The organism is Flavobacterium sp., assembly GCF_031411595.1.
GTDB lineage: Bacteria > Bacteroidota > Bacteroidia > Flavobacteriales > Flavobacteriaceae > Flavobacterium.
This window is the reverse complement of record NZ_JANOBI010000025.1, coordinates 1-57,671: the sequence shown is the minus strand read 5'-3', so window position 1 is coordinate 57,671 and position 57,671 is coordinate 1. Positions and strand designations below refer to the sequence as shown.

The 57,671-nt window shown below is 38.4% G+C and carries 40 protein-coding genes and 1 riboswitch (1 of these 41 running past the window's edge); of the genes, 28 read left to right on the top strand and 12 right to left on the bottom strand.

Going from position 1 to position 57,671, the window contains the following annotated elements; translation table 11 throughout:
• On the top strand, positions 1–2,403 hold the 3' portion of the coding sequence (locus tag RMO03_RS05375) for a carboxypeptidase-like regulatory domain-containing protein (RefSeq protein ID WP_309641065.1). 357 nt of this gene lie to the left of the window's left edge; the window shows 2,403 of its 2,760 coding nt (coding positions 358–2,760); its start codon lies beyond the left edge, outside the window; it ends in the stop codon at positions 2,401–2,403.
• A 20-nt stretch (positions 2,404–2,423) separates the two neighbouring features.
• Positions 2,424–2,696 carry a hypothetical protein gene (locus RMO03_RS05370; protein WP_309641064.1) on the top strand — a complete coding sequence of 91 codons (273 nt, stop codon included), beginning with the start codon at positions 2,424–2,426 and terminating at the stop codon, positions 2,694–2,696.
• Positions 2,697–2,759: 63 nt separating this feature from the next.
• Here RMO03_RS05370 and metK read toward each other — a convergent pair whose 3' ends face one another.
• Positions 2,760–4,010, bottom strand: coding sequence for a methionine adenosyltransferase (metK, locus tag RMO03_RS05365; protein ID WP_309641063.1), 1,251 nt, complete (start codon positions 4,008–4,010; stop codon positions 2,760–2,762).
• A 606-nt stretch (positions 4,011–4,616) separates the two neighbouring features.
• Between metK and RMO03_RS05360 the strand changes: the two genes are divergently transcribed.
• The 12 genes from RMO03_RS05360 (at position 4,617) to RMO03_RS05305 (ending at position 22,139) form a co-directional block, all read left to right on the top strand.
• On the top strand, positions 4,617–6,155 hold the full coding sequence (locus RMO03_RS05360; protein ID WP_309641062.1) for a T9SS type A sorting domain-containing protein: 1,539 nt from the start codon (positions 4,617–4,619) through the stop codon (positions 6,153–6,155).
• A gap of 107 nt (positions 6,156–6,262) precedes the next feature.
• Positions 6,263–7,168, top strand: a complete 906-nt coding sequence (locus RMO03_RS05355) for a T9SS-dependent choice-of-anchor J family protein (protein WP_309641061.1) — start codon at positions 6,263–6,265, stop codon at positions 7,166–7,168.
• 136 nt (positions 7,169–7,304) lie between these two features.
• Positions 7,305–8,180, top strand: a complete 876-nt coding sequence (locus RMO03_RS05350) for a T9SS-dependent choice-of-anchor J family protein (RefSeq protein ID WP_309641060.1) — start codon at positions 7,305–7,307, stop codon at positions 8,178–8,180.
• Between the two features lie 556 nt (positions 8,181–8,736).
• Positions 8,737–10,032, top strand: coding sequence for a PLP-dependent transferase (locus RMO03_RS05345; RefSeq protein WP_309641059.1), 1,296 nt, complete (start codon positions 8,737–8,739; stop codon positions 10,030–10,032).
• 78 nt (positions 10,033–10,110) lie between these two features.
• Positions 10,111–11,040, top strand: a complete 930-nt coding sequence (locus tag RMO03_RS05340) for an alpha/beta fold hydrolase (RefSeq protein ID WP_309641058.1) — start codon at positions 10,111–10,113, stop codon at positions 11,038–11,040.
• Positions 11,041–11,103: 63 nt separating this feature from the next.
• Entirely contained in the window at positions 11,104–12,219 is a 1,116-nt protein-coding gene (locus tag RMO03_RS05335; RefSeq protein ID WP_309641057.1) for an aspartate kinase, read from the top strand.
• Between the two features lie 93 nt (positions 12,220–12,312).
• A riboswitch (SAM riboswitch) is annotated at positions 12,313–12,417 on the top strand.
• A 197-nt stretch (positions 12,418–12,614) separates the two neighbouring features.
• Positions 12,615–13,622 carry a homocysteine S-methyltransferase family protein gene (locus RMO03_RS05330; protein ID WP_309641056.1) on the top strand — a complete coding sequence of 336 codons (1,008 nt, stop codon included), beginning with the start codon at positions 12,615–12,617 and terminating at the stop codon, positions 13,620–13,622.
• Positions 13,623–13,681: 59 nt separating this feature from the next.
• Positions 13,682–16,360 (top strand): methionine synthase, encoded by a 2,679-nt coding sequence (gene metH, locus RMO03_RS05325; RefSeq protein ID WP_309641055.1) that lies wholly within the window; start codon positions 13,682–13,684, stop codon positions 16,358–16,360.
• A gap of 349 nt (positions 16,361–16,709) precedes the next feature.
• Complete coding sequence (gene metF, locus RMO03_RS05320) at positions 16,710–17,666, top strand: methylenetetrahydrofolate reductase [NAD(P)H] (protein WP_309641054.1); 957 nt, start codon at positions 16,710–16,712, stop codon at positions 17,664–17,666.
• A gap of 257 nt (positions 17,667–17,923) precedes the next feature.
• Positions 17,924–20,185, top strand: a complete 2,262-nt coding sequence (locus RMO03_RS05315; protein WP_309641053.1) for a CotH kinase family protein — start codon at positions 17,924–17,926, stop codon at positions 20,183–20,185.
• 94 nt (positions 20,186–20,279) lie between these two features.
• Positions 20,280–21,377, top strand: a complete 1,098-nt coding sequence (locus RMO03_RS05310) for an acyloxyacyl hydrolase (protein ID WP_309641052.1) — start codon at positions 20,280–20,282, stop codon at positions 21,375–21,377.
• A 9-nt stretch (positions 21,378–21,386) separates the two neighbouring features.
• Complete coding sequence (locus tag RMO03_RS05305; protein ID WP_309641051.1) at positions 21,387–22,139, top strand: head GIN domain-containing protein; 753 nt, start codon at positions 21,387–21,389, stop codon at positions 22,137–22,139.
• Positions 22,140–22,267: 128 nt separating this feature from the next.
• On the opposite strand, the gene gldA is transcribed toward RMO03_RS05305, so the two are convergent.
• Positions 22,268–23,167, bottom strand: a complete 900-nt coding sequence (gene gldA, locus RMO03_RS05300) for a gliding motility-associated ABC transporter ATP-binding subunit GldA (protein WP_309641050.1) — start codon at positions 23,165–23,167, stop codon at positions 22,268–22,270.
• A gap of 143 nt (positions 23,168–23,310) precedes the next feature.
• On the opposite strand from gldA, the gene RMO03_RS05295 reads away from it, so the two are divergent.
• From RMO03_RS05295 to queA, 10 genes are all read left to right on the top strand, one after another.
• Complete coding sequence (locus tag RMO03_RS05295) at positions 23,311–24,228, top strand: M28 family peptidase (protein WP_309641049.1); 918 nt, start codon at positions 23,311–23,313, stop codon at positions 24,226–24,228.
• A gap of 225 nt (positions 24,229–24,453) precedes the next feature.
• Positions 24,454–25,308, top strand: a complete 855-nt coding sequence (locus tag RMO03_RS05290; RefSeq protein WP_309641048.1) for a prephenate dehydratase — start codon at positions 24,454–24,456, stop codon at positions 25,306–25,308.
• A 46-nt stretch (positions 25,309–25,354) separates the two neighbouring features.
• Complete coding sequence (locus RMO03_RS05285) at positions 25,355–26,506, top strand: aminotransferase class I/II-fold pyridoxal phosphate-dependent enzyme (protein WP_309641047.1); 1,152 nt, start codon at positions 25,355–25,357, stop codon at positions 26,504–26,506.
• A 72-nt stretch (positions 26,507–26,578) separates the two neighbouring features.
• A complete protein-coding gene (locus RMO03_RS05280) occupies positions 26,579–27,430 on the top strand; it encodes a prephenate dehydrogenase (protein WP_309641046.1) in 852 nt (283 codons plus the stop codon).
• A 121-nt stretch (positions 27,431–27,551) separates the two neighbouring features.
• Entirely contained in the window at positions 27,552–28,634 is a 1,083-nt protein-coding gene (locus tag RMO03_RS05275; RefSeq protein ID WP_309641045.1) for a bifunctional 3-deoxy-7-phosphoheptulonate synthase/chorismate mutase type II, read from the top strand.
• A gap of 86 nt (positions 28,635–28,720) precedes the next feature.
• Positions 28,721–29,701, top strand: a complete 981-nt coding sequence (gene rsgA / locus RMO03_RS05270) for a ribosome small subunit-dependent GTPase A (RefSeq protein WP_309641044.1) — start codon at positions 28,721–28,723, stop codon at positions 29,699–29,701.
• A gap of 8 nt (positions 29,702–29,709) precedes the next feature.
• On the top strand, positions 29,710–30,162 hold the full coding sequence (gene dtd / locus RMO03_RS05265; RefSeq protein WP_309641043.1) for a D-aminoacyl-tRNA deacylase: 453 nt from the start codon (positions 29,710–29,712) through the stop codon (positions 30,160–30,162).
• Positions 30,162–30,488: a nucleotide pyrophosphohydrolase gene (locus tag RMO03_RS05260; protein ID WP_309641042.1), complete on the top strand. Its 327-nt coding sequence runs from the start codon at positions 30,162–30,164 to the stop codon at positions 30,486–30,488. Before dtd ends, RMO03_RS05260 begins: the two co-directional genes overlap by 1 nt.
• Positions 30,489–30,686: 198 nt before the next feature.
• A complete protein-coding gene (locus RMO03_RS05255) occupies positions 30,687–31,937 on the top strand; it encodes a 3-phosphoshikimate 1-carboxyvinyltransferase (protein ID WP_309641041.1) in 1,251 nt (416 codons plus the stop codon).
• Positions 31,938–32,055: 118 nt separating this feature from the next.
• Positions 32,056–33,105, top strand: coding sequence for a tRNA preQ1(34) S-adenosylmethionine ribosyltransferase-isomerase QueA (gene queA / locus RMO03_RS05250; RefSeq protein ID WP_309641040.1), 1,050 nt, complete (start codon positions 32,056–32,058; stop codon positions 33,103–33,105).
• Between the two features lie 229 nt (positions 33,106–33,334).
• Here queA and RMO03_RS05245 read toward each other — a convergent pair whose 3' ends face one another.
• Entirely contained in the window at positions 33,335–34,066 is a 732-nt protein-coding gene (locus RMO03_RS05245; RefSeq protein ID WP_309641039.1) for an SIMPL domain-containing protein, read from the bottom strand.
• Positions 34,067–34,168: 102 nt separating this feature from the next.
• Between RMO03_RS05245 and kynU the strand changes: the two genes are divergently transcribed.
• Positions 34,169–35,443 carry a kynureninase gene (gene kynU / locus RMO03_RS05240; protein WP_309641038.1) on the top strand — a complete coding sequence of 425 codons (1,275 nt, stop codon included), beginning with the start codon at positions 34,169–34,171 and terminating at the stop codon, positions 35,441–35,443.
• A 71-nt stretch (positions 35,444–35,514) separates the two neighbouring features.
• Here kynU and RMO03_RS05235 read toward each other — a convergent pair whose 3' ends face one another.
• Both RMO03_RS05235 and RMO03_RS05230 read right to left on the bottom strand, forming a co-directional pair.
• Positions 35,515–37,173 (bottom strand): T9SS type A sorting domain-containing protein, encoded by a 1,659-nt coding sequence (locus RMO03_RS05235; protein ID WP_309641037.1) that lies wholly within the window; start codon positions 37,171–37,173, stop codon positions 35,515–35,517.
• 227 nt (positions 37,174–37,400) lie between these two features.
• Complete coding sequence (locus RMO03_RS05230) at positions 37,401–39,212, bottom strand: hypothetical protein (RefSeq protein ID WP_309641069.1); 1,812 nt, start codon at positions 39,210–39,212, stop codon at positions 37,401–37,403.
• 322 nt (positions 39,213–39,534) lie between these two features.
• Between RMO03_RS05230 and RMO03_RS05225 the strand changes: the two genes are divergently transcribed.
• The 3 genes from RMO03_RS05225 to RMO03_RS05215 all read left to right on the top strand — a co-directional run bounded on the left by RMO03_RS05225 (position 39,535) and on the right by RMO03_RS05215 (position 43,816).
• Positions 39,535–40,623 carry an agmatinase family protein gene (locus RMO03_RS05225; RefSeq protein ID WP_309641036.1) on the top strand — a complete coding sequence of 363 codons (1,089 nt, stop codon included), beginning with the start codon at positions 39,535–39,537 and terminating at the stop codon, positions 40,621–40,623.
• A 241-nt stretch (positions 40,624–40,864) separates the two neighbouring features.
• Positions 40,865–42,178 (top strand): ammonium transporter, encoded by a 1,314-nt coding sequence (locus RMO03_RS05220; RefSeq protein WP_309641035.1) that lies wholly within the window; start codon positions 40,865–40,867, stop codon positions 42,176–42,178.
• 297 nt (positions 42,179–42,475) lie between these two features.
• Positions 42,476–43,816 (top strand): NAD(P)/FAD-dependent oxidoreductase, encoded by a 1,341-nt coding sequence (locus RMO03_RS05215; RefSeq protein ID WP_309641034.1) that lies wholly within the window; start codon positions 42,476–42,478, stop codon positions 43,814–43,816.
• A gap of 216 nt (positions 43,817–44,032) precedes the next feature.
• Here RMO03_RS05215 and RMO03_RS05210 read toward each other — a convergent pair whose 3' ends face one another.
• From RMO03_RS05210 to RMO03_RS05180, 7 genes are all read right to left on the bottom strand, one after another.
• The gene (locus RMO03_RS05210) at positions 44,033–44,392 is read right to left on the bottom strand and encodes a cupin domain-containing protein (RefSeq protein WP_309641033.1); all 360 of its coding nucleotides are present in this window, start codon (positions 44,390–44,392) and stop codon (positions 44,033–44,035) included.
• Between the two features lie 186 nt (positions 44,393–44,578).
• Positions 44,579–47,080 (bottom strand): T9SS type A sorting domain-containing protein, encoded by a 2,502-nt coding sequence (locus RMO03_RS05205; protein WP_309641032.1) that lies wholly within the window; start codon positions 47,078–47,080, stop codon positions 44,579–44,581.
• 145 nt (positions 47,081–47,225) lie between these two features.
• Entirely contained in the window at positions 47,226–48,536 is a 1,311-nt protein-coding gene (locus RMO03_RS05200) for a hypothetical protein (RefSeq protein ID WP_309641031.1), read from the bottom strand.
• A gap of 4 nt (positions 48,537–48,540) precedes the next feature.
• Positions 48,541–49,014 (bottom strand): T9SS type A sorting domain-containing protein, encoded by a 474-nt coding sequence (locus tag RMO03_RS05195; RefSeq protein WP_309641030.1) that lies wholly within the window; start codon positions 49,012–49,014, stop codon positions 48,541–48,543.
• A 186-nt stretch (positions 49,015–49,200) separates the two neighbouring features.
• Positions 49,201–52,353: a T9SS type A sorting domain-containing protein gene (locus RMO03_RS05190; RefSeq protein WP_309641029.1), complete on the bottom strand. Its 3,153-nt coding sequence runs from the start codon at positions 52,351–52,353 to the stop codon at positions 49,201–49,203.
• 297 nt (positions 52,354–52,650) lie between these two features.
• A complete protein-coding gene (locus tag RMO03_RS05185; protein ID WP_309641028.1) occupies positions 52,651–55,587 on the bottom strand; it encodes a T9SS type A sorting domain-containing protein in 2,937 nt (978 codons plus the stop codon).
• Between the two features lie 136 nt (positions 55,588–55,723).
• On the bottom strand, positions 55,724–57,241 hold the full coding sequence (locus tag RMO03_RS05180; protein ID WP_309641027.1) for a helicase HerA-like domain-containing protein: 1,518 nt from the start codon (positions 57,239–57,241) through the stop codon (positions 55,724–55,726).
• Positions 57,242–57,671 lie beyond the last annotated feature (430 nt).

The following is a 57,671-nucleotide window of genomic DNA, read 5'->3' as shown; positions in this document are numbered from 1 at the left end:
TCGATAAAAGGCGATACGATAGTTTACAACGCCGATTCTTTTAAAACTGGAACTGAACGAAAGCTGGAAGACCTTCTAAAAAAATTACCCGGAGTTGAAGTAAATGCCGACGGTGAAGTAGAAGTAGAAGGTAAAAAAGTTACCAAATTAATGGTGGAAGGAAAAGACTTTTTTGATGGTGACACTAAACTAGGTGTAAAAAATATTCCTGCCGACGCGATTGATAAAGTGCAGGTTTTGAGAAACTACAACGAAAATTCAATTCTGAAAGGCGTCGAAAACAACCAGGATAATGTGGCGATGAATATTAAACTAAAAGCCGGAAAGAAAAATTTCTGGTTTGGGGATATTACAGCTGCAGGAGGTTTTCGTCCCGAAGACAAATTTGACCGCTACAACGTCAATCCAAAATTGTTTTATTATAGTCCCAAATACAGCATTAATATCATCACCAATTTCAATAATATTGGCGAATTGCCTTTAACGGTTCAGGATTATTTCAAATTCTCGGGCGGTTTCAGAAGTATGATGGCCAAAGGCGGTTCGAATTTTAATGTTTCAAGTAATGATTTGGGGATTTCACTTTTGAGAAACAACAGAGCCAAAGAAATTGAAACCGATTTTGGAGCTACAAATTTCTCTTATAATCCAACCAAGGCATGGAGTATAAGTGGATTCGGGATCCTGTCTTCTTCCATTACTGATTTGGAAACAAAATCAAAGACCAATTATTTAAATGATAATTCCACCGAAGTAGCTTCGACCGAAAACAGAGCCGAAATAGCGCATCAAAAAAGTAGTTTAGGATTGTTCAAACTAAGTTCAAGCTATAAGCCCAATGCCAATTTTCAGTTTGATTATGATATTCTGTCAAAGTTTTCAAAGCAAGACGAAGACAATTCACTCTTGAGAGAAACCATTGATGAAGACAATAATTCTAGTACTGAAAATATTTTAACTGCCAAAAAACAAGATCCGGTTTCAGTAAATCAGAACTTGAGTTTTTATTATACCGCTTCCGAAAAAAATGTTTTTGCACTTGAAATGCAACATTTGTACCAAGATGAAAATCCGTTTTACAACGCCGATTTACAATCCGATCCTTTTGTTAATCCGTTTACTTCACCACCAAGTAATATTTTAGGATATGATGCTTCGCAAAACAGAACCAATTTAAATCAAAACCGTTTTGTGAAGACCAATAAATTGGACACCAAATTGGATTATTACTATATGATTACGCCAAAAAGCAACATCAATGTAACCCTAGGAAATACTTATTCTAATCAAAGTTTCAACTCCAGTATCTATCAAATATTGGATAATGGAACAGTAAATGATTTGGATAATCCACAAAACATTAACGATGTTAATTACCGATTCAACGATGCTTTTCTGGGATTCCACTACAAAATATTAACTGGGAAATTTACTTTGACACCAGGAGTAAGTTTGCATACTTATGCATTGAATAACGAACAATCAGGCACAAGTTACAAACAAAATTTCACCAGAGTATTGCCCGATTTTTTAGCGGTTTATCAAATCAAAAAAGCCGAAAGCCTAACCTATAATTTTTCGTTTACCAATAATTTCACCGACATTAATCGCCAAGCAGAAGGTTTTGTTTTAAACAGCTACAGCAGTTTGTCAAGAGGGAACAGAACACTCGAAAATGCGGTTCAGCAATCGCATTCTTTGCGTTATTTCAAATACAATATGTTCAACTTTGAGAATATCTCGGCTTTTGCCAGCTACAACAGAACTATGGATGCGGTGAAAACCAGAGCTTTTTTCGACAATGTGAATCAAGTGTCTTCTCCATTCAACTCGGAGTTTGCCGATGAAACCCTTACTTTCTTTGGAAATTACGGACGCTCTTTTTACAAATATTACAAAGCTTCTTTGAGTGCCAATTTGAATTGGGCGAAATACAACAATATTCAGATTGATAGAAATACGTTGCTCGATGTTTTGTCAACCAACGAAAGTTTCAGCCAAACCTACTCCATTAAGGCTTCCACAAATTATAAAAATTGGCCGAATATCGAGTTGGGATACAGTTATACTATAAACGACTATCCCACGGATACTTTCTTTACTGATAAACCAACAGTAAGAGTGGATTATTTCTTTATGAAAAGCTTTTCATTTGTAACCGAATATGAGTTTTACCATTATTACAACAGCGATAAATCAGTAGAAAACGAATATGATTTTCTGTCAACCAGTTTGATATATCAAAAAACGAAAGACAGTAAATGGGAATACAAAATCTCGGCAACCAATTTGCTCAATACAACTTCTTTAAATGATGACAACTTCTCGCAATTTTCTACAAGAACATCGCAATATACTGTGCAACCAAGATATGTGATGTTGAGTTTGAAATATAATTTGTAGTTTAGTGAAAAATTATAATCATGACGGTAGAAAGAGAAGAAAAATTACTAAAAGATTTAAAGATATTTGCGTTGCTAGTTTTTTTAGCAATAACCTTCTTTATTAAAAATGATATTTTAAAATTGAGTATAACAATACCATTTTTGTTTGCCTTAGCAATATTAACTTACAGAAAATATTCAAGAGATAAAAAGGAAGGAAAGGATTTATCAAGATATAAAATGGGGTTATTTTTTATTGCCTTAACATTTGTTATAACAGCAATTTTTTTACTCCTGCCGTATTTCAACTAAAATATAAAAGCCTGTTCAAATCAAATGAACAGGCTTTTTTCTTTGTTGCTTTCCCGCTAAATTTTATAATCCAAAAGCACTTTTTACTTTATCTACAAAATCCAATTTCTCCCAAGTAAACAATTCCACTTGAACCGTTTTTGTTAATCCGCCTGGAGCATTAAAAGTTTTGGTTACCGTTTCTGGTTTTCTTCCCATGTGACCATAGGCAGCAGTTTCGCTATAAATAGGGTTTCTCAATTTCAATCGTTGCTCAATAAAGTAAGGACGCATATCAAAAATAGCTTCTACTTTTTTGCTGATTTCACCATCGGTTAAATTCACTTTAGAAGTACCATAAGTAACCACGTTAATTGAAGTTGGTTTGGCAACTCCAATAGCATAAGAAACCTGTACTAAAATCTCATCGCACAATCCTGCTGCAACAAGGTTTTTAGCAATATGACGCGTAGCATAAGCAGCACTTCTGTCTACTTTACTTGGGTCTTTTCCAGAAAAAGCACCACCACCGTGAGCTCCTTTTCCACCGTAAGTGTCCACAATAATTTTTCTTCCTGTCAATCCAGTATCTCCGTGTGGCCCACCAATTACAAATTTTCCGGTTGGGTTAATGTGATACGTGATTTGGTCATTGAATAAATGAGCATATTGTGGGTATTTCGCTTTAATTCTTGGAATCAAAATACCAACTAAATCCGTTTTGATTTTTGCCAACATCGTAGCTTCTTCATCAAAATCGTCGTGTTGTGTTGAAATCACAATAGCATCAATACGAACGGGTTTGTTATCGTCAGAATACTCTAAAGTAACCTGTGATTTTGCATCGGGACGCAAATATTTAATTTCATTATTTTCTCTTCTCAAATTGGCTAATTCAATCAATAAAGCATGTGATAAATCCAAAGCCAATGGCATGTAATTTTCGGTTTCATTAGTGGCGTAACCAAACATCATTCCTTGGTCACCCGCACCTTGCTCTTCTTTGCTTGCTCTGTCAACTCCTTGATTAATATCAGCAGATTGCTCGTGAATAGCTGAAAGAATTCCACAAGAATTCGCCTCAAACATATATTCACTTTTGGTATAACCAATCTTTTTGATTACATCTCTAGCAATTTGTTGCACATCAAGGTAGGTGTTTGACTTTACTTCTCCAGCCAATATTACTTGTCCGGTGGTTACTAAAGTTTCACAAGCTACTTTTGACTCTGAATCAAAAGCTAGAAAGTTATCGATTAATGCATCTGAAATTTGATCTGCAACTTTGTCTGGATGTCCTTCACTCACAGATTCTGACGTAAATAAATAAGCCATAATAATAGTTTTATTTTTTAAATTAATTGAAACAAAATAAGATTGCTTAAAAACTAAAGGAGAGAATTTCTGCTTTAGCATTTTTTTGACACTCATACAGTTGAGGTCAGAGGTTGCAATCAGTTCAAATTTTTCCTCTTGAATTTCGGTTGCAAATGTATGAAACCATTTTTAATTAGAAAAAAATAATATTAATTTTTAAGCTATAGGATGGTAATGAAATATTAACAAAGAAAACCATTGTAATTATAAGTAAAATATTACTTTTACTTAGCGATGAAATCAATGTAATTGGTTTTATACTTTTCAAGTAAAGTCAATACCACTTTAGTCTTTACTTTTTATTTGTGCATTTTAAGTAAAAATAAAAAGTTATGATTTCTTTAAAGTGGTGCTTCCTAGACAAATTGCAATATTCTGTATTTCCTTATTGTGGTATTCTTTTTTATAAACTTTTAGCTGGTTTTATAGCAAATCAGGGCTAACCTCCCATTGTGACAAACAGTGGGATTTTAAAACGTAGCCGCAACCACTCAAAATAAGAAAACCTACGTCACTTACTATCGATGAGCGAACGTGTAAGATTATTTTAAAATATATTATTTTATGAAAAATTTATTTTTTTGTTTCAGTTTCTTGATTTGTTTTTGTGTTAATGCTCAGCAAGCTGCGCCAAACGCATTGAGTAATAATTGGAAAAATTGTGTTATAAAGCAAAGTGATAATAACTTTTTTGTTGGGGGAAGATTTGATACGCCATATCCACCCATAGCAAATCCAAAAATTGCGGTAGTTAACAATAATATATCGAATAACTTTTCTATTACAAATTCATTTTTTAATAATCAGAATTTTGATGAAGTAATAGCTGTTGAAAATTATACTAAATATGCTCCTGAGCAATACCGATATGTAGGAGGTGCTTTTGTATATCATAATGGAGTTGTTGTAAATGGATTTATGAGAATTACAACTAATGGAAGTATAGATCCAACTTTTACATTGAATAATGGGAGTCCATTTTATTCGGCCAAAATCAGAGCTATCGCAGTTCAATCCGATGGCAGAATAATCCTAGGAGGAGCTTTTACAAATTATCTAGGTGCAACAAGAAGTAGAATAGTAAGATTAAATGAAAACGGAACACTCGACACAAGCTTTAACAATACAGGTACAGGGTTAAATGGAGAAGTATATGCAATCAAAATTCAAGCCGATGGAAAAATAATCGTTGGTGGAGATTTTACCAGTTATAATGGAGTAGCTAAAGAACGAGTAGCAAGACTGAATAGTAATGGTTCGCTCGACACTAGTTTCAATTTGGATTATATTCCTTCGGATAAAGTTAGAGCTGTTTTAATCCAATCTGATGGAAAAATTGTTATAGGTGGAGATTTTACCATATCAACTCCTTCAGACCCTTCAAATCCGGGTCAGTCACAAAGACTGAAAACCAAAGCGATTGCCCGGCTGCTTTCCAATGGCAATTTAGATTTTTCATTCAATAGAGTAGATGGGTTTTATGAACCATTCACCTACCAAGGCGTAACTTCTAATGTTGCCACTGTAAATACACTTTCTCAATATGCATCGGGGAAAATTTTTGTTGGCGGAAGTTTTGATTCTTATATCGGAGTGTCAAGAAGTAATATTTGTTTGTTGAATACTGATGGAAGTTTAGATAGTTCTTTCGGACCGTCAGGACCAGATGGTGACGTAAATGCGTCTATTGTAGAATCGTCAGGGAATGTAGTTATTGTTGGGGGTTTTTGGTATTATGGAGCCGTCATAAAAAACGGAGTTGCTAGAGTAGCGCCTTCAGGATTGGCATTACGAATGTCAAACACATCAGAAGAAACAAAATCGGATGAAGATTTTAATAGAGAAGTTGTATTGGGCAATCAATCATCAGCCATAACGATCTTCCCAAATCCTGCATCAGATTACATAACGATTAATGCTGAAAACAGCCCGCTAGACAAAATTACTTTAATGACTATCGATGGTAGAACGATTCTTTCACAAGTCCTTCAAGATACCAACTCATTCAAACTAAATCTTGAAAATCTTCCCAAAGGAATCTTTCTGGTTACTGTGCTGACAAAAGAAGGAAAAACCGAAACACAAAAAGTGGTAAAAAAATAACCATTGTTTTAATTTTAACTATGCATTTCATTTAAAAATGAGATGCATAGTTTTTTTGTAGCACTTTTTTTCATAGTTTTGCTTCCAAACAATTTAAATAAAAAATTATGAAAAAACTATTACTTTCTTTATTAATCCTTGGCGGATTAAATGCGCATGCTCAAGTTGCAATATTTGATGATTCTTTCGAGTTTTATGACGATTTTGCAATTGAAAACATCGGAGATTGGACAACTTTAGATATAGATTTATTACCAACTTACGGTTTTACAGGAGTTACATTTGCTAATTCAGGTATTGCTAAATCTTTTCAAGTTTTCAATGCAACTACAACAGCGCCTGCACTTACGCCTTCTGCGACTGCAGATTGGACAGCAAAAACAGGAGATCGCCACATGGTTTGTTTCGCATCTGTACCATCAACAACAGGCGGAGCTACAGCTAATAACGATTGGTTGATTTCTCCACAAATTACTCTTGGAACAACCAATACGGTTAAGTTTTGGGCAAAAGCATGTGATGCTACTTATTTCGCCGAAAGATTTAGCGTTTGGGTATCTACAACAGGAGTAGCCCCAACTGATTTTGTAAAAATATCTACAGGAGCTTATCTTACAACACCTAATATTACATGGGCTGAGTATACATACAATTTAGCCGCTTCTTATAATGGTTTGCCAGTGTATATCGGAATTAAATGTACTTCTCCAGATATGTTTGGTTTTGCAATTGATGATTTTTCAGTTTCAGCAGTAGCTTTAGCTACAGAAAATTTCGTTACTTCTAATTTCGCAGTTTATCCAAACCCTGCTAGTAGCGTTGTAAATATCAATGCAAAAAACAATAGCATTGTGATCAATACAATCCAATTGACAGACATCAACGGGCGTATTGTAAAACAAGTTAAAGGAATGACAAACCAAATCAACATTAGCGAATTAAACGCAGGTGTTTATTTCTTGAAAATCTCAACTGATCAAGGAACTGGTATTACAAAAATTATTAAAAACTAAATTTTAGTTTGCTATAAATCAAAACCCGAGCAGCAATGTTCGGGTTTTTTGTTTCTTTACTTTTAAACTTTGACAATGCGATTTTAATCATAATTCAATTTTATTGCTTTATTTTGTTGAAATAAAAATTAAGAATATGAAAATTAAAATATACACCGCATTACTAATATTGGTTTCTAGCGCATCACAAGCACAAACACTACTAACCGAAAATTTTGATACGTTCCCGGTAACCTGGACCAAAACCAACCAAAGCCAACCAGTTGGAACTTCGAATTGGCAACAAGGGAATGTGAGTTCTTTTGGTGGTGGTTTCAATGGAGGCGCTACTTCCTATACAGCTGTAAACTACAATAGCGTAGCGTCTGGAATGTCAGGCACCATCAGCAATTGGCTCATTTCTCCAATAGTCAGCCTGAAAGATGGCGATGTAATCAAATTTTATACGAGAGCCGGAGCTAATTTTAGCTCAACGCCTGACCGCCTCGAATTGCGACTGAGTACGGTGGGCAGCAGCACCATCAACCCATCCACAGGCAGCAGCGATTTAGGAAGCTTTACCTATCTTGCCGTTTCCGTAAATCCATTACTCGCGCCTAATGTTTATCCAGTTACCTGGACAGAGTATACCTACACAGTAGGAAGCCTGCCCGATGCCACAGATTGCAAATTGGCATTCCGATATTTCGTCACCAACGGTGGTCCAACGGGAGCCAACGGCAACGCCATTTGGGTTGATGCTTTAACCGTCAATCGCGTATTAAGCACCGATACTTTCTTCAAAAGCAATTTCTCTGTGTTCCCAAACCCAACATCGAATGTGCTCAACATTACTAACAATTCCGATAGTGCCATCAATAACATTCAAGTTACCGATATCAACGGTCGCATCGTAAAAGAAGTAAAAATCAACACCAATCAAATCAATATTAGCGAATTGAATGCGGGTGTTTATTTATTGAAAATCAGTACAGATAATGGAACCGGAACCACTAAAATTGTCAAAAGTTAATTCAATTTATTTATTTTAAATTAATGGAAACCTGTTCAATTTTGGATAGGTTTTTTTATGCGGTGCTTTTTTTTTAATGTTAAATTTTGAATTTCCATTTGGTCAATTCAAAAATAGTTCTGAAGTTTGCTTCATCAAAAAGTAAGAAAATGAAATTAATGATTTGCACTATGTGTTGTATGATGTCGGAAAAATCCGCAGAGCACACTATTGCATAATTTTAATTACTAAAATATATTCAATAAGAACCTCTGCCAACCGCAGGGGTTTTTTTATGCTGATTTTTTTCAGGATTTCAAATAAATACAAACCAAAACTAATTTAAAAACAAAAACACCATGAATACCGCAATAGCAAATAAAATGATGATGTCTTGTATGATGCACAACTGTTGTATCCCATCTTGCTATTGCCGAAAGCGAAAGAGTTAATCTCTGTTATAGTTCTCTATAAGCCCTTTTGGTAAGCCATCCAAAAGGGCTTTTTTTATTTCATCTGAATTCATTTCAAGTATTAATAATCTAAAATTTTATTCATAAATCTAAAATCAATTATCATGAGCACACAAAAATTTGCAACCAATGCCTTACATGCAGGCCACGACGTTACTAAAAACGCAGGAACCAGAGCCGTTCCGATTTATCAAACCACTTCTTACGTTTTCAACAGTGCCGAACATGCCGCTAGCTTGTTTGGTTTAGCGGAAGCGGGATTCATTTACACACGTTTAAACAATCCAACCAATGACATTCTCGAACAACGCCTTACTGCTTTAGAAGGCGGAATCGGAGCTGTCGTAACGGCTTCAGGAACTGCTGCACTAACCACAGCATTATTAGTACTTTTAAAATCTGGCGATCATATCGTCGCTTCGAACAGTCTTTATGGAGGAACCTACAATTTATTTAGTGTCACTTTACCCAGATTAGGAATTACCACGACTTTTGTTGATCCTTCCAATCCTGAAAATTTCACCAATGCTGCTCAAGAAAATACCAGAGTTTTCTTTGCGGAAAGTTTAGGCAATCCAAAATTAGACGTGCTTGATTTAAAAGCCATAGCTGATCAAGCCAAAACTTTTAAAGTGCCTTTCATTGTAGACAACACCGTTCCCTCTCCGTATTTACTCAACCCAATTGAGCATGGAGCTAACATTGTCATTCATTCCTTAACCAAATACATTTCCGGAAACGGAACTTCATTAGGAGGCGCCATTATAGATGCAGGAACTTTCGATTGGACCAACGGGAAATTTCCGGAGTTTACAGAACCTTCACCAGGATATCACGGATTGGTTTATAGTGAAGCATTAGGAAACGCTGCTTTCATTGCCAAAGCTCGCATTGAAGGACTGCGCGATTTTGGTGGGGCTTTGAGCCCATTCAATGCATTTCAAATTATTCAAGGTTTGGAAACGTTGCCGATTCGCATCCAAAAGCACAGTGAAAATGCTTTAGCGTTGGCCCAATGGTTAGAAGCGCAGGAAGATGTAGTTTGGGTTAATTATCCAGGTTTGAAATCAAGTAAGTATTACGAATTAGGTCAAAAATACTTACCAAAAGGGCAAAGTGGCATCGTCACTTTCGGTCTCAAAGGCGGTTATGAAGCCGCACGAAAAGTGGCCGATCAAACCAAATTATTTTCATTATTGGCGAACATCGGCGATACAAAATCGTTAATCATTCACCCAACAAGTACAACGCACCAACAATTAAGTGAAGCCGAACAAATCGCTACCGGCGTCACCAAAGATTTAATTCGACTTTCAGTCGGCTTAGAGGATATTGAAGATTTGAAAGCGGATCTCAAAGCCGTATTTCAAAATATAAAAAATCCACAACTGGCATCCTAAATTGAGTTTTGTTTTTTGTTTGCTAAACTGTCTTTGGCGAATTGCCATCGTTCAAAGACAGTTTTAAAAAAAAATGTTATGAAAAAATTACAAAAAATTAATATCAAAAATTGGGTATTGGTCAACGGAAAAACCATTCCCATAACACCATTGTTCTACGAAGTTTTCGGGCAAGAACTTGGAACTGCTCCCATTGTTTTAGTCAATCATGCCCTAACGGGAAATTCTTCTGTTTCTGGAGATGAAGGCTGGTGGCGTGATCTTATCGGTGAAAACAAAACTATCGATACGGAGTTTTTCACAGTCTTAGCGTTTAATATTCCAGGAAATGGTTATGACGATGAGTATGATAATCTCATTTTCAATTATAAAGAATTTACCGCAAGAGATATTGCTTCGATATTTTGGAAAGGCCTGCAAGCACTACAAATTGAAGCTCTTTTTGCTTTGATTGGAGGCAGTTTAGGCGGTGGAATTGCATGGGAAATGGCGGCTTTAGAACCGAACAAAATTACACACCTCATTCCTATAGCGACCGATTGGAAAGCCACTGATTGGGTCATTGCCAACGTACTGGTGCAAGATCAAATCTTAAATAATTCTGATGATCCGATTGTGGATGCGCGTTTGCATGCAATGCTTTTGTATCGAACACCACAATCGTTGCAGCGTAAATTTCAAAGAAACAAAACCGATATCAAAACTATTTTTCAAATAGAAAAGTGGTTGATCGGACATGGATTCAAATTGCAAAATCGCTTTCGATTGGCATCCTATAAATTAATGAATCATTTACTAAAAACGGTAGATCTCACTCGAGGGAATCATGATTTTTCAACAATAGCGAAATCTATTCAAGCCAGCATTCACATTATTGCAGTCGATTCGGATTTGTTTTTCATAGCTGCTGAAAATAAAGAAACGTATGACGAATTAAATCGCGTGAAATCAAATGTGTTTTATCATGAAATCCAATCCAATCCATTCACGGTCACGATGCATTCTTAATCGAATTCGATCAACTCTCAAAAATTATCGCTCCAATTTTTAACACTCAAAAACAATTACACCATGTCCAATCTTAGAATCAATATTGTCTTGTTCGGAATCGGAAATGTGGGTAGTGAGCTCATCAGTCAAGTGCTCGAAAGCCAACAGTTCTTTCTGCAAAATAAAAATATAGAATTGCGTTTCCCCATTATCACCAATTCTACTTTAGCTTTTTTTGAAAAAGACGGTATCAAAAACAAATGGGAAGCCAATTTTGTGCAAGCAGCAATCCCGTTTCGCATAGAAGACATCATCGAATACGTAAAGGATCAACAACTCGAAAATCTCATCGCCGTTGATGCTACGGCTAGCGATTCCATCATTCAAAGTTATATTCCGCTGATTCAAAATGGATTTCACATCGTAGCTGCCAATAAAAAGGCCAATACACTGCATCATGCTTTCTACAATGAACTGCGGCGAAATCTAAAAAAATTCGACAAACTATTTTTATACGAAACCAATGTCGGAGCAGGTTTGCCGGTAATCAATACGATTAAATCGCTTCACGAATCTGGAGAAAAAATCACAAAAATACGAGGCGTATTCTCCGGTTCGTTGAGTTATATCTTCAATCGATTTGGCAGCGAAGAAGTACCTTTTTCCGAAATACTATCAGCTGCCGAAAAATTAGGGTTAACAGAACCCGATGCTCGCGAGGATTTATCAGGCAATGATGTGGCTAGAAAACTTTTAATATTAGCAAGAGAAATTGGTTTGCCATTCGAATTTTCAGATGTCAAAATCACATCATTATTGCTGCCTAATCTCAACGAATTGAATACTAAAGCAGAGTTTAGTGTCAACAAAGCATTACTCAACAAACCATATCAAGTGGCTAAAATTACGCAATCAGACAATCATGTTTTGCGGTATATTGGCGAACTCGATTTAACCCAGCAATCGCTCGAAGTCAAATTAATTTCAGAAGCAAAAAACTCAGCTTTAGGCCAATTAAAAGGAGCCGATAACCACATCGAAATCTATACAAAATCGTATGAAAATCAACCCATCGTTATTCAAGGCGCCGGAGCAGGGAAGAAAGTTACGGCTCGAGGTGTACTTTCCGATATTTTAAAAGTGGCTGAACAAATCAAACTGCAGAAAAATTTGTTGGTTGCAGTTAGCAAGATTTAGCAATACTACAACGTTGTCGCATTTATTTTTCCACAAACCCTTGCAAAAACCAATTCCAAGTCCGTACTTTGCACCGTTCATAATCATACTGATTTGTTATCACGAAAGCATGAGGGATTAGACCCGATGAAAGCTTAGCAACCCTTTACCAAAAGAAGGTGCTACATTCTACCAAGCGCAAGCGCGGACAGATAACCCGAGAATTTCTCTCACCTTTTCATGACAACATTTTAATATTTTAGGATATTCTGAATTTATTTCAGAAGCTAATCCCGCTATCCGCTATAATCTTTTGCGCCGAACACCGGCACAAAAGGATAACCGCTACTATCGGGGCTAGGACAATCAATTTAATAACAACACTTGGCGTCTCTGCGCCTTTGCGAGCAAAAAATATGTCAACAATACAACAAGAAATTCAAAAAAGAATCCTAGTCCTCGACGGTGCCATGGGAACCATGCTACAACGCTACAATTTCTCCGAAGAGGATTTCCGCAGCGATCGTTTCAAAGATTTCCCACATTCGCTCAAAGGCAACAACGATCTATTATCGATCACGCAACCACACGCGATTCGTGAAGTCCACGCCAAATACTTCGAAGCAGGAGCCGACATCGTAGAAACCAATACGTTTTCAGGAACCACCATCGGAATGGCAGATTACCATCTCGAAGATATCGTCTACGAACTCAACTTCGAATCGGCCAAAATTGCCCGCGAAGTCGCTGACGAATTCACCGCGAAAAATCCAAACAAACCAAGATTCGTAGCAGGCTCTATCGGACCAACCAACCGAACGGCAAGCATGAGCCCCGATGTCAATGATCCGGGTTTTCGAGCCGTATCGTTCGATGATTTGCGCATTGCCTACAAACAACAAGTTGAAGCACTCATTGATGGTGGCTGCGACGTATTGCTCGTAGAAACCATCTTCGACACACTCAACGCCAAAGCCGCATTGTTCGCCATCGAAGAAGTCAAGGAAGAAAAAAACATCGATATTCCAATCATGGTTTCGGGAACCATAACCGACGCTTCAGGAAGAACACTTTCGGGGCAAACCGTAGAAGCATTCCTGATTTCAGTAGCCCACATTCCACTACTGAGTGTAGGATTCAATTGTGCTTTAGGTGCCGATTTATTGAAACCATACCTACAGCGATTGAGCAGAAATACCTCACTCAATATTTCAGCACATCCAAACGCAGGTTTGCCCAATGCTTTCGGGCAATACGATCAAACACCTGAGGAAATGCAAGCGCTTATCCGCGAGTATATGCAAGACAATTTAGTCAATATTATTGGCGGTTGTTGCGGCACAACTCCGGAGCATATCAAACTAATCGCTGAAGTTGCTGCCGAATTTGAACCAAGAAAAAGCACAGAAAATCAACTCGCATAACTATATAACTTAATCCGCGGAAATCCGTGTAATCCATAAAATCCGCGTTCCAAAACAAAATGCCAGAATCAAAACATAAATACCTCCAACTTTCCGGTCTCGAACCGCTCATCGTCACGCCCGAAACCAATTTCGTGAATGTCGGCGAACGCACCAATGTTACCGGTTCCAGAAAATTCCTAAGATTAATCAAAGAAGAACGTTACGAAGAAGCACTTGATGTTGCGAGAAACCAAGTCGAAGGCGGCGCCCAAATCATCGATGTCAACATGGATGAAGGCATGCTCGACGGTGTTTTTGCGATGACTAAATTTCTAAATTTAATCGCAGCCGAACCCGATATCGCACGCGTTCCCGTAATGATCGATTCTTCCAAATGGGAAATCATCGAAGCCGGACTCAAAGTCATTCAAGGCAAAGGTGTCGTCAATTCGATTTCACTCAAAGAAGGCGAAGCAGCATTCATTCACCACGCCAAACTCATCAAACGATACGGTGCCGCAGTAATCGTCATGGCTTTCGACGAAAACGGTCAAGCCGACAATTACGAACGCCGCATTGAAATCTGCAAACGTTCGTATGATATTTTAGTGGATGTTGTAAAATTTCCTGCCCAAGACATCATTTTCGATCCGAATATTTTCCCCGTTGCCACAGGAATGGACGAACATAAACTCAACGCCCTAGATTTCTTCCGAGCTACAAAATGGATTAGAGAAAACTTACCGTATGCTAATATTTCGGGCGGTGTGAGTAATGTGTCATTTTCATTCAGAGGAAACGACAAAGTACGTGAAGCGATGCACTCTGCATTCTTATACCACGCGATTCAAAACGGCATGACGATGGGAATTGTAAATCCTGAAATGCTCGAAATATATGATGAGATTGATAAAAATCTGCTCGAGCATGTGGAAGATGTTTTACTCAACAGGCGAGAAGATGCGACCGAACGATTGCTCGATTTAGCCGAAAGTTTCAAAGGCGATTTCAAAGCTAACGAAAAAGCGATTCAAGAATGGCGCAGCGGATCCGTGCAAGAACGACTGACACATTCGCTTGTGAAAGGTATAGATGAATTTATAGAAATTGATGTAGAAGAAGCAAGACAATTGGCATCAAAACCTATCGAAGTGATTGAAATCAATTTGATGGCGGGTATGAATGTCGTTGGTGATTTGTTCGGCAGTGGGAAAATGTTTTTACCTCAAGTAGTCAAATCAGCGCGTGTGATGAAAAAAGCGGTTGCTTATTTATTGCCGTTCATCGAAGCTGCAAAAGATGGAAAATCTTCTTCGGCCGGAAAAGTTTTGATGGCCACTGTAAAAGGCGATGTTCACGATATCGGAAAAAACATTGTTGCCGTCGTTTTAGGTTGCAATAATTACGAAATCATCGATCTCGGCGTTATGGTTCCACCCGAAAAAATTATTGAAGCCGCGCTTCGAGAAAATGTCGACATCATTGGTCTCAGCGGATTGATCACGCCATCACTCGATGAAATGGTTTATCTCGCCAAAGAATTAAACAAACGCAACATCAAAATCCCGATTATGATTGGCGGAGCAACAACTTCGCGAGCACATACCGCGGTGAAGATTGCGCCAGAATATGCTGAAACCGTCGTTCATGTCAATGACGCTTCGAGAGCCGTGACCGTTGCGAGTAATCTGTTGCAATCGGAAACCAAAATCGCTTATGCGAAAACGGTTCGCGATGAGTATGACCAATTGCGTGAAGGTTATCTCAACAGAAGCCGTGATAAAAATTACCTGTCGATTTCAGAAGCCAGAAAAAATAAATTACAATTGGATTGGGATAATTTCACGCCTATAAAACCCAATTTCATTGGAACAAAAACCATAGCAGTGGAACTTTCCAAACTAGTAGATTTTATCGATTGGACACCGTTTTTCAGTTCATGGGAATTATTCGGAAAATATCCGGCGATTCTAACCGATGAAGTCGTTGGCGAACAAGCCACGAGTTTATTCGCTGATGCGCAGGAAATGCTTCAACAAATCGTTTCAGAAAAATGGCTCACAGCCAAAGGAATTCTAGGTATTTTCCCCGCAAACCAAATCAATGATGATGATATTGAGGTTTTAAATTCAGATGGAAAAGCCTCCGCACAGTTTCTGACACTTCGTCAACAATCACAAAAAACAGCCGGAGCACCCAACATTGCTTTAGCAGATTTCATAGCGCCCAAAGATTCCAAAAAACAAGATTATATAGGATGCTTTTGCGTGACCACAGGATTTGGAGTAGACGAGAAAGCACTCGAATTCGAAAAGCAGCTCGACGATTACAATTCGATTTTAGTCAAAGCACTCGGCGATCGTTTGGCGGAAGCTTTTGCGGAATACCTTCATTTATTGGTGCGTAAAGAAATCTGGGGTTATGCTTCGGATGAAAATTTATCGAATCAAGATTTAATTGCCGAAGCCTACAAAGGTATTCGTCCGGCACCAGGTTATCCTGCTTGTCCGGATCATTTGGAGAAACCAACGATTTGGAAATTATTAAATGTAGAACAAGAAATCGGAGTAAAACTAACAGAAAGTATGGCAATGTGGCCGGCATCTTCGGTTTCAGGATATTATTTTGCGAACCCGAAAAGCAAGTATTTTGGACTAGGGAAAATCAAAGAAGATCAAGTCATCGATTACGCCAAACGCAGAAGCATCAGTACAGAACAAGCCACGAAATGGCTCAACCCGAATATCGCGGATTAAAAAGTTGTAGTTTGTGAGTTGTAGGTTACGCTTATGTTACCGAGAACTGACAACTGAAAATAAAACTTGCGTGAAGGATAGGAGCAAGTACCGTGTACTGCGGATAGCCTGACGGCGGCCCGTAAATTTAATTTAAAAACTGAGGCTGATGCCGCCGGCACGCCCCCCAAAAAAGAAATAAATAGTTGTAGGTTGTAAGTTGTAGGTTACGGCTGAATAACATACAACGCATAGTTTACAATAAAAAGATATATAATTAATATTGTTGAAAGTTAGTAGTTGTAGATGAAATGACACGCAACTTACAACATACAACTCACAACTTACAACCCACAACATACAACAAAAAATGAAAGTAACCCAACACATAGAAAACGCTAACGGAAAACCGTTGTTTTCATTCGAAATCTTGCCACCATTGAAAGGGCAAAACATCCAATCTATTTTTGACAGTATCGATCCGTTGATGGAATTCAATCCTCCATTTATTGATGTGACGTACCATCGTGAAGAATACGAATTCAAAGAATTACCAAGCGGATTGTTGCAAAAGAAAATCGTTAAAAAACGGCCGGGAACGGTTGGAATTTGCGCCGGTATCCAAAACAAATATACGGTAGATGCGATTCCACATATCTTATGCGGTGGGTTTTCTAAAGAAGATACCGAAAACTTATTAATCGATTTGGATTTTCTGGGCATCGATAATGTCGTAGCACTTCGCGGCGATGCATTGAAAACAGAAACTTATTTCCATGCTGAAAAAGATGGTAATGAATATGCGACCGATTTGGTGCTTCAAATTAGAAATTTGAACAACGGAATTTACCTTGATGAAGATTTGCAAAATACATCAACCACGAATTTTTGCATTGGCGTTGCAGGTTATCCTGAGAAACACATGGAAGCACCAAGTCTTGATAGCGACATTCATTTTTTAAAACAAAAAATTAAAAACGGTGCCGATTATATTATCACGCAAATGTTTTACGACAATCAAAAATACTTTGATTTTGTTGCCAAATGTCGCGCTGCCGGGATTACTGTTCCCATTATTCCGGGATTAAAACCTATTGCGACAAAAAAACAATTGAACTTGATTCCACATCGTTTCAGTATCGAACTGCCTGATGATTTGATTATGGCTGTTGTAAAAGCCAAAGACAACGACGCAGTAAAACAAATCGGAGTCGAATGGTGCATTGAGCAAAGCAAAAGTTTGGTAGCCGCCGGAATTCCCGTTTTGCATTATTACTCGATGGGGAAAGCTGAGAATATTAAAGCGATTGCGAAGGAGATTTTTTAGAGCAATTCTATTTTAAATAGTATTACCGCAGGTTTGCAGGTTTTAGAATTAATGTTCAAAACCTTCAAATCGGCGGTTTTTTTGTGCTGTATACTTTTTGTCTACCTGATTTTGGATGAAAGATTCAGCGTTACTGTTAATTTTGGTCTAGGGAAAAATTGCTATGAAACCCTACATCCCAATAAAAGCTCGCAAAGACGCAGAGACGCAAAGAAAAACTTGGCGGCTTTGCGACTTGGCGAGATAAAATTAACATTATGAAAAAAATAGTACTCATTGCCTTCGTTTTTATTTCACTGCATGCGTTCGCTCAGGATTTTTATGATTTGAATACGATTCAAGAAATCCGAATTACCTTCACTGATCCAAACTGGAACCAAACCTTGTTGTTCGCCGGCGATTATACACCAGCACAATCGGTGTCTATCAACGGAACTGTTTTTGAAAATGTCGGCGTGAAGTATAAAGGCAACAGTTCGTTTTCGACTTCCCATGTCAAGAATCCTTTTCACATCGAATTGGATACCTATCAAAACCAAGATTACCAAGGCATCAAAGACATCAAACTGAGTAATGTTTTTTATGACCCATCATTCATTCGCGAAACATTATCGTATGATATTTTGGGAAAATACATGCATGCGCCACGAGCGAATTATGCCAATGTATATGTGAATGATGTGCTCATTGGGTTGTATGTCAACACAGAATCGATTACAAAAAGTTTTGTCAAAAACCATTTTGGTTCGAATACGCATCCATTTTTTAAAGCGGCGATTGCTGGTGGCGCGAATTTAAATTCCACCAACAAACCCAATCTACTTTATTTAGGCGAGAGTCAATTCGAATATCAGACAAGATTTGAAATGAATTCCGAAACCGGTTGGACAGAATTAATCAATCTTACGAATGTTTTGAACAACAATACAGCCCAAATTGAAACGGTTTTAGATGTCGACAGAACGCTGTGGATGCTGGCTTTTAATAATGTGCTCGTCAATTTAGACAGTTATACAGGTTTGCTAAACCATAATTATTATTTGTATCAGGATGACAGCGGAAGATTCAGTCCGATTGTTTGGGATCTCAATATGTCTTTCGGCACTTTTGATTTTCTGTCAAGCCAATCAGATGCTGTTTTTCAAACGTCACAGAAAATCGCGATGAGTCATATTGTACAACAAAATCGCACCAATTGGCCATTGATTAGAAAATTATTGGCGATTCCGAGATATAAAAAAATGTATTTGGCACACATGAATACGATTCTTACGGAAAATTTCACCAATGATAGTTACATTACAACAGTGAATGCATTGCGAAATACCATCAATACTGCTGTAAATAATGATGTCAACAAATTTTACACCGACGCTAATTATCAAAACAGTTTAACCACTCCGTTACTGGTGGAAGAGCAATTTAATGCCGCAGGTATTGTTGACTTGATGTCAGGAAGAAAAGCATTTCTATCAAATCTGTCTGATTTCACAGCCCAAAAACCAATCATTTCGGATATCGTTCCTTCGAATGCAACGCCATTCATTAATACTACTATTGCATTCACAGCCAATGTCATTAATACCAATACGAACGCTGTTTTCTTTGGATACAGAACCAATTTGAGTCTGGCATTTACAAAAATTTCGATGTTTGATGACGGTGCACACAATGATGGTTCTGCCGGAGACAATGTTTATGGAACCGATGCTTTGTTGATTAACAATGCCTATATGCAATATTATATTTATGCTGAAAACAATACGATTGGTGCGTTTTCACCGGCACGTGCGGAGCATGAATTTCATTCGATAGCGGCGATTAATAATATCAATGCCGGTGAAATTTCAATCAATGAAGTGATGGCCCAAAACACTGAAACGGTTACCGATCCCGCAGGGCAATTTGAAGATTGGATTGAGTTGTATAACAATACTACAAGTCCATTATTATTAGATGGTTTGTTTTTGTCGGATACCACTACCAACTTGCAAAAATGGCAATTGCCCAACGGCATCACGATGGAACCAGGAAGTTATTTAATCGTATGGGCCGATGAAGATTTAACGGAAGAAGGACTTCACGCCGGTTTCAAACTATCGACGAGTGGCGAAAATGTATTGCTTTCCAAAGCCGACGGAACGATTGTGGATTCGGTCACCTATGGAATTCAAACTCCGAATATCAGTTACGCAAGAAATCCAAACGGCACAGGAAATTTTGTAACCCAAGCACCAACATTCAACAGCAACAACCAGACTTTATCGGTTGATGAAATGCCAGAATTCAACTATCAAATTGCGGTTTATCCGAATCCAACTTCGAGCAATATCAACATCATTTCAGCAATCACTTTAGGAACCATTGAAATTTATAATGCCATCGGTCAAAAAGTGTTTACGCAAAACGAATCTTCGAATCAAGTCAATATCAATGTAGCGCATTTGCCTTCGGGAACTTATTTATTAAAATGCCACAGCGATGGAAGAGTGGGCACTTCAAAATTTGTCAAACTATAGGATGGTTTAACCGTTTAACCGTAAGATCGATTAAACGATTCCACGATTAAACAATAAAAAGAATATATTTACGGCTTTATTTTTTAGCCAGCCAATGAAACAACGCTTGTCTTTATTATTGCTATTCTTCTGTTCATACGCTATCGCGCAGCAATCCGACGACACTAATGCAATTGAAGTAAACCTATTACGCGGCAATGTTTTGGCACATTCCCCCGAATTATACCATCTAATTACGGGTCATCCTGAAGGTGTTATGATCAGCTTTTCGAGAAAAACACACGGAAAAGAGGCTTGGCAATCGCTATACAACTACCCGGATTATGGCGGTTATTTTATATACGAAGATTTTAAAAACGATATCCTAGGAAAGAACTACGCCATCGGAGGGCATTATAATTTCTATTTTTTAAACCGCCACCTGATGCTCAAAATTGCGCAAGGTATCGCCATGACGACGCATCCTTACGACAAAGATACCAACAGTAAAAACCGTGCGTTTGGGTCGAAATATATGGGCAATACCAACTTTATGCTCAACTTCAAAAAAGATAATATTATAGAAGGTTTCGGCATTGAAGCCGGTTTTTTCTTCACCCATTTCTCCAACGGAAGATTCAAATCGCCCAACAGCGGCATCAATACTTATGGTATTAATCTCGGTGTCAATTATGATTTCGATAAAAAAGTAAAGAATATTCTTTTGGATACTATAGCTGCAAGAACCAAATTTACACAACCCATCAAATTTAATCTGACGTTGCGCTCTGGTTTCAATGAAAGTCAAGTCATCGGAAGCGGGCAAAAAGCGTTCTATCATTTCGGTTTCTATGTCGATAAACGAATCAATAAAAAAAGTGCTTTGCAGTTGGGAACCGATTTATTTGCAACGACTTCTATTAAGGAATATATCAGATACCGTTCGATTGCTTATCCAGATGATCATCTCGACCCCGATACCGATTATAAAAGGGTCGGTGTTTTCATTGGCCACGAATTGTTTATCAACAGAATTTCGATTGAAACCCAAGTGGGTTATTATGTATATCGTCCATTTAAACTTGATATTCCGATATACGATCGTTTGGGCTTGAAATATTATTGGTACAAAAACGTATACTCCAATCTCGCCGTAAAAACCCATGGTTTCCTAGCCGAAGCCATCGAATTAGGAATCGGTATTCGCATATAAATCATAAAAATGAAAAACTTTTTATTCTATTTTTCGATACTCCTACTGTTCACACATTGTGAAAAACCATACGATTGCGTAAAATCCAGCGGCCCAATAAAATCAAAAGTCTACGACGGATTGACATTCACCAAACTGCTAGTCAACAAAAGGATTCAAGTAGTCATCACCCAAGGCGACACTTACAAAGTCGAAGTGCAAACCGGCGAAAACCTAATCAACGACATCGAAGTCACGCTATCAGGCGACCTACTCACCTTATCCGACAACACGAGTTGCAATTGGGTGCGCGATTACGGCGAAACAGTAGTTTATATTACCGCACCAAACATCACCGACATTTATTCCAAAACCGAACAAGTCATATCTTCCAACGGCACGCTGACCTATCCCAATCTGCATCTAGTACTCATGGACGAGTATGATGGCTTTTCAGGAACCGGTACCGGTGATTTCAACTTTCAAGTGGATAATGACAGAATATATGCAGAAAATAACGAAGTTGGGCGTTTTTATATTACGGGAACAACCCATGATTTAAAAGTGAATTTTTATGAAAACGGGGGTGTTTTTCACGGAGAAAATCTATACGCTAACGACATCATTTTTTACCATCGAGGCAGTAATGATCTGTATTTACGCCCAGTCAATTCAGTAGACGGAGATATCTTTAATGTGGGCGATGTCAATTGCTATTCGCGTCCGCCGGCAGAAAATGTGCATGTGCGAGAGCATTACCGTGGCAGTCTGATTTATCGTTAGGAGCTGTTTACTTCGTCTGTTCGCTTTTAGGAGCTCGGGTCCCGCTATCATTCCAATCTTGTCATTGCGAGCTTGCGCGGCAATCTCCCAACGCCAAGGATTTTCCCTTCTATCGGGGCTAGGGCAATCTACTTCCTAGTCACCTCACGAAACAAAGTCTCCAAATTCTTATTCTTCTGATTGAGTTGCAATGTCTTCAAACCATTGTTCTGTGCAAAATCAAACACCGTAGAACGCATGTCAGAGCTAGAAAGAAAAGTCAATTCCCAAACATTGGCACCAGTGTTCAACTTCGACACCAAATGCGGAAGATTCGCCAGCGCGTCATCGGTCACAACGCGATCAAACTCCACTTCAATCACTTGCTCTTGATGCGCAGCAATAGCCGTATCGAGTTTTTTATCCGTCACAATTTTCCCTTGATCAATAATAATCACACGATCACAAATCGCTTCCACTTCCTGCATGATATGCGTCGATAGAAAAACCGTTTTGTCTTTCCCAACATTGCGAATCACTTCTCTGATTTCGAGCAACTGATTCGGATCCAAACCGGTCGTAGGTTCATCTAAAATCAACACATCAGGATTGTGCAATAAAGCATTCGCCAAACCAACGCGTTGTCGGTAACCTTTTGATAATTGGGCGATTTTCTTGTGACTTTCGGCAGTCAATCCCGTCAAAACAATCACTTCCTCAATGCGGTTTTTAGCAACGCCAAACACGTCGGCATTGAATTCTAAATATTCCCGAACATACAAATCCAAATACAACGGATTGTGCTCGGGCAAATACCCAATCGATTGTTGCACGGATTTTTGCTGGTCATTCACATCAAAACCATTCACACTCGCATGGCCTTCATCAGCAGCAATATAAGTCGTCAAGATTTTCATCAACGTCGATTTTCCCGCACCATTCGGACCTAAGAAACCCACGATTTCGCCTTTTTGAATCGAGAACGAAACGCCGTCCAACGCTTTTTGAGTACCGTAATTTTTTGAGATATTATTGACTTCTATTGACATACTACTTGATTTGTTGCAAATGTAAATAGAAAAAATCTTGATTGATTATTTTTTATACTTTCTTTATTTGGTGTTTTACGGGCGGATTGGATATTCCTAAAAGGTTATATATTTACGACAATTATCCATCAAATAGAACCACCATGACAAAATACAGCCTGATTTTTTTCTTTATCGGATTAATATCCCAAGCACAAGAAAAACCATCCATTCAAAAACAGGAAATCATTCGCATAGAAACCGAACTGGCTTCTGATAAAATGGAAGGAAGAGAAATTTTTACACGTGGCAATGATTCTGCATCGGTTTTTATTCAAAACGAATTCAAGAAAATTCACCTCGATTATTTTGAAGGTCTCGGCGGCTATCGACAGGAATTCACAGCCAAAGGTAAACCCGCCAATAATGTCATCGGCATGATTCCCGGCAAATCGAAACCGAATGAGTTTGTGGTTTTTTCAGCCCATTATGACCATCTTGGAATGAAAAGTAATGGAAAAGACAAAGTCTATAATGGCGCCAATGACGACGCTTCCGGTACGACAGCAGTAATTGCATTGGCAAAATATTTTAAGGAATTGGGGCAAAACGAACGAACATTAATTTTTATTGCTTTTACCGGTGAAGAAGTAGGCGGTTTCGGGTCGTCGTATTTTTCAAATAATATCGAACCCAACCAAGTCATTGCGATGTTCAATATTGAGATGATTGGAACGGAAAGCAAATGGGGTAAAAACTCCGCTTATATCACAGGTTATGAAAAATCTGATTTCGGACAAATTTTGCAAAAGAATTTGAAAGGTTCTAATTTTAATTTTTATGAAGATCCATATCCAAAAGAGCAACTTTTTTACCGATCTGATAATGCCAGATTAGCGTATTTAGGTGTGCCGGCACATACCATTTCAACTTCAAAAATGGATTCAGAGCCGAATTACCACAAATTAAGCGATGAGGTTTCGACATTAGATTTAGACAATATGACCGAAATTATTAAATCGATTGCCATCAGTTCGCAAACCATCGTAAACGGACTCGATACACCGACAAGAGTAGAATAAACAGATTTTTAAATTTATTTTATAGAAGTGGTTAAACTTTAAACTTTATTTTTTACTTTAGCAATCCAATTAAATTTACCCATGTTAAATAACCGTTACTATTACAGCAATACTTTTTATTTCTTCTGCAAAGAAGTCGGGGATTGTAGTATGGTTATTTGAAAAATTATTAATTCAAAAAAAGATACAAATCCCGGTGCAAATCGGGATTTTTTTATGCGCTATATGAACGAAAAAATTGCCATACAAGGAATCAAAGGATCGTTTCACCACCAAGTCGCTATGGAATATTATTCCGAAGTCGAAGCCGTGGAGGAATGCCTCTCATTTGAAGAAGTTGTTTCAAGTTTGATGACCAATAAGGCTTCGCAAGCGGTGATGGCTTTGGAGAATTCAATCGCTGGTTCTATCATTCCGAATTATGCGTTGATTGACAAAAATAATCTGCAAATTATAGGGGAGCATTACCTTGATATTCATCAAAACTTGATGGCGCTTCACGGGCAGCAATTAGAAGATATTCAAGAAATCCATTCGCATCCGATGGCATTATTACAATGCATGGAATTTCTCAAAAAACATCCGCACATCAAATTGGTAGAAGATCAAGATACTGCTGAAACCGCAAGAAGAATTCATAAAAATCAAATTCGAGGCATTGCTGCTATTGCTAGTAAAGTGGCTTCAAAAATGTATGACCTCACCATTTTAGCTCCTGAAATTCAAACGATCAACAACAATATGACGCGTTTCGTGATTCTTACCAAATTAGCGTCGGATGTTTCTGAGCGTAAAATCAACAAAGCTTCTTTGAAGTTTGAACTCAATCACAAGCGAGGTAGTTTAGCTGCTGTACTCAATGTTATGAGTGATTGCCGATTGAACTTGACTAAAATTCAATCGCTTCCGATTATTGAAACACCTTGGAAATATTCGTTTTTTGTGGATGTCACTTTCGATCAATATGAAGATTTCAAAAAAGCAAAATCCGTCATCAGCATTATGGCGGAACAGTTCAAAATTTTAGGAGAATATGAGAGTAAGTTTAATCGTTTAACCGTGGAATCGTTTAATCGATAGAGCGGTTCAACGATTACACGATTCAACAAATCAACGATTCAACAATATGATAACAACAGCAAAAAGATTAACGACCGTAGAAGAATATTATTTCTCTGCCAAATTACGCGAAGTCCGCCAGTTGATTGCTGAAGGAAAACCCGTCATTAATATGGGCATTGGAAGCCCCGATTTAGCTCCGGATGCATCTGTTATTGCAGCGATTCAATCGGCGGTGAATGATGACAATGCGCACCAATACCAAAGCTATCAGGGTTTGCCGGAACTGCGATTGGGTATGGCTGATTTTTATAAAAACTATTTTGACGTTGATTTGAATTCCAATACGGAAGTCCTGCCACTCATGGGTTCGAAAGAAGGGATCATGCATATTGCGTTGGCTTTCTTGAATCAAGGCGATCAAGTTTTGATTCCAAATCCTGGATATCCAACCTACAGTTCCGTAGCGAAATTGGTCGAAGCCGAACCCATATTGTATGATTTGATTGCCACCAAAAACTGGGAACCGGATTTTGATGCTTTAGAAAAACTCGATTTATCACGCGTCAAACTCATGTGGATTTCGTATCCTCATATGCCAACTGGCGCAACCGGCAGTTTGGTTTTGTTTGAGAAATTAGTCGCCTTTGCGAGAAAGCATCAAATTCTTTTGGTCAATGACAATCCGTATAGCTTTGTGCTGAATGACCATCCGATTTCCATTTTGCAAGTCGATGGTGCGAAAGAAGTGGCTTTAGAACTCAACTCGCTTTCGAAAACCTATAATATGGCAGGTTGGCGTGTGGGCATGGTTTGCGGAAATGCGACATTTATCGATGCAATACTGAAAGTCAAAAGCAACATGGATAGTGGTATGTTTTATGGCATTCAAAAAGGTGCGATTGCCGCTTTAAAGCTTGATGCTTCCTGGTTTGATATACTCAATAAGGTTTATGCACAAAGACGAGAATTAATTTTCCAATTGGCAGAAAAGTTAGGTTGTACCTATGATCAAAACGCTGTCGGGTTATTTGTTTGGGCGAAATTACCGGCGGGTATTCATTCATCAGAAAAATTCATCGATGACATTTTATTCAACCAACATATCTTCATCACACCGGGAACTATATTTGGCAGCAATGGCGAAGGATACATTCGATTTTCACTTTGCGTGACAGCAGAAAAAATTCAGGAAGCAATTGACAGATTTGATAAATAGTTGTAGGTTGTATGTTGTAAGTTAAAACGTTTTAACCTACAACATACAACCTACAACCTACAACTTACAACTATGAAAATATACATCATCGGAACAGGATTAATCGGCGGCTGCATGGCACTAGACATCCAATCGCATTATGAGGCAGCGGAAGTATTCGGAATTGATTCTAATGAAGCCCACTTAGAAGAAGCACTGCAACGTGGCATCATCCATCAAACCGCTACAATCGACGATTTGCACCAAGCGGATATTGTAATTCTCGCAGTTCCTGTCGATGTAAGTCTTACTGTTTTGCCAAAAGTGTTGGATAAAATCGGAAAAGAGACCGTTGTGTTTGATGTTGGCTCGACCAAACTTCCGATTTGTGAATCGATTGCGAATCACCCGAATCGCAGTAACTTTATGGCGACGCATCCGATTGCAGGAACGGAATACTCTGGGCCATCGGCGGCAATTAAAGGACTTTTTGAGGGCAAAACGAATATCATTTGTGAAGTCGAGAAAACCACTTTTAAGTTGCAGGAAAAAGCACTTCAAGTATTTCAGAAGTTGGGCATGCGCATTCGCTATATGAACCCGAAATCGCATGATAAGCACATTGCGTATGTTTCGCATTTGTCGCATATCAGCTCGTTTATGCTCGGAAAAACCGTGATTGAAAAAGAGAAACACGAACGCGATATTTTTGATATGGCTGGCAGTGGATTTGAAAGTACGGTGCGTTTGGCGAAAAGTTCACCCGCGATGTGGACGCCCATTTTCAAACAAAATAAAAACCAAGTAGTCAAAACTTTGGAAGAATACATTTTAAATTTGTCGAAGTTTAAGGAACTTTTGGAGCAGGATGATTATGAGGCAGTTTTTAATGAAATGCAAAGTGTCAATAGGATTGCGGAAATATTAAGTGGGATTAAAAAATAGAATTGAGATTGGAAACTAGACCCTAGCCCCGATAGTAGTGGAAATCCTTTTGTGACGGCGTTCGGCACAAAAGATTGGGAACGGATAGCGGGATTGGCTTCTAAAAATAAAAAAATAAAGTATGGAAAATAATGCATCAATGAGAAAATGGCTTGACGATTTCAACTTAACGCATCCGCTAGTGATTGCCGGGCCATGCAGCGCGGAGACTGAAGAGCAGGTCTTGAAAATTGCGAATGAACTCAAAAATTCCGACGTTAGTATTTTTCGTGCGGGCATCTGGAAACCCAGAACGCGTCCGGGCGGATTTGAGGGTGTGGGTGCCATCGGACTCAAATGGTTGCAAAAAGCCAAAGCCGAAACCGGTTTACTAATGGCGATTGAAGTGGCCAATGCGGCGCATGTCAAACTTGCGTTAGAACACGATATTGATGTGTTGTGGATTGGCGCTCGAACGACCGTAAACCCTTTTGCAGTTCAGGAAATTGCTGATGCTTTGCAAAACACGGATAAAATTGTGCTTGTGAAAAATCCCGTAAATCCTGATTTGGCGTTGTGGATTGGTGGCGTGGAGCGTTTGTATAATGCGGGCATTAAAAAATTGGGCGTGATTCATAGAGGGTTTTCGACGTATGAAAAAACAAAATACCGCAACATTCCCGAATGGCAGATTGCGATTGAATTGCAAAGTCGATTTCCGGATTTACCGCTGATTTGTGATCCGTCGCACATTACAGGAAAGCGTGATATGATTCTTGAAGTGTCGCAACAAGCGCTAGATTTGAATTACGATGGGTTGATTATTGAAACCCATATAGATCCTGACAATGCTTGGAGCGATGCCGCTCAACAAGTAACGCCAACGGCTTTGAAGCAGATTTTTAAGGATTTGCGCATTAGAAATGTGACGACTGAGGAAAGCGATTTCAATACTAAAATGATAAAACTACGAGCGGACATTGATGTTGCCGATAGTAAGTTGTTAGAAATTTTGGGTAAAAGGATGCATGTCGCCGAACAAATCGGAGCCTTGAAAAAAGAGAAAAATATTGCCGTATTGCAAAACAAAAGATGGAATGAAATACTCGGTAAAATGATTTTAGAAGGCGAAGACAAAGGCTTGAGCGAAGAATTTATTTTAAAATTGTTCAAAGCGATTCACCAAGAAAGCATCAGCCATCAGGAGAAAATCATTAATTCATAATTTTGAATGATGAATTTTAAATTTTAAATTATTCGAACCGTTCAACAAAAGCCGTAATTTTGTCATTCAAAATTCAAAATAAATAAATGACTGGACTTGTATATAAATCAACCGGAAGTTGGTATACCGTAAAATCCGAACAAGGCGATTTTATAGAATGCCGTATTAAGGGCAAGTTCCGCATGAAAGGCATCAAAAGTACAAATCCAATTGCGGTTGGCGATGTTGTTGATTTTGAGTTGGAAGAAACTTCAGACACGGTGACGGGAACGATTCATAACATTCATGAAAGGAAAAATTATATCGTTCGAAAATCAGTAAACTTGTCGCATCAAATGCACATTATTGCCTCGAATGTTGATTATGTTTTTCTGTTGATTACGATTAATAATCCACCAACAACGACCAATTTTATTGATCGATTTTTGGTTACTGCAGAAGCTTATGGCATTGAAACAATTTTGGTTTTCAATAAAATCGATACTTTCGATGAAGCCACTTTAGACGAGCAATTGTACCTGCAACACATTTACCAAGAAATTGGTTACCAATGTCTTCGTGTTTCGGCTAAAGAAAACAAAGGTATTGAGGAATTGAAACAATTGATGGTTGGAAAAGTAAGTATGTTTTCTGGACATTCAGGTGTAGGAAAATCGACGTTGGTCAACGCAATGGAACCCAGTTTGCATCTCAAAACCAAAACCATATCCGAGCAAAGCAAGCAAGGACAGCATACGACGACTTTTGCAGAAATGTATGATTTGAGTTTCAATGCTAAAATTATCGACACGCCGGGCATCAAAGGTTTTGGTATTGTTGATTTAGCGAAAGAAGATATTAGTGGTTATTTCCCTGAATTTTTTAAGCTCAAAGACCAATGCAAATTCAACAATTGCCTGCACAAAGACGAACCGAATTGCGCGATTAAAAAAGCTTTAGAGAACGATCAAATATCCTGGTCGCGTTATAAAAATTACCTTCATATTTTAGAAGGTGATGAAGAAAATTACCGCACCGATTTGCATAACGAAGATCGAATCATCAGCGATCAATCGCGAAAGTCATAACTTGATTTATGAAAGTAGTCATTCAAAGAGTTTCCCAAGCTTCCGTTACTATTGAAGAAAAAATGGTCGCCAATATCCAAAAAGGATTATTGGTTTTGGTCGGCGTTGAAGATGAAGACAACCACGATGATATTGATTGGCTCGTAAATAAAATTATCAATCTCAGAATTTTTGGCGATGCGAATGGTGTGATGAATTTGTCGGTAAAAGACATTCATGGCGACATCATTGTTGTGAGTCAATTTACGTTGCATGCTTCGACTAAAAAAGGCAATCGACCGTCGTATTTGAAAGCGGCAAAACCCGAAATTTCAATCCCGATGTATGAAAATTTTGTGCAACAACTCGAAGTGGCTTTAGGCAAAAAAATACAAACCGGAATTTTCGCTGCCGATATGAAAGTAGCATTGCTTAATGATGGTCCGGTGACAATTATTATCGATTCAAAAAATAAAGAATAATGGATATCAAAAACGCCCAACTCGAAGTCGACAATTGGATTCAAAACCACGGAGTTCGCTATTTCAATGAACTCACCAACATGGCACAACTCACCGAAGAAGTTGGTGAAGTAGCCCGAATCATTGCGCGCCGTTACGGAGAACAATCCGAAAAAGAATCCGATAAAAACAAAGATCTCGGAGAAGAATTGGCCGACGTGGTTTTTGTAGTTTTGTGCCTCGCAAACCAAACCGGTATCGATTTGCAAGCAGCGTTCGATAAAAAAATGGACGTCAAAACCAACCGCGATCACGACCGACATCACAATAACGAAAAACTCAAATAGTTTGAATTGTAATATTGGTTAGGAGCTTAATCCCGCTATTCACTCCCAATCTTTTGCACCGAACGCCGGCGCAAAAGGATTTCCGCTACTATCGGGGCTAGGGCATCCAACAACCAACAACATATCATATTAAACTTTGCGCCTTAGCGCCTTTGCGAGAAACCATACAATCAACAAAAAAGTAAACTCAGATTCTATATGAATATTGGCTTACATCAAATAGCGTCCATTCACAATGCCCGTTTAAAAATTGCCGGAAGCAAATCCGAAACGAATCGATTGTTGTTGTTGCAAGCATTGCATCCCAACTTACAATTGGAAAACGCTGCTGATGCAGATGATTCTGAAGTGATGCGAAAAGCACTTTCAAGTTCAGAATCGATAATTGATATTCATCACGCCGGAACAGCCATGCGTTTTCTAACCGCTTATTTCGCCATTCAGGAAGGACGTGAAGTAGTGTTGACAGGTTCGTCACGAATGAAAGAACGCCCGATTCAAGTTCTGGTGGATGCTTTGCGTGAACTCGGAGCCGACATTGCTTATGAAGAGCAAGAAGGTTTTCCACCGCTAAGAATCAAAGGAAAAAAACTTGATAAAAGGGAAGTGACGCTGGCAGCACATGTGAGCAGCCAATACATTTCCGCATTGTTATTAATCGCATCAAAACTCGAAAGCGGATTGCAAATCACACTCGAGGGCGAAATCACATCGGTTCCCTACATTCAAATGACAATCAATTTATTGAAGCAAATTGGCATCAAAACGGAATTCAACCAAAATAAAATTATTGTCTTTCCAACAATCCAACACACGAGCGTCAGCGAACTGGCGAAGCAATCCAATAATCCAACAATCACTATTGAATCCGATTGGTCTTCGGCTTCCTATTTCTATTCAATCATAACATTATCCGAAGTTGGTACAACAATTACATTATCAAGCTTCCAACCCAACAGCCTGCAAGGCGATGCTGCATTAGCAACAATCTACAAAAACTTTGGTGTCGAAACGACTTTCAACGGAAACAGCATCACCTTACGAAAAATCAACCTACAACTTACAATCTGCAACCTGCAACTCAACAATACACCCGACATTGCCCAAACCATCGCCGTTACTTGTTTCGGATTGGGAATAGCTTGCCATTTAAGCGGTTTACACACTTTAAAAATCAAAGAAACGGATCGATTGACAGCTTTAAAAAATGAACTGACAAAATTAGGTGCAAACGTTTCCATCACTCACGATTCGTTAGCATTAGAACCTTCCACCAACATACATCCCAACATCAAAATAGCTACTTATAACGATCACCGTATGGCGATGGCTTTTGCACCATTAGCATTAAAAGTTCCAATTGTCATTCAAGATTCAGAAGTCGTTTCTAAATCCTATCCCAATTTCTGGAATGATCTAAAAAGAATTGGCTTTGTGATTCAAGACTAAACAAAACCTTAGAACCTAAGCAACTCAGTGCCTCACAACCTTTTAAAAAAATAAACCCCAAAACACTTGACATCGCCTATCGCACAGTCGTATATTTGCGACCAATTAAAACCACTACATGAAATTATCACATTTTCAATTCAATTTACCCAAAGAACTTCTTGCCGAATTTCCAGCCGAAAACAGAGATGAATCCAGACTAATGGTCATCAACCGAGAGAAAAAAACCATCGAACATAAAATGTTTAAAGACATCATCGATTATTTCGGTGATGGTGATGTGTTGGTGCTCAACAATACCAAAGTTTTCCCGGCACGTTTATACGGAAACAAAGAAAAAACCGGTGCGAGAATCGAAGTGTTTTTGCTTCGTGAATTAAATTCAGAACAACGCCTTTGGGACGTTTTGGTTGATCCGGCGCGTAAAATCAGAATTGGAAACAAACTGTATTTCGGCGACGACGATTCACTAGTAGCTGAAGTAATCGACAATACTACATCACGCGGAAGAACTTTGCGTTTCCTTTACGACGGTTCGTATGATGAATTCAGAAACAAACTTACAGAACTTGGTGAAACGCCAATTCCAAAATACATCAACCGTGAAGTAACGCCAGAAGATGCTGAACGTTACCAAACGATTTACGCTAAAAACGAAGGAGCAGTTGCTGCACCAACGGCTGGTTTACACTTTTCAAAACATTTATTGAAAAGACTTGAAATTAAAGGGGTGAATTTCGCTGAAGTGACACTTCACGTAGGTTTAGGAACATTTAATCCGGTTGAGGTTGAAGATCTTTCAAAACACAAAATGGATTCTGAAGAATTAATCATCACCCAAGAAGCGTGTGATATCGTCAACGAAGCCAAAATCAAAAAGAAAAGAATTTGTGCCGTAGGAACTACTTCGATGCGCGCCATCGAAAGCTCGGTTTCATCAGCAAAAACCCTAAATCCATTCGAAGGTTGGACGAATAAATTCATTTTTCCACCGTATGAATTCAGCGTTCCGAACTGCATGATTACGAATTTCCACACACCAAAATCAACATTGCTGATGATGGTTTCTGCATTCTGCGGTCACGATTTAATGAAAAAAGCCTACGAAGAAGCGATCAAAGAAGGCTACCGTTTCTACTCATACGGCGACGCAATGCTAATTATTTAATCAAAGTACATATCAAAAAAAATCCCGTCATATCGATGGGATTTTTTGTTTAACACAGATTCCACTGATTAGCACGGATTAATCTGTGGGAATCCGTGAAATCCGTGTTGTATTTTTTTGGCGTGACCACAAGGGTCAGGCTATCCACTCCCAATCTTTTGTGTCGAACACCGCCACAAAAGGATTTCCGCTACTATCCTTCACGCACCACTCGGTTCATTCAAATTTATCAGTCCACTTGATATACAAGCTTCACCGTAATATTGGCCGTCTTATTTTTCGAGATCGTATTAAACGACCCGCCATAAGAGAAATCCTCCGAAGAATTTTGCCCCGTAATCTGAAACACGCCCATATCCGATTTTTTCAAACTTCCCAAACCTGCACCAGCATTTTTAGCAATACTCTTAGCACGAACACGAGCATCTTTAGTGGCTTCAGCAATCATCTTGATTTTGAGTTCCGCCAATTTCGTATAATAATATTCGGGCGGATTCGAATAAAATTCCACACCAGAATTAATCAATTCGCTCGATTGTCTCGAAATATCTTCAATCTTATTCACATCTTTCGATTGCACGGTAACGGTTTGCGTCAGATTGAATCCCGTAAAAATTTGCTGCTTCGTTGAGCCGTTTTCATTATATACAAAATCAAAATCCTTATTAAAATTCACCGCAGAAAAAACAATCTCACTTGATTGAATGCCTTTCGAAAGCAAATAACTTTTGATTTTCTCACGATCACTGTCGAGCGCAGCATACGCATCTTTCAAAATCATACTTTTCTTCGAGAATGAACCGCTCCAAACAATCAAATCCGAAACGAAATCTTTTTTTCCTAAACCGGTTACACTAATCGTATCGGCACTTTGATTCCGATTCTGAAAGGCATTCGAAAATAAATAAGCCGCAATAATAACGGCAAGTGCAATGATAATGGCATTCGCGTTGGTTTTCATAAATGAGATTTTAGTGATTTAAAAATAACGAATTTTTCGACATACAATAACAAACGACAAATCTTATTTTTTGTTATTTTTACGCACCTTAAAATGCAAACCATGACTTTTCAAAATACGAGAGCTTTTGCTCAGGAACTCGACAACCAAGATCCGCTGCGTGAGTATAAAAATGAATTTATTTTCCCGCAGCACAACGGAAAGAACGTGGTTTATTTTACCGGAAATTCTTTAGGATTGCAACCCAAAAGAACCAAAAGTTATGTAGATGAAGTCATGAACGATTGGGCAAACTTCGCCGTCGAAGGTCATTTTTACGCAGAAAAACCATGGTGGGATTATCACGAACGTTTCGCCAATCCGCTCAGCAAAATTGTAGGGGCCAAACCTTCTGAAGTCACAGTGATGAATACGTTGACGGTCAATTTGCATTTGCTGATGGTGTCGTTTTACAGACCTACAAAAACCCGATACAAAATCATTTGCGAAGAAAAAGCATTTCCTTCCGATCAGTATATGTTTCAAAGTCAAGTGCATTTTCATGGTTATAAAACCGAAGATGCTATCGTTGAAATCAAACGCCGCGATGGCGAACACAACATTCGACTCGAAGATGTTTTGGCGAAGATTAACGAAGTTGGCGATGAACTTGCATTAGTACTAATCGGTGGCGTAAATTATTATACAGGACAAGTATTCGATATCAAAACCATTACTGAAGCAGGCCATAAAGTCGGAGCCAAAGTTGGTTGGGATTTAGCCCATGCCGCAGGAAATATCAAGTTAGCACTCCACGATTGGAACGTCGATTTTGCTTGTTGGTGCAGTTACAAATACATGAATTCCGGACCAGGAAATGCTTCAGGTTGTTTCATACACGAAAAGCATCACAACGACAATGACTTGCCAAGATTCGCCGGGTGGTGGGGACATAACAAAGAACGTCGTTTCAAAATGGAACCGAATTTCGAACCTGTTCACGGAGCCGATGGTTGGCAAATTAGCAATTTACCGATACTTTCGTTAGCACCTTATTTAGCATCTGTAGAAATGTTTGTAGAAGTCGGGATGGATGCGTTGATTCAAAAGAGAAATCAAATCACAGCTTATCTTGAATTCATTCTGCATGAAATTGACAAAGAAGTCAGCAGTACTTTCGAAATCATCACCCCTCAAAATCCCGAAGAACGGGCATCACAATTATCTGTTTTTCTACACGGCGAAGGAAGAAGTCTATTCGATTACCTGATGAGTAACGGTGTGATTACCGATTGGCGTGAACCCAATGTGATTCGATTGGCGCCGGTTCCTTTGTATTGTTCGTATGAAGATATGTATGAATTTGGTCAGATATTGAAGCGAGGAATTTTGTCATAATATCATTCATAAAAATATATTCCATAAAAAAGCCCATTTTAAAATGGGCTTTTTCTTTTATAGGTGAAAGATTAATTTTTAATAATGCCTTTAGTTTCAACACCATTTTCTGAAATAACCTTCAAAAGATATTTTCCGGTTGGTAACGAGCCTAAAGCACATTGTGTTTCTTTTGCATTGATGTTGTTTTGCTGCAATACTTCCTGTCCGAGTAAATTAAATAGTTGTACTTTCTCAATCATTACATCGGTAGCAACAGTAATCAAATCCTGTGATGGGTTTGGGTAAATGATAAAACTTCCTTTATTGAAATGTTGGGTTCCCAAATTAGGAGCATATGAGAATGTGACTGTCCAGCTACTGGCTAAAACTCTGTTATAATCTGCATTGCAATCGCTTCCGCCATAGGTACGCCACGCACGCAATTCGAATTCTACATCACCCACAGCACCATCAGCAATATGAATATCCGAACGGTTGTAACTATAGGTTCCGGTTGAACCACCAATTCCAGAAGTAAGCGCACTTTCCGCATTTCCTGTTGTATTGCAAACCAATAAACTACGTTGTTCCGACATCCAGCCATTGCTTGCAGTTTGCATTTGATATGCCGTTGATACTCCATTGATGTGATACCCGTAAGGAACATGAACGGTCAACAAACCAGGGCAAGTGTTCGGACTTGAAGCAGTAGGTGTAAGCGTGTATAATGTCGGTATATCACTACCCGTGTAAGGTGTACTGATCTCTCCCGTAGTAAAGCAAACTGAAAACCATTCACCTGATTCTGTGGCACTGCAATGAGAACGCACCCAAACGCAATAATGCGTTCCGATCGTAAGGCCGGTCATAACGGCACTGTTTCCGTTAGCTTCGCCTGATGGAGGTGTTGAAGGTGTTGGGATATTGTTACTTGTGGTAATGAAATACTCATACCCTAAGGCCGGCACAATCACAGCGTCAGTCCATGAAATAGTTGCCGAGGTTTCAGTAATATCACTGGCAACAAGACTTGTCGGCTCAGGACAAGTTCCCAATAATTTAGCGCTCACGGCAAAAATATTAGCGATGCCGGCTGCTGTAGATGATTTTGTAAAATCCATAGCGACGATATCTTTAGTTTGATTTTCGGGTAAAATCGCTATGTCATAACGGTAAAATCTCGGATCGTTGGCAGGATTTTCCATAATATCTGTAGTTCTGCTTACACGTCCAAAACCTGAAAGCACTACAGGTAATGCATTGCTAAAAAACCAATCGGGAATCACAGCTCCTGAAAAAGGCTGATTGCTACCGTCTGAAAAATAAATGATGCCATCTAAAGTAGCAGTGCCACTTCCGGAATTGGCCAGAATGTATATATTGGTTGCCGCTGCCGGATTAAAGAAAGAAAGCGAACCTAAATCAGCAGTGTTTTCCAAACGAAGCGAATTGTTTTCGTAATAACCAGCGAGTTGAAAAGACAATCCTGATAAAGATAGATCATCGATCAATCCTGAAACTGGCAAAGCGTAAGCTGGTACAGGATCTCCCAATGTATTCTCGAAATCTGCACTCATCAGCGTAAAATCTCCGGCATCAAGCGCAATTGAAGTTGTGGCAGCAGCGCCTCCAATTCCATCCGCAATGACATCCGCATTAAATCCCGAAGACTGAAAGACATGGTATTCCTGTGCCGATAAAAAATTAGAAACTTGTAAAAACAAAATCGTGAGTAATAATTTTTTCATAAGTGTTGTATAGGTAAGTTAGTCATAAGGTCATAAGCCTGTTTTTTGTTTGCTCTATAAAAATAGAACTTTTTTGTTATCGATTTTCATTCTTGCTGATTTTTAAGGAATTCCTATAAAAAAGCAATGTTTTTTAGAATCAATAACCAAAATTAGATGATGAGAAAATGCCTTGTTTTAAAATTTAGGAAAATCTTAAAACAAGGCATTCTTAAGAAACAATAAGTCTAGGCTAACTCCAAAGAAGGGATTTCTATGGTTTTTAGTATGTTGTTATAATGCAAAAGTTGATTTTGAATCGTAGCAATATCGCTTTTAAAATAAGTGGTATTTGAAAATAAATTTTGATAATAAACAATGCCTTCGAGTAAATTCGATTTAAACAACTGCCACTTTTTGATTTGTGCCGCTGTGATATCAGCAATATTTTCAAGGTCTTGTTTTAAATAATCAACATACAATTTCAACTCATTAATAAAAACATGCGGACGATGCTGATGTTGCATCACATTCGTATTGCCATAAATGTGACATACCATATCCGAGAGCGAAACTTCACAATCAAAATAAGCCAAATTCGGACCTGGACAAATCACAATACCTTGGTCTTGTCCTTTGATTTTAATATTGTTCTCGAGATAAGAAGCATTCGCCAAACCCACACAAAGACAAGATTTTTCGGTGATTTTGGTTTGAAATTTTTTAAAATCTGATTCAGAAAGACTGTCTTTTTTTGAAGCCAATTCCTCAAGTTTGATGTCTTGGTATTTTTTCGAAGCCGTGCACATGCCTTTAGAGTCGTATTCTTTTCCTAATGCCAACAGTTTTTTCGGGCACGAACTTCCGGCTTTTTTGTCTTCAATTCGCTGTTGTTTGAGGAACTCGTTGGTCGTGCCTTTTACGGTATTAAACGGAACACCTAGCGGTGAAATATGACTCAAATAAAAATCACCTTCTTTAGATTTTGCCAATAAGGCTCTGGTTTCAGCATCAACTGATGTAGCTTCGGGCACCAATAAAAAAGGTGAACCCCAACCCACAGATTCCAAAGCATATTGATTAAGCAAGAATTGATGTTCTTCCGCAGTTCCAACACCACCTTGCGCAGTAATTTTCAAAGGCAATGATTTTTGAGGAATAGACATTTGTTTTTGCAGTAATGCTTTCTCCATCAATTCCTGAGCAGACTGAATCAATTGTTGTTTCTTTTGTTTGAATTCTTCTAAAATCGGACCCAATAAAAGTCCATCCGTCGCAAACGCATGCCCACCACAATTGAGCCCAGATTCGATGCGGTATTCCGAAACCCAAAGCCCTTTTTTGGCTAAAAAATTCCCTTGAATCATCGCCGATCTAAAATCGCTTACTTTAAGAATGATTTTCTTTTTGAGTGCACCGTTAGCGTCAGGAAAGAAATCTTTAAACTGCTCGATATAACTATACAATCTCGGATTCATTCCAGCTGAAAGTACCACAGCAGAAGTCAGATTACTGTTTGCAAAACCGCGCAAAGCCGCATGAGCATCATTATATTCAACAGGCAATAGGTTGTTTTTGATGAAATTGTCTTTGTCGACTTTGGTCATGATGTTCACATCAATCGCACCGGATGAAAGATGTTCTTCAATAAAATGTTTGATGTTGTCTTTCACAGCATAACCATCGTCAATGAGTTGTTGCAAACCCATTTTAATTTCCGATTGATTGGGCAGCATCGCGATATAGTTTTCCAAAGCCACTTTGCTTTCTACAAGCTCGGTTTTAAAATTTTCGAATTTTTCTTTCACAATCGAATCCACAAGATTCAAATAATGGGTAATTCTTTTGGCTCGAAAATCATCCATTTTAGCTGTGATTTCTTGGTACGGAATTTTAAATTTCGCGCTGTAAAACGCGTCCATCTTTTCGATGAGCTCATCATCAGTAATCGAAATTACTGAATCAATCCCAAAATGGGCCACCCGAATCGGGCTGTCAATAGTAAAAGCCAATCCCATAACGGGAATATGAAAAGTGTGTATAGGTTTGCTGAAAGTCATAAGAATAAATGCATTAAATAAACCACAAAGATTGAGAATCCCATCGACTAAAAAACTGATAAATGTCATACGATCGAATTTGATACTTTTGTTTTGCCATCAAACTAATGCGATTATCTTTGTGCTCTGATTTTTCAGGAGCTGTTTCCGGCTATCCACTAAATTTTTTGTTCTGAACGCCAGAACAAAAAGATGCCGTTGCTATCCGGGCTAGGCACTAGACTATAAGATTGTAAGACTATAAGATTTTAAGATTCGATCTTACAGTTTTACAATCTTACGGTCTTAAAATCTTACAATCCAATAATCTAACAATCCAAAAATGAACAAACAAGAAAAAATAAATTCCTTCGATCCATCGCAACCCGGCTTAGCCGATGAAAGTATTTTCGGATTACCATTCACAGCCGAAGAAAGTGAAATTATTATCATTCCTGTGCCATGGGAAGTGACGGTAAGCTATGGTTCAGGAGCATCTAACGGACCTGATGCCATTTTAGAAGCATCGTTTCAAGTTGATTTGCACCATCAAGATTTTCCAGAATTATGGAAATTGGGCATGTACCTCGATTTGACCGAGCAAACCCAAAACTGGGCAGACAACAGTAATAAATACAAAGGTTTGGCGCAACCGATTATTGCCGCTTTAGAAAGTGGTGAAGTCATCGAAATCCATCCGGCATTGCAATCGGATTTGGATAAAATTAATAAAGTGTGCCGCGAACTCAAAGATGAAGTCCGTGAACGCGTTTTATATTGGATGAAAAAAGGCAAAAAAGTGGCGTTACTCGGTGGCGATCATTCTACTCCGTTGGGCTACTACGAAGCTTTGGCAACGCAACATGACAACTTCGGAATCCTACATCTAGACGCCCACATGGATTTGAGAATTGCTTACGAAGGATTCACGTATTCGCACGCATCGATTATGTACAACGCATTGCAGTTGCCTCAGATTTCGAAAATTGTACAAATCGGAATCCGTGATTTTTGCAAGCAAGAAGTCGAAACAGTCATGGCGCAAAACGGCCGCGTTATAGTACATACCGATGCTGATATGAAAGCCGAAACTTTTCAAGGCGTAACTTGGGAACAACAATGCGATGCGATTATTGCCGCTTTACCTCAAAAAGTTACCATCAGTTTTGATGTTGATGGCATGTATGCTTGGTATGGACCGAATACAGGAACGCCTGTTCCAGGTGGTTTTTCGTTCGAGCAAGCCACTTATTTATTCAACAAATTAGCCGATAGTGGCAAAGAAATCATCGGTTTTGATTTTGTTGAAGTCGCTCCCGGAGAAACCGATTGGGATGGCAATGTTGGCGCAAGAATGTTATATCATATGTGTGGCGTTTTAGCCAAAAACAACAGCCTTAGTGTTGGTAATAAAATTATTTTTAAGAAATAAAACTATACATTTTGAAAACTTGAAACCCATTCTAAAAGAATGGGTTTTTTTGTGGAATGAACTTTTGGTTTTATCAAAAACCTATTGTGAAATTTAAAATATTCACTCGTATTATTTTTAACCCTATAAAAATTTAGGGCATGTGTTGAAAATAAAATAAAAATAATCCCAATTAAGCTTTTTTTAATAGGGTGAAGTATAAAATATTTATTTTTATAAAAACATTAAATGCAAAGCGACCATGAGAAAACTAATTTTAAGTGTCATTTTAATTGCCCTATTAGTATTCACTTTTTTTTCCAATTTCATTTTAAGTGATAATACTTTGCCATTGGAAACCATAAAGTTCGATACCGGCGATACCGCTTGGATGATTGTCGCTACCGCATTAGTGCTTTTGATGACTCCCGGATTGGGGTTTTTCTATGGCGGCATGGTCGGTAAAAAAAATGTGATTAGCACGATGTTGCAAAGCTTTATGGCGATGGTGATTGTTTCGCTTTTGTGGGTGGTAATTGGTTTTGGTTTGTCATTCGGACCATCGATTGGTGGTGTGATTGGAAACCCGATTTCGTATTTATTTTTCCAAAATGTGGGTGTACATTCTTCGTGGAGTCTTGCGCCAACGATTCCTTTTTTATTGTTTGCTTTGTTTCAAGCGAAGTTTGCGATTATTACACCGGCTTTGGTTACGGGAGCTTTTGCGGAACGCATCCGATTTTGGGCGTATTTGCTTTTTATGGTGCTTTTTATTTTAGTGGTTTACGCGCCATTGGCCCATTGCACTTGGCATCCTGATGGACTTCTATTCAAACTCGGAGTGCTTGATTTTGCCGGTGGAACTGTAGTACACATGAGTGCGGGTTGGGCGGCTTTAGCAGGCGCAATATTTTTAGGAAAACGAAAAGTGCAAAAGGTGGCTCCGGCTCGAATTACTTATGTTTTACTTGGCACAGGTTTGTTGTGGTTTGGTTGGTTCGGATTTAATGCAGGTTCTGCGATGGGTGCTAACGGTTTGGCAGTGCAAGCTTTAGCCACTACGACAGTAGCAGCCGCAGCCGCTTCAATGACTTGGGTGTTTTTGGATAAGATTATGGGACATAAAATTTCCGCGATGGGTGCGTGTATTGGCGCTATTGTAGGCTTGGTTGCTATTACACCTGCAGCGGGTTATGTGAGTGTTCCGCACAGTATTTTTATTGGAATTTTCAGTAGTATCGTCAGTAATTTTGTGGTGCTCAAATTCCCTAAAGGAAAGATTGATGATGCGTTAGATGTTTTTGGTTGTCATGGTGTAGGAGGCATGACCGGCATGTTGTTGACCGGCGTGTTTGCTTCCAAATCTGTGAATGCTGCCGTAACCGATCAAGGGCTGATTTTTGGGGAAACGACTTTGTTCTTTCACCAAGTGGTGGCTTTGGTTTGTGTTTCTATTTTTGCTTTTATAGCTTCGTATTTCCTTTTTTATATTGTCAATAAAATTACGCCATTGCGAGTGACTGAAGAAAAAGAGGAACTTGGACTAGACATTACCCAACATGGAGAATTTCTCTAAGGAACCTAGTGTCGCGTGAGATTTAGCTTCGCTCGGTTCGGCTGTCCCTCGGGTGATATTAACAGGAGGAAGCCCAGTGGGCTTCAGGTATTTCATATTTTAAATTATTGACACAGGGTTCTTGTAAAACCGAGTTGCGTGAGGGATAGCAGCGGTATCCTTTTGCGACGGCGTTCGGCGCAAAAGATTTAGCGAATAGCCCGACCCTTGTGGTCACGCCCAAATAAATATTGCCATTTTAAAGTTTACTTCGGATTATTATTTAATTTTGTCGCCTACCATTTACTTTATTTCTTAATGCAAGAATCTAAAAAAATTGCTGTTGTCGGTTCCGGTTTAGTGGGTTCGTTGTTGGCGATTTATCTCAAAAAAGCGGGACATACCGTGCATGTTTTTGATCGAAGTCCCGATATTAGAAACATTGAATTTTCTGGACGTTCGATTAATTTGGTGATGTCGAATCGCGGTTGGAAAGCGCTTGAAGATATTGGTCTTGATGAAGCCATTCGTAACATTGGCATTCCGGTAGACAAACGTGCCATTCACTTGGTAGACAGCGCGCTTAATTACCAATATTATGGCAAAGAAGGTGAAGCTATTTTTTCGTTGTCACGTGGAATTCTGAATCGAAAAATGATTGATCTGGCGGAAGCGGCAGGCGTCGAGTTTTTCTTCGAACACAAAATCTGGGATGTGACTTTGAGCGATGCGACTTTGCACATTGGCGATACCGAAAGAGGCGAGTGGGACGAGTTGCAATACGATTTGGTTTTTGGTTCCGACGGTGCTTTTTCAAGGGTACGACATCGTATGCAACGGCAAAGTATGTTCAATTATTCGCAGGAATTTTTGAAGATTGGCTACAAAGAACTCCACATTCCGGCGAATGCTGATGGCACGCACAAACTCGATAAAAACTCTTTACACATTTGGCCACGCGGCGAATATATGTTGATGGCTTTGGCGAATACGGATGGCAGTTTTACCTGTACATTGTTTATGCCGCACGAAGGCGAAAACTCTTTCGAAAGCCTCAAAGACAAAGAAACTTTAGAAGCTTATTTCGCGGAACATTTTCCTGATACAGCCGATGTGATTCCCGATTTGGTGGAAGATTTCTTTAAAAATCCAACGAGTTATTTGGTAACCATGAAGTGTTTTCCGTGGACCTACGAAGACAAAGTAGCCTTGATTGGCGATGCCTGCCACGCCATTGTGCCGTTCTACGGACAAGGTATGAATGCGGGTTTTGAAGACATCACGATACTGCACGAAATGATGCAAAAGCATGGAAACGATTGGGAAACCATTTTCAAAGCCTATGAAACTTCGCGCAAACCCAACGCCGATGCGATTGCCGAATTGTCCTACCGCAATTTTATGGAAATGAGTTCGAAAACCGCCGACGCCAAATTCCTCTTGCAAAAGAAAATCGAGAAATGGTTTTCCGAAAAACATCCCGACAAATGGTTGCCGTTATACAGCCGCGTAACTTTTAGCCTGCGCCCGTATGCCGAAGCTTTGGCACTCGGAAATCAGCAAAATGCGATTATGGAAGAAGTCATGAAAATCAAAAACATAGACACGCTTTGGAATTCTGAAGTCGTGGAAAATAAAATTATTGATTTGTTGGGGTAGTTAACCGCAAATCGCACAAAGGTTTTACTTCGTCAGTTCGGCTTTTGCCTCGGGTCGCAAAGTTCACTAAGTTTTTAATGTTTTTCAGGAGCTATTCCGGCTATTCACTATATCTTTTGCGCCGAAAGCCGGCACAAAAGGATGCCGTTGCTATCCGGGCTAGGGCAATATTCTAACTTTGCGGCTTTGCGTCTTCGCGAGCAATTTCTTTAGTGTTTATTCCTCTCGGTGCACTTTATTAAAATCAAAAGCGGGTTTGCAAATCGCAATATATTCACAAGGTTCGTCAAACGGATTCGAATATTGCACGCGTGTGTTCTTCTCAATTTTTATCGATTGGCCAGCTTCTAAAATCACAGTTTCACCTTCAATAATGAATTGCTTTTTACCTGAAATGATATAAGTATATTCTTCAAATTCGGGCGTTTGAAAAGGCTCAGCCCAATGTGGTGGCGCAATCATGTGCGCGATAGAAATTTCGGGATTGTTCGTGGTTGCAATGCCGTGGTGTTCTTCTATGAGTTTGCCGTCAGTGGTTGGCACTATGAATGGTGTTTTTTGGATGAAGTATTTCATTTTGGAGGTGCTAAGGTTCTGAGACGCTAAGGTACTAAGTTAGTATTTTGGTGGCTTGAAAAACCTTTTAAAAATAGAAATTTTTTGAAATACTTTTAATTCCAAAATTCGGTTTTTACCTTAGAACCTTAGAACCTTAGAACCTTAGAACCTTAGAACCTTAGAACCTTAGAACCATAGAAAAACCTACTCCTTAACCACTTTCTCCACCGTCAAACCTTTTACAGTATAGATTTTCACGAAGTAAACACCACTTGTTTTTCGACTTAAATCGAAATCAATTTGCGCTTCGTTTGCTGTTATGGTTTCTATAATTCTACCTTGCACATCGAACAATTGCAGTGCAGTGATGTTGTCTTTTGAAGTAATGTGAATGATATTTTTTGTTGGATTTGGAGTGACATTCACGGAAGTGTTTTCAAAAGTATTGACACCCAAAAGCGCTACTGTCGATGTGGCTGTATTGGTCTCCATCGGGAAATTATAATCGAAATAGATATCGGCTTTGTTGGCTACCGAATCGCCATTTTCGAGATTGTTTTTGGTTTTGATTTTAAATGCGATGTAGCCGTGACTTGCAGGTTCGTCATCACTTTCCGCAGGAAGATTGATATGCTCAAACTGAAACTCGATTTTATTATCAATAATCTTCGTCACTTGTGGGTGCGATGCACTCGTTAATTGCAATGAACTCATATCAAATTTGTCTGTGTCAATCATATCTTTCACGACAATATGATCAGCGGTAACAGTTCCTGTATTTTGGAAACGAATCATATAATGCAAATAATCACCAACCATTTCAGTCGTGATTGTACTTCCTTCGAGGCAAGTTTTGTCATTCGGATTCAATGCATCTACAACAGTTTGTGGTAAAGCAAAAGTATTGTCAACTATGGTTTCATCATCGGAAATCGGGTTGATGGTGGCGTTAAAATGTAAAACATCTCCAGTATTTTGAGTAGCATTGACATTCAAAGTGAAATCGATTTTACTGCTTTCAAAGGGTGATAGATTACCGTAACTCCAATTCAATTCATTCAACGATTGGTTGTTAATATTAGGTTCGGCCGATACAAAATCTAAAACGGCATCATCAAAAGTCAGATGGATGTTTCCCGAAATTGTTTGATTGCCTTTGTTTTTATAGATCAAACGATAATGCGCTTCAAAGCCCGGTTTTGCATTGTCTAATGGAAGTATTGTAATGGCTACATCGTTATGAACACCATTCGGAATGACACAAAAATTTTGAGTTTGCGTATTGTTGTTATGATTGGTAAAACTTAAAGTAGCACTCGTAGGTGAAATCGTAAAATACGGGTTTTCTAATTTTGGTGTGATTAAGAAATCGCCGATTTGAGTATGAAAATTATAGTTTCCGCTGGTATTAGTATGAGTGACGCTGTTTTGATTGGGATTACTGATTTCCAATTGGCCATTTGAAAACTTAGTGTCATTTTCGTCGCAACCATTATTGTCATTATCCAAAGTGAATGTTCCTGTAATCGTGTTGTAATTTCCACCCGGAACAAAAGAGCAGTAGGTGTTGATTTGAATATTCGAGATGTCATCGAGTTGTAAAAGGGCATCTTGATTGGAAATATCGATGTCATCGAGACACATGTAGGACAAATTAGAACAATGCAAATCATTTCTGGTCCAAATCAAATCTTCTTTTCCGTTTTTTATATTGATATTGGTCAAATTAGGATTGTCATCGATATAATAAATAATGTTCGGCGCTACGAATTCTGTTAAACCGCTGAAATCTAGTGCGGTGAATAAATTTTTACTCGCATCCACATGTTGTAGTTTGTGTAAATGGGTCAAATCAATCGCGGTTAATTGATTGTTTGAACAGTTTAAACTCGATAGGTTGATGTTGTTCGAAACATCCAACGCGGTCAATTGATTCGAATAACAAGTTAATGTGGTAAGCAGCGTTAAATTAGAAAAATCAAGTGCAGTGAAGTTATTGTCGCCACAAATTACTTCTTCTAATAGGATATTATTATTAAAGTTAATGGTACTGATACTGCTATCACTTAATTCGAAATACCTCAAACTGGTGAGTTCATCAATATTCAAACTGGTTAAATCATCGCAATCCGTACATTTAAAGTATTCAAGATTGACCAATCCATCTAAAGTCAGCGTATGCAAGTCGGCGTTTTGGGCTGAAAAACTTTTTAAATTTGTTGAATGCGATAAGTCTAAAGTATGAATGTGAGTATTAAAAAGCGACATTGTTTTAAGGCTGGTCAAATCATCAAAATGCAAAAAGTTGATATGCCCGCCATAGCCAACACTTAAATTTTCTAAGCTTGTTAAACCGGAAAAATCGGCTGCTGTGAATGTACATTTGGTAAAATTCAATGATTTTAAAAAAGCCAATCCTGTTAAATCGATGGTTGATGCTATCGAAGTATAGGAACCAAAATTCAAAGTTTGAAGATTAGCAAACGATTGTATGCCTATAATATTATCAAAATTACAATAAGAAAAACTGAGGTTGGTTACGTTAAGTGCTTCGCTGACTTGAATTTCGCCATCTTCGTCAAGGTCAATAGTTTCGGGATAATTCAGCAACTTGTTTTTAAATGCGGCGTCGGGTATGTCGACAATCTGAGCATTGCATACCAAAGGGAAAAAAGCAATAAGTAAAAAAACGTAAAAGTTTTTCATATTCGCTAAATTTCGACAAAGATAGGGCTAAGATTTCTAGCAACCGTAAAATTGAGATTAAATTTCGACAAGGTTTTTAACAATTTCGAGCGGTATTCTATTGAGTTACAAAGGCATTAAGGTTCTGAGCTGCTGAATCAGTATCTTAGTCAGTTAGCACAGTATTTCCGGCGCTGATTAAAGCAGCTTTGTCTATCAAACCTTGCCCGGTTGGCGGTGCGGGCGGACTTTGAAGTCTTAAATCAATGGATTTGCCACTACTTGGTGCCAGTGTCAGAAATCTGTTTAAAAGATAATTGATTTCTGAACTTGGAAGTTTGTTGGTTCTTATATAAATACGCGGCGTAGAAGATACTTCATAAACCGCCAACTGTGGAAGCTGTATTGAAGTTAAATTTGCATTTCCGGTGATTTCAAAGTTGTCCATGACTTTAACCAACGCAGGAAAATCAATACTCGTCATTATAGGATTATTCGAGATGTTTAATCTGGCTTCGGTAAGATTAGGCATTGACAGCGAGGTTAAATTTGTATTCGCTATATCGAAGGTAATCACCGTGGTTAATGCCCCGATGGAAAGTGTAGATAAATTCGGGCAGGTTTCTATTTCTATTCCGTCCAAAGTAACCAGTGCAGGCAAAGAAACGGATGTCAGTGCCGGATTGAGACTCGAGTAAATAGTGCCATGACATGCTGAAAGATTTGGGATGTCAATGCTGGTTAAATTATCATTATCAGAAATCGATATCCCGGCAAATATTTCTGTAATTCCGGGTAAACTGACCGAAGTCATTCCTGGATTCCCACTAATAACAATTCTGTTGTCTATATTAGTCAGGTTATTTAAGTTGATATTATTGAGCGCCTGATTCCATGTTACGTAGAGATCAGTCACACTTGTCACCGAACTTAAATCGACTGTGGTCAGTACAGTTGTATTTTGAATATATATATTTTCCGTATTCGGTCCGAGTTCTTTGGCTAATTTGATGGCCGCCTCGGCATCGGTAATGCCACCCCTGAGATAGATGTTTGTCTTTCCGGGTTGTTTGGTGTTCTCTGCATACAACGCATATGGCACGCTCAAAAGCTGGCTCGTTCCGCTGATCGTATAACTCGTTCCGCCGGTTGGATCGGTTTGGGTTTTGACAAAATATGACCCGGTCGACCAGTCGATTCCTGCAAAAGTATTGGTAACTGGGCTGCCTCCGCCAATTTCGATCGTTACGAGCCCGTTGGTATTGGTGGTCGCGCTGTGCGTCTCGGAATACGAAACGGTGCCGCTAATCGACCCTTGTAGAATGCTGACTTTCATGCCGATGAGCTGATTGACTACTAAATTGCCAGTATTGTCACGAATAATCGCCTGGTAACTCATTTTCTGCGGTGCCTGCGCAATCACATTTGAAAAGATTAGAAGCATTGAAATAAAGAATAGTTTATTTAAATTTTTCATCGCGCTATTTTTTTATGATTTTGAAATTTTTGATTGATTGGTTGTTGTTCTTTACTGCGAGAAAGTAAATTCCTGATGTAAAGCTTTCAAATGTTATGGATGTGTCAACATTCGTAATGGTATCTTTTTGGATGCTTCTTCCATTGACATCGGTGATTTCGTATGACAAGCCTTTAAAATTTTGAACCGAAAGAACGAGTACGGATTCTGTGGGATTTGGGTACACTTTCATACCCAAATTGATTGTCGAAAAACTATCGTTACCCAACGGAATAATCTCAAAAGGCTGCTGTAAACCTTGGCTTATGGAGTAATTGGCGTTAGCCTGATATTGAAATGGAACCTGACCCATAGAATAGGTCGCCGATCCGTTGGAACCCAGAGCACTTCCGCCGGACGCTACAATATTGTTTTGCGCGTAGGATTTGGAAATACAAGCTGCTAATGAAAGTATTAATGTGAAGTAAATTTTTTTCATGGCATTCGGATTTAGATTATAAAGATAGGTCGACTTTAAATCAAACCCAGCATGAAATTTAGAATTAGGCAGGTTTGGATTAGAATTCGATTATTTCTTAGAAATAAAATACACAGCAGTAACCAAAATTCCACGGCTTGGTTCCAACCGAAAAAATTTATTTAAAATGGATGGCTTTAGGATTCGTTATTCTTTAACTACCTTTTCAGTTTTCATGCCTTTCACCGTGTAAATTTTCACAAAATAAACACCGCTGGTTTTCTGATTCAAATCGAAATCAACTTGTTCTGCGTTTGCCGTTACAGTCTCCAAAAGGCGCCCTTGCACATCGAACAACTGAATCGAAGTAATATTGCCTTTCGAAGTAATGTGAACGATATTCTTTGTAGGATTCGGAGTAACATTCACGGAAGTGTTTTCAAAAGTATTGACACCCAAAAGCGCTACTGTTGAAGTTGCGGTATTGGTTTCAATCGGGAAATTATAATCGAAATAAATATCAGCTTTGTTCGAAACCGAATTACCTAAAACGAGATTGTTTTTGGTTTTAATTTTAAAAGCCACATAGCCATGACTTCCCGGTTCATCATCGATTCCCGCAGGAAGATTGATATTCTCAAACTGAAACTCGACTTTGTTGCCTGTGATTTTGGTCACTTGCGGATGCGAGCTACTGGTTAATTGCAACGAAGCGATATCGAATTTGGTTGTGTCGATAATATCTTTCACAACAATATTCTCAGCGGCAGCCGTTCCTGAATTTTGAAAACGAATCATATAATGTAAATAACCACCGACCATTTCGGGCGTCATTGTATTGCCTTCAAGACAGGTTTTGTCGTTCGGATCATAGGAACCTACGACAGTTTGTGCCAAAGCAAAAGTATTGTCAACAATGGTTTCATCTCCGGCAATCGGATTGATGGTTGCATTAAAATTTAAAACATCTCCAATATTAACCGCAGGCGTTTCCATGGGTGAATTGACATTCAAAGTAAAATCAATCGATTTGCTTTCAAATGGGATTAAGTTATTGTAATTCCAATTCAAAGTATTCAGCGTTTGATTCGAAAGTGCCGGATCTGCAGAAACAAAATCTAAAACAGCATCATCAAATGCCAGATTGATACTTCCCGATAAGGTTTGATTTCCTTTGTTTTTATAGATTAATTTATAGTGTGCATTAAATCCGGGTCTTGCACGATTAATAGGAATCAGTACAATTTCTATATCATTATGAACACCATTCGGGATGACACAAAAATCTTGGGTTTGGACACTATTGTTGCTTTCCGCAAAACTGATGGTTGCCGATGCGGGCGAAACCGTAAAATAAGGATGTTCGAATTCCGGTGTAATCACAAAATCACCGGCATGCGTATAAAAATTATAGTTTCCGGTAGTGTTCGTATAGGTTGCGTTGAGTACGGAAGGTATATTGATTACGATTTTACTGTCTGAAAAATGGAAGTCATTGGCATCGCAGCCATTATTATCAATATCCATAGAGAATGTACCGGTAATGGTATTGTAAATTCCGCCCGGTGTAAACGAGCAATACGGATTGATTTGGATGTTGTTCAATAAAGTTTGATCATCTATATATTGGAAAATACCACCATAAGGATTCGAGATGTTTTCAGGATAAGCATTGATGCAGATATAATTTAGGTTCGGACAATTTTCCATGTCATATACATTGTAGTAAGTCCCGCTGTTTTTTATATTAACATACGTCAGGTTAGGATTACCGCCAAAACGTATCGAGGACCTGTTGCAACTGATTGGGCTAAAATCTAAAGTCGTAAATAAATTATTCGAACAATCATAAGAACTGTGAGCAACGCTTCCATGATTAGAATAGAAATAGACCATAGTTGGCAGCTCGAGTGTGCTCAATTGATTGCCTGAACAATTAAGGTCTTCCAATTTGTGAAGATGCGATATACTTAAAGAAGTGAAATCATTATTGGCGCAGTTCAAATAGTCTAGCACGATCATATTAGACAAATCGATACTACTGATTAGATTATCGTTGAAAATTAAATAGTAAAGACTGGTCAGGTTTGTAGTATTGAGTGTTGATATCATATTACTGCTGCAATCCAGTAATGCTAAATGGATCAAATTGGCTACATCAAGGTTCGAAAGCTGATTGTGCCCGCAATTCAAATGTGTTAATTGGGTTAAATTGCTCACATCGAGATTTGTGAGTAAATTATTACTGCAATTTAAAGTAGTCAGGTTCGTATCGGCAGCAATATTCAACGCAGTAATCTGATTGTTTTGACAAGATAAAGTACCCAGGTTCGTACTGGCAGCAATATTCAAAGAAGTAATCTGATTGTTTTCACAAGATAAATATATCAGGTTGGGCTTATTGGCAAGGTTTAGTGCTGTTAAATTGTTATCAGTGCAATAAATGTTTTCTAGATTACTCGCATTGCTGATATCCAATACATCGATATTGCCGCCAGAGCAATACAAGGTTTTCAAAAATGGCTTGTTACCTAACGTCAAAACGTTGAGATTTGTTGAAAATGGACAACTCAAATCTTCCAATGCGTTCAATTGGGTTACATCTACTGAAAGCAACGAATCGCCTGTAAATCTTACGGTTTTGAGCAGCGGCAAAGCAGGAAAATTCATCGATGTGCCGTTGAATTTGTTGCACTCAAAATTTTCTAAATTAATATTTTGCGACAAATCTAAAGTAGTAAACAAATTATAACCACATTTCAAATCAATAAGGTTTGTTTGATTACTCACGTTAAGTGATGACAATTGGTTGAATGCACAATCGAGGGTTTTCAAACTGGTTAATCCGGTCAGGTTGAGTGACGTTAAATCATTACCTCTGCAAAGGAATGTCTCTAAACTAGGCAGCCCGGATAAATTAAGCGAAACAAACCTACCGTTGGAACAAATAAAACTCTTAAGATGAACCAGGCCGGAAAGGCTCAGGCTAGTGATGTTGGCACTGGAAATGTCTAAAACTTCGAGAAGGCTCAGACTATTTACAGCAGAATAATCTACCATTACATTAGATTTGAACAATTTCAAATTACTAAATTCCTGAATTCCATCGATATCAACAATACCAAAAGTGGCATTAAAATAATTAATATATAAACTCGTAACGGCTGTCGCTTCGGTTACTTGAATTTCTCCATCGTGATTAACATCAACATACGCATCGGGATAGTCATCATTATCGGTATCAACCGTTGCGTTATTGACTAAATAAATTTTCATACTCGAATCTGCGAAATTCACATTTTGTGCATTAGAAGTCAATGAGCAGAAAACAAGCAGTGCAATGGCGTAAAGATTTTTCATATTTGTCGTTATTTTTTCTAAAGATATTCTTAAGATAAATAATAGCAACGCATTAGCTTCAAAACTCGATGAGGTTTATAAAAATACCGATGAAAAGGGCTAGAGTCGCTGAGTCAGTATCGGTAAGTTGAAAAATCATTTAAAAACAAAAGGTTTTCAAAATACTTTTAATTCCAACAATCGGTTTTACCTTAAGAACTAAGAACTAAGAACTAAGAACTAAGAACTAAGAACTAAGAACTAAGAACTAAGAACTAAGAACTAAGAACTAAGAACTGAGAACTGAGAACTGAGAACTTACTCCTTAATAATTTTCTCCACCTTCACACCTCTCACCGTGTAAATTTTCACAAAGTAAACACCGCTGGTTTTCTGATTCAAATCGAAATCAACTTGTTCTTCGTTTGCCGTTACAGTTTCTAAAAGGCGTCCTTGAACATCGAACAATTGCACTGAAGTGATGTTGCCTTTCGAAGTAATGTGAACGATATTCTTTGTCGGATTTGGAGTCACAGTCACCGAAGTGTTTTCAAAAGTATTGACACCCAAAAGCGCTACTGTTGAAGTTGCTGTATTGGTTTCAATCGGGAAATTATAATCGAAATAAATATCAGCTTTATTCGAAACTGAATTGCCGATTACGAGATTGTTTTTGGTTTTAATTTTAAACGCCACATAACCATGACTTGCTGGCTCGTTATCAATTTCCGCCGGAAGATTGATATTCTCAAATTGAAACTCCACTTTGTTTCCTGTAATCTTCGTCACTTGCGGATGCGAAGTGCTTGTGAGTTGCAACGAAGCAATGTCAAATTTCGTCGTATCGATAACGTCTTTCACGACAATGTTTTCAGCAGCAGCGGTTCCGGAATTTTGAAAGCGAATCAGATAATGCAAATAGCCACCAACCATTTCTGGAGTAATAGTATTGCCTTCGAGACAGGTTTTGTCGTTGGGATCGAATGAACCTGTAATGGTTTGATCGAGTTCGAAAACAGTATCATTAGGCGTTTCGTCTTGGCCGTTGGTTGAAATGGTGGCAACATAATGTAAGATGTCGCCGATATTCACAGCGGGTGTTTCTTGGGGTGAATTCAAATTCAAAACAATCGTTATTTCTCTGCTTTCGAAAGGATACAACGCGGTATAATTCCAACTCAAATGATTCAATGACTGGCTGTTGGTATTCGGATTGGCTGATACAAAATCTAAAATCGCATCATTAAAATTCAAATCGATGTTTCCCGATAAAATTTGATTGCCTTTGTTTTTATATATGATTTTATAAATAGCATCAAAACCTGGTCTGGCATTGCCTATTGGCATTAAAGCAATTTCAACATCATAATGAATGCCCAATGGCGTGATGCAGAAATTCTGAGTTTGCGTGGTACTATTCACACTCGCAAAATTGATGGTTGCTGAAGCCGGAGAAACTGTAAAATACGGGTTTTCTAAAATAGGTGTCAAAACATAATTACCGGCTTGGGTGAAGAAACTATAATTTCCGTTAACATCTGTAAAGGTACTGCCGGTTATGGTTGTTGTGTCATTAATAGCAATTTTGGTATTCGGAAAATGCGAATCCAATGCATCACAACCGTTGTTATTGGCATCGAACGTTTGCGCTCCCGCAATGGTGTTGTAGATTCCGCCTGGTGTGTATGTGCAGTAGGAATTGACCTGAACATTGGTCATCTCACTGTTGGCTAAAATTTCTTGCACGCGAGGAATGTTTTCTTCATCGGCACAAATCAATCTTAGATTGGGACAGAATTCGCCATTGAAACCAATGAGATACGGGTTAAGAGGCCCATATTTCATATTGACATAGGTAAGGTTCGGATTAAAACTAAACTTAAATTGGTTGGGTTGAAAATTTTGAGTGGCATTGAGATTATTAATATAACTAAGATCCAATGATGGTATTAAATTATTGGAACAATCAAGATTTACAAGATAAGCTTGATGCGTTAAATCCAAAGCAGTCAATTGATTAAACTGACATTCCAAGTACACCAAATGCGTAAGATTGGTTAAATCTAAAACCGATATATTGTTCTGATTACAATAAAGATATGCTAAGTCTACCAAAGTAGAAACATCTAAAGTGTTTAATGGGTTTTGGTAGCACGCTAAGGTTTGTAAATGGATTAATGGCGTAACGTTTAAAGCGGTAAGCTGATTTAAAGGACATCCTAATCGTGTTAAATTAGTAAGCGCAGCAACATCCAAGCTGGTTAATAAATTTTCACCACATTCCAACGTGGTTAAATTTAGCAAATGATTTACGTTTAAATTAGTTATACTGTTGGCATTGCATCTGAGCTCGGTTAGATTGGTTAGTCCTGTTAAATCAAGCGCAGAAAGCCCAGTAGTATCAATATAATTATTATTATAGGAACAATCTAAAAACTGAAGTTGGAGCATTCCAGTTACATTTAAAGCGGTCAATCTACAAGAACTACAATTCAATCTAGTAATGGCATTGGTACCCGTGGTAATTAAGGATGTCAAATTACGGCATGATTGACTGTCTACAGTTTTTAGATTGGATAAGCCCGTAAGATTTAGCGAAGTTAAGTTGCAATAAGAAACAGTTAAATCTTCCAGAACCGATAATCCGGATACATCAATCGAAGTCAGCGCAAAAGAATTATAGCAATTTAAAATTTTAAGCTGAGGCACTCCAGTAATTGTAAACGTAGTTAATTGGGTGCAATACGCTGTACTGACACTTTCAAGATTAGGCAACCCTGAAAGCGTTATGGTATTCAGAAAGTCATTTTCGCCGAGGCTCAACAGCGTAAGATTTGATAATCCGGAAACGTTAAGCGTGGTAAAGTTACTGCGACCAATAGATAAACTTTGAAGATTGGTTAACGAAGAGACATCTAAAGTCGCAAGTGGTGTCATATAGAACGACAAGGTTTGTAATGCTGTTAAGTTGCTTATATCTATAGTGGTTAATTCATTCTGATCAGTGCATTGCAGATTGGTTAAATTACTGAAGGCATTTAATCCTGTAACATCTTGAATGTGTAATGTAGGATTGGAAATAGATAACGAGGTTACCGTTAAAGCTTCACTAACTTGAATCTCGTTATCGGAATTGGTATCGATACCATAGTATAGTAAAAGAGATTTAAAATCAGCATCCGGAATATTTACGATTTGCGATTGAGCAATAAAAGTTACTAAGGAAAATACTAAAATGAAGTAAATCTTTTTCATAGTGGTATATTTAGATTTTAAAGATAGCCAATTCAAAACGAGAAATGGTGACCTTCAAATTAAATTTAAGCCACCATTTAGAATTCGATGTGTTTGAATTAGAATTCGCTTGGTTTCTTAAAACGAAAATCTAAAACTACTTCCTTAATATTTTTGACAAAATACTAAACGCACCACGAATAAAACTCGCACTCGTCACGACTTTCAATACCGATTTTCCTACAACACTTGCGGTACTTGGTTCTTGGCTTTCGGCTTTTTCTTCGGCCGTTTCTTCGGTTGATTGGGCTTGCTCGTAGGCAGCGTCGATTTTTTTGGTGAGCATTTCGTAGGCGCTTTCGCGGTCGATGGTTTCGTTGTATTTGCGCACCAATTTCGATTTTGCGTTGATGGCATCGATTTCAGTATTGGTCAAAATATCCATTCGGCTTTGTGGCGCGCGAAGCATGGTCGCGGCTAATGGTGTTGGAATTCCTTTTTCATTCAAAGCGGTAACCAGTGCTTCTCCAATACCGAGTTCTGTGATGAGTTCATCGGTTTTATAAAAATCGGAAGTTGGATAATTATCAGCGGTCAACTTGATGGCTTTTCTATCATTGGCTGTAAAAGCACGCAACGCATGTTGAATCTTCAAACCCAATTGCGCCAACACACCACTAGGAACATCCATAGGATTTTGGGTGATGAAATAAACACCAATACCTTTCGAGCGAATCAGCTTCACGATGGTTTCGATTTGGTCTAATAAAGTTTTGCTTGCTTCATTGAAAATGAGATGGGCTTCATCAATAAACAATACGAGTTCGGGCTGGTCTGCATCGCCTTTTTCGGGCATTTGTTGGTAGATTTCCGCTAGTAAACTCAGCATAAAAGTCGAGAATAATTTGGGTTTGTCTTGAATGTCGGTCAATCGGATGATGTTTATGTAACCTTTTCCGTTTTCATCGAAACGCATTAAATCATTGATGTCGAAAGACAATTCTCCAAAGAACAAATCAGCGCCTTGTTGCTCGAGTTCAATAATTTTTCTTAAGATGGTTCCGGTTGTTGAAGTGGCTATTTTACCGTAGTTGGTTTCGATTTCTTCTTTGCCTTCTTCGGTGATATAATTGATGACTTTTTTGATATCTTTCAAGTCGAGCAAAGGCATTTTATTGTCATCGCAATATTTAAAAATGACTGAAATTATTCCGGCTTGCGTGTCATTCAAATCTAAAATTCTGGAAAATAAAACCGGCCCGAATTCAGAAACTGTCGCGCGAAGTCGAATGCCATTTTGTTGTGACAATGTCATGAGTTCTACGGGAAAATTACTGACTTGATAGGGGATGTTAATCTTAGCATGTCGCTCGGTAATAAAGGATTTCTCTTCACCAACCGCTGCGATTCCGCTGAAATCACCTTTAATATCCATCATCAAAACCGGAATCCCGAACGCGGATAATTGTTCGGATAACACTTGAATAGTTTTGGTTTTTCCGGTTCCTGTAGCACCGGCAATCAACCCATGACGGTTTAAGGTTTTGAGTGGGATTTTGACTTGTGCTTCAGCAACAACTTCGCCGTCTAATAACGCTGCACCGAGAAGAATACTATCGCCTTTTGAAGTATATCCGTCGGTAATTAATTGTATAAAATCTGCTTTTTTGGCCATGGTCAAGATTGTTTTTGAGAAATCCGTAAATATAAGTGCAAGATATATTTTTTGATTTTATTCTTTAGGGTGAATTGAAAAGTATTTTTTATTTCAACGACCGTAAAAAGGCGACTGATAATTGAATCAATACTATATTGTATAATTATTACGTTATCATTCAAATGGTTGATGAAATGATTGAAAAACACTTGTTTTCGTTTGCTTTTTTAAAATAAGAAGAATACCAAAAACAGTAGGTTTTTTTAGAGTTTTAAATTAATGACAATTAAATTAAAAAAAGTTTTTTTATTACAACTAAAAAATTAAATTTGCTCCTATTCAAGTTTATTTACAACTAAAACTAATAAATTATTTAAAAAATTTAAAAATTAAAAAAATGGCAAACGTTAAAAAAGAAGGTGGTTCAAATTTAGGAGGAATGTTCTCT

What these genes read in the sequence shown, in the direction of transcription:
- RMO03_RS05370 (WP_309641064.1), top strand. Translation starts at nt 2,424, where the DNA reads ATGACGGTAGAAAGAGAAGAAAAATTACTAAAAGATTTAAAGATATTT.
- metK (WP_309641063.1), bottom strand. Translation starts at nt 4,010, where the DNA reads ATGGCTTATTTATTTACGTCAGAATCTGTGAGTGAAGGACATCCAGAC.
- RMO03_RS05360 (WP_309641062.1), top strand. Translation starts at nt 4,617, where the DNA reads ATGAAAAATTTATTTTTTTGTTTCAGTTTCTTGATTTGTTTTTGTGTT.
- RMO03_RS05355 (WP_309641061.1), top strand. Translation starts at nt 6,263, where the DNA reads ATGAAAAAACTATTACTTTCTTTATTAATCCTTGGCGGATTAAATGCG.
- RMO03_RS05350 (WP_309641060.1), top strand. Translation starts at nt 7,305, where the DNA reads ATGAAAATTAAAATATACACCGCATTACTAATATTGGTTTCTAGCGCA.
- RMO03_RS05345 (WP_309641059.1), top strand. Translation starts at nt 8,737, where the DNA reads ATGAGCACACAAAAATTTGCAACCAATGCCTTACATGCAGGCCACGAC.
- RMO03_RS05340 (WP_309641058.1), top strand. Translation starts at nt 10,111, where the DNA reads ATGAAAAAATTACAAAAAATTAATATCAAAAATTGGGTATTGGTCAAC.
- RMO03_RS05335 (WP_309641057.1), top strand. Translation starts at nt 11,104, where the DNA reads ATGTCCAATCTTAGAATCAATATTGTCTTGTTCGGAATCGGAAATGTG.
- RMO03_RS05330 (WP_309641056.1), top strand. Translation starts at nt 12,615, where the DNA reads ATGTCAACAATACAACAAGAAATTCAAAAAAGAATCCTAGTCCTCGAC.
- metH (WP_309641055.1), top strand. Translation starts at nt 13,682, where the DNA reads ATGCCAGAATCAAAACATAAATACCTCCAACTTTCCGGTCTCGAACCG.
- metF (WP_309641054.1), top strand. Translation starts at nt 16,710, where the DNA reads ATGAAAGTAACCCAACACATAGAAAACGCTAACGGAAAACCGTTGTTT.
- RMO03_RS05315 (WP_309641053.1), top strand. Translation starts at nt 17,924, where the DNA reads ATGAAAAAAATAGTACTCATTGCCTTCGTTTTTATTTCACTGCATGCG.
- RMO03_RS05310 (WP_309641052.1), top strand. Translation starts at nt 20,280, where the DNA reads ATGAAACAACGCTTGTCTTTATTATTGCTATTCTTCTGTTCATACGCT.
- RMO03_RS05305 (WP_309641051.1), top strand. Translation starts at nt 21,387, where the DNA reads ATGAAAAACTTTTTATTCTATTTTTCGATACTCCTACTGTTCACACAT.
- gldA (WP_309641050.1), bottom strand. Translation starts at nt 23,167, where the DNA reads ATGTCAATAGAAGTCAATAATATCTCAAAAAATTACGGTACTCAAAAA.
- RMO03_RS05295 (WP_309641049.1), top strand. Translation starts at nt 23,311, where the DNA reads ATGACAAAATACAGCCTGATTTTTTTCTTTATCGGATTAATATCCCAA.
- RMO03_RS05290 (WP_309641048.1), top strand. Translation starts at nt 24,454, where the DNA reads ATGAACGAAAAAATTGCCATACAAGGAATCAAAGGATCGTTTCACCAC.
- RMO03_RS05285 (WP_309641047.1), top strand. Translation starts at nt 25,355, where the DNA reads ATGATAACAACAGCAAAAAGATTAACGACCGTAGAAGAATATTATTTC.
- RMO03_RS05280 (WP_309641046.1), top strand. Translation starts at nt 26,579, where the DNA reads ATGAAAATATACATCATCGGAACAGGATTAATCGGCGGCTGCATGGCA.
- RMO03_RS05275 (WP_309641045.1), top strand. Translation starts at nt 27,552, where the DNA reads ATGGAAAATAATGCATCAATGAGAAAATGGCTTGACGATTTCAACTTA.
- rsgA (WP_309641044.1), top strand. Translation starts at nt 28,721, where the DNA reads ATGACTGGACTTGTATATAAATCAACCGGAAGTTGGTATACCGTAAAA.
- dtd (WP_309641043.1), top strand. Translation starts at nt 29,710, where the DNA reads ATGAAAGTAGTCATTCAAAGAGTTTCCCAAGCTTCCGTTACTATTGAA.
- RMO03_RS05260 (WP_309641042.1), top strand. Translation starts at nt 30,162, where the DNA reads ATGGATATCAAAAACGCCCAACTCGAAGTCGACAATTGGATTCAAAAC.
- RMO03_RS05255 (WP_309641041.1), top strand. Translation starts at nt 30,687, where the DNA reads ATGAATATTGGCTTACATCAAATAGCGTCCATTCACAATGCCCGTTTA.
- queA (WP_309641040.1), top strand. Translation starts at nt 32,056, where the DNA reads ATGAAATTATCACATTTTCAATTCAATTTACCCAAAGAACTTCTTGCC.
- RMO03_RS05245 (WP_309641039.1), bottom strand. Translation starts at nt 34,066, where the DNA reads ATGAAAACCAACGCGAATGCCATTATCATTGCACTTGCCGTTATTATT.
- kynU (WP_309641038.1), top strand. Translation starts at nt 34,169, where the DNA reads ATGACTTTTCAAAATACGAGAGCTTTTGCTCAGGAACTCGACAACCAA.
- RMO03_RS05235 (WP_309641037.1), bottom strand. Translation starts at nt 37,173, where the DNA reads ATGAAAAAATTATTACTCACGATTTTGTTTTTACAAGTTTCTAATTTT.
- RMO03_RS05230 (WP_309641069.1), bottom strand. Translation starts at nt 39,212, where the DNA reads ATGACTTTCAGCAAACCTATACACACTTTTCATATTCCCGTTATGGGA.
- RMO03_RS05225 (WP_309641036.1), top strand. Translation starts at nt 39,535, where the DNA reads ATGAACAAACAAGAAAAAATAAATTCCTTCGATCCATCGCAACCCGGC.
- RMO03_RS05220 (WP_309641035.1), top strand. Translation starts at nt 40,865, where the DNA reads ATGAGAAAACTAATTTTAAGTGTCATTTTAATTGCCCTATTAGTATTC.
- RMO03_RS05215 (WP_309641034.1), top strand. Translation starts at nt 42,476, where the DNA reads ATGCAAGAATCTAAAAAAATTGCTGTTGTCGGTTCCGGTTTAGTGGGT.
- RMO03_RS05210 (WP_309641033.1), bottom strand. Translation starts at nt 44,392, where the DNA reads ATGAAATACTTCATCCAAAAAACACCATTCATAGTGCCAACCACTGAC.
- RMO03_RS05205 (WP_309641032.1), bottom strand. Translation starts at nt 47,080, where the DNA reads ATGAAAAACTTTTACGTTTTTTTACTTATTGCTTTTTTCCCTTTGGTA.
- RMO03_RS05200 (WP_309641031.1), bottom strand. Translation starts at nt 48,536, where the DNA reads ATGAAAAATTTAAATAAACTATTCTTTATTTCAATGCTTCTAATCTTT.
- RMO03_RS05195 (WP_309641030.1), bottom strand. Translation starts at nt 49,014, where the DNA reads ATGAAAAAAATTTACTTCACATTAATACTTTCATTAGCAGCTTGTATT.
- RMO03_RS05190 (WP_309641029.1), bottom strand. Translation starts at nt 52,353, where the DNA reads ATGAAAAATCTTTACGCCATTGCACTGCTTGTTTTCTGCTCATTGACT.
- RMO03_RS05185 (WP_309641028.1), bottom strand. Translation starts at nt 55,587, where the DNA reads ATGAAAAAGATTTACTTCATTTTAGTATTTTCCTTAGTAACTTTTATT.
- RMO03_RS05180 (WP_309641027.1), bottom strand. Translation starts at nt 57,241, where the DNA reads ATGGCCAAAAAAGCAGATTTTATACAATTAATTACCGACGGATATACT.